General features: G+C 54.9%; 49 protein-coding genes and 1 pseudogene (1 of these 50 running past the window's edge). 17 read left to right on the top strand and 33 right to left on the bottom strand.

Annotated elements, in window-relative coordinates:
- From dnaE to rpsB, 16 genes are all read right to left on the bottom strand, one after another.
- Positions 1 to 2,170: the 5' portion of a DNA polymerase III subunit alpha gene (gene dnaE, locus APU02_RS10645; RefSeq protein ID WP_060570036.1), read on the bottom strand. Its footprint begins 1,313 nt before the window's first position; the window shows 2,170 of its 3,483 coding nt (coding positions 1-2,170); it begins with the start codon at positions 2,168 to 2,170; its stop codon lies off the left edge, out of view.
- A gap of 24 nt (positions 2,171 to 2,194) precedes the next feature.
- Positions 2,195 to 2,791, bottom strand: coding sequence for a ribonuclease HII (gene rnhB / locus APU02_RS10640; RefSeq protein ID WP_060570035.1), 597 nt, complete (start codon positions 2,789 to 2,791; stop codon positions 2,195 to 2,197).
- A complete protein-coding gene (gene lpxB, locus APU02_RS10635) occupies positions 2,788 to 3,936 on the bottom strand; it encodes a lipid-A-disaccharide synthase (protein WP_060570034.1) in 1,149 nt (382 codons plus the stop codon). Before lpxB ends, rnhB begins: the two co-directional genes overlap by 4 nt.
- Positions 3,936 to 4,724, bottom strand: a complete 789-nt coding sequence (gene lpxA, locus APU02_RS10630) for an acyl-ACP--UDP-N-acetylglucosamine O-acyltransferase (protein ID WP_042289853.1) — start codon at positions 4,722 to 4,724, stop codon at positions 3,936 to 3,938. The genes lpxB and lpxA overlap by 1 nt, the downstream gene beginning before the upstream one ends.
- Before the next feature lie 3 nt (positions 4,725 to 4,727).
- Positions 4,728 to 5,183, bottom strand: coding sequence for a 3-hydroxyacyl-ACP dehydratase FabZ (gene fabZ / locus APU02_RS10625; RefSeq protein WP_003018528.1), 456 nt, complete (start codon positions 5,181 to 5,183; stop codon positions 4,728 to 4,730).
- Positions 5,184 to 5,286: 103 nt separating this feature from the next.
- Complete coding sequence (lpxD, locus tag APU02_RS10620; RefSeq protein WP_060570033.1) at positions 5,287 to 6,312, bottom strand: UDP-3-O-(3-hydroxymyristoyl)glucosamine N-acyltransferase; 1,026 nt, start codon at positions 6,310 to 6,312, stop codon at positions 5,287 to 5,289.
- Positions 6,313 to 6,315: 3 nt separating this feature from the next.
- Positions 6,316 to 6,801 (bottom strand): molecular chaperone Skp, encoded by a 486-nt coding sequence (gene skp, locus APU02_RS10615; protein WP_042289857.1) that lies wholly within the window; start codon positions 6,799 to 6,801, stop codon positions 6,316 to 6,318.
- 122 nt (positions 6,802 to 6,923) lie between these two features.
- Entirely contained in the window at positions 6,924 to 9,353 is a 2,430-nt protein-coding gene (bamA, locus tag APU02_RS10610; protein WP_042289859.1) for an outer membrane protein assembly factor BamA, read from the bottom strand.
- Positions 9,354 to 9,384: 31 nt separating this feature from the next.
- Positions 9,385 to 10,737, bottom strand: coding sequence for a sigma E protease regulator RseP (gene rseP / locus APU02_RS10605; RefSeq protein WP_060570032.1), 1,353 nt, complete (start codon positions 10,735 to 10,737; stop codon positions 9,385 to 9,387).
- An 11-nt stretch (positions 10,738 to 10,748) separates the two neighbouring features.
- Positions 10,749 to 11,606, bottom strand: a complete 858-nt coding sequence (gene cdsA / locus APU02_RS10600; protein ID WP_042289864.1) for a phosphatidate cytidylyltransferase — start codon at positions 11,604 to 11,606, stop codon at positions 10,749 to 10,751.
- Positions 11,607 to 11,618: 12 nt separating this feature from the next.
- The gene (ispU, locus tag APU02_RS10595) at positions 11,619 to 12,377 is read right to left on the bottom strand and encodes a (2E,6E)-farnesyl-diphosphate-specific ditrans,polycis-undecaprenyl-diphosphate synthase (protein ID WP_042289866.1); all 759 of its coding nucleotides are present in this window, start codon (positions 12,375 to 12,377) and stop codon (positions 11,619 to 11,621) included.
- Between the two features lie 306 nt (positions 12,378 to 12,683).
- The gene (gene ispC, locus APU02_RS10590) at positions 12,684 to 13,880 is read right to left on the bottom strand and encodes a 1-deoxy-D-xylulose-5-phosphate reductoisomerase (protein WP_042289867.1); all 1,197 of its coding nucleotides are present in this window, start codon (positions 13,878 to 13,880) and stop codon (positions 12,684 to 12,686) included.
- A 103-nt stretch (positions 13,881 to 13,983) separates the two neighbouring features.
- Positions 13,984 to 14,541, bottom strand: a complete 558-nt coding sequence (gene frr, locus APU02_RS10585; protein WP_042289871.1) for a ribosome recycling factor — start codon at positions 14,539 to 14,541, stop codon at positions 13,984 to 13,986.
- A 333-nt stretch (positions 14,542 to 14,874) separates the two neighbouring features.
- On the bottom strand, positions 14,875 to 15,600 hold the full coding sequence (pyrH, locus tag APU02_RS10580) for a UMP kinase (protein WP_042289874.1): 726 nt from the start codon (positions 15,598 to 15,600) through the stop codon (positions 14,875 to 14,877).
- Positions 15,601 to 15,752: 152 nt separating this feature from the next.
- Positions 15,753 to 16,604: a translation elongation factor Ts gene (tsf, locus tag APU02_RS10575; protein ID WP_042289878.1), complete on the bottom strand. Its 852-nt coding sequence runs from the start codon at positions 16,602 to 16,604 to the stop codon at positions 15,753 to 15,755.
- A gap of 138 nt (positions 16,605 to 16,742) precedes the next feature.
- Positions 16,743 to 17,468, bottom strand: coding sequence for a 30S ribosomal protein S2 (gene rpsB / locus APU02_RS10570; protein ID WP_012904553.1), 726 nt, complete (start codon positions 17,466 to 17,468; stop codon positions 16,743 to 16,745).
- A 322-nt stretch (positions 17,469 to 17,790) separates the two neighbouring features.
- Here rpsB and map point away from each other — a divergent pair, with 322 nt between their 5' ends.
- The 4 genes from map to APU02_RS10550 all read left to right on the top strand — a co-directional run bounded on the left by map (position 17,791) and on the right by APU02_RS10550 (position 22,716).
- Positions 17,791 to 18,585: a type I methionyl aminopeptidase gene (gene map / locus APU02_RS10565; protein WP_042289882.1), complete on the top strand. Its 795-nt coding sequence runs from the start codon at positions 17,791 to 17,793 to the stop codon at positions 18,583 to 18,585.
- 106 nt (positions 18,586 to 18,691) lie between these two features.
- Positions 18,692 to 21,364, top strand: a complete 2,673-nt coding sequence (gene glnD, locus APU02_RS10560; protein ID WP_060570031.1) for a bifunctional uridylyltransferase/uridylyl-removing protein GlnD — start codon at positions 18,692 to 18,694, stop codon at positions 21,362 to 21,364.
- A gap of 31 nt (positions 21,365 to 21,395) precedes the next feature.
- Positions 21,396 to 22,220: a 2,3,4,5-tetrahydropyridine-2,6-dicarboxylate N-succinyltransferase gene (gene dapD, locus APU02_RS10555; protein WP_042289888.1), complete on the top strand. Its 825-nt coding sequence runs from the start codon at positions 21,396 to 21,398 to the stop codon at positions 22,218 to 22,220.
- A gap of 109 nt (positions 22,221 to 22,329) precedes the next feature.
- Positions 22,330 to 22,716, top strand: a complete 387-nt coding sequence (locus APU02_RS10550) for a DUF3461 family protein (protein ID WP_042289892.1) — start codon at positions 22,330 to 22,332, stop codon at positions 22,714 to 22,716.
- Positions 22,717 to 22,804: 88 nt separating this feature from the next.
- Here the strand turns inward: APU02_RS10550 and cdaR are convergent, their stop codons facing one another.
- From cdaR to dgt, 3 genes are all read right to left on the bottom strand, one after another.
- Positions 22,805 to 23,962 (bottom strand): DNA-binding transcriptional regulator CdaR, encoded by a 1,158-nt coding sequence (gene cdaR, locus APU02_RS10545; protein WP_042289894.1) that lies wholly within the window; start codon positions 23,960 to 23,962, stop codon positions 22,805 to 22,807.
- A 147-nt stretch (positions 23,963 to 24,109) separates the two neighbouring features.
- Positions 24,110 to 25,531 (bottom strand): serine endoprotease DegP, encoded by a 1,422-nt coding sequence (gene degP, locus APU02_RS10540; RefSeq protein WP_042289896.1) that lies wholly within the window; start codon positions 25,529 to 25,531, stop codon positions 24,110 to 24,112.
- Positions 25,532 to 25,660: 129 nt separating this feature from the next.
- Positions 25,661 to 27,178, bottom strand: coding sequence for a dGTPase (gene dgt, locus APU02_RS10535; RefSeq protein WP_060570030.1), 1,518 nt, complete (start codon positions 27,176 to 27,178; stop codon positions 25,661 to 25,663).
- 80 nt (positions 27,179 to 27,258) lie between these two features.
- Here dgt and mtnN point away from each other — a divergent pair, with 80 nt between their 5' ends.
- The 3 genes from mtnN to APU02_RS10520 are packed head-to-tail and all read left to right on the top strand — an operon-like array spanning position 27,259 to position 29,411.
- A complete protein-coding gene (mtnN, locus tag APU02_RS10530) occupies positions 27,259 to 27,957 on the top strand; it encodes a 5'-methylthioadenosine/S-adenosylhomocysteine nucleosidase (protein ID WP_042289900.1) in 699 nt (232 codons plus the stop codon).
- Positions 27,950 to 28,750: a vitamin B12 ABC transporter substrate-binding protein BtuF gene (gene btuF / locus APU02_RS10525; protein WP_060570029.1), complete on the top strand. Its 801-nt coding sequence runs from the start codon at positions 27,950 to 27,952 to the stop codon at positions 28,748 to 28,750. Before mtnN ends, btuF begins: the two co-directional genes overlap by 8 nt.
- Positions 28,751 to 28,787: 37 nt before the next feature.
- Positions 28,788 to 29,411 carry a TRIC cation channel family protein gene (locus APU02_RS10520; RefSeq protein WP_042289905.1) on the top strand — a complete coding sequence of 208 codons (624 nt, stop codon included), beginning with the start codon at positions 28,788 to 28,790 and terminating at the stop codon, positions 29,409 to 29,411.
- 120 nt (positions 29,412 to 29,531) lie between these two features.
- Here APU02_RS10520 and erpA read toward each other — a convergent pair whose 3' ends face one another.
- Positions 29,532 to 29,876, bottom strand: a complete 345-nt coding sequence (erpA, locus tag APU02_RS10515; protein ID WP_012904541.1) for an iron-sulfur cluster insertion protein ErpA — start codon at positions 29,874 to 29,876, stop codon at positions 29,532 to 29,534.
- 81 nt (positions 29,877 to 29,957) lie between these two features.
- Positions 29,958 to 31,379, bottom strand: a complete 1,422-nt coding sequence (gene clcA, locus APU02_RS10510; protein WP_042289908.1) for a H(+)/Cl(-) exchange transporter ClcA — start codon at positions 31,377 to 31,379, stop codon at positions 29,958 to 29,960.
- A gap of 168 nt (positions 31,380 to 31,547) precedes the next feature.
- Here clcA and hemL point away from each other — a divergent pair, with 168 nt between their 5' ends.
- Positions 31,548 to 32,828: a glutamate-1-semialdehyde 2,1-aminomutase gene (gene hemL, locus APU02_RS10505; protein ID WP_060570028.1), complete on the top strand. Its 1,281-nt coding sequence runs from the start codon at positions 31,548 to 31,550 to the stop codon at positions 32,826 to 32,828.
- 113 nt (positions 32,829 to 32,941) lie between these two features.
- Here hemL and fhuB read toward each other — a convergent pair whose 3' ends face one another.
- From fhuB to hrpB, 10 genes are all read right to left on the bottom strand, one after another.
- Positions 32,942 to 34,924 (bottom strand): Fe(3+)-hydroxamate ABC transporter permease FhuB, encoded by a 1,983-nt coding sequence (fhuB, locus tag APU02_RS10500; RefSeq protein ID WP_060570027.1) that lies wholly within the window; start codon positions 34,922 to 34,924, stop codon positions 32,942 to 32,944.
- Complete coding sequence (fhuD, locus tag APU02_RS10495; RefSeq protein WP_060570026.1) at positions 34,921 to 35,811, bottom strand: Fe(3+)-hydroxamate ABC transporter substrate-binding protein FhuD; 891 nt, start codon at positions 35,809 to 35,811, stop codon at positions 34,921 to 34,923. The genes fhuB and fhuD overlap by 4 nt, the downstream gene beginning before the upstream one ends.
- Entirely contained in the window at positions 35,811 to 36,608 is a 798-nt protein-coding gene (gene fhuC / locus APU02_RS10490) for a Fe3+-hydroxamate ABC transporter ATP-binding protein FhuC (protein WP_042289917.1), read from the bottom strand. Before fhuC ends, fhuD begins: the two co-directional genes overlap by 1 nt.
- 48 nt (positions 36,609 to 36,656) lie before the next feature.
- A complete protein-coding gene (gene fhuA / locus APU02_RS10485) occupies positions 36,657 to 38,906 on the bottom strand; it encodes a ferrichrome porin FhuA (protein WP_060570025.1) in 2,250 nt (749 codons plus the stop codon).
- A 213-nt stretch (positions 38,907 to 39,119) separates the two neighbouring features.
- On the bottom strand, positions 39,120 to 40,139 hold the full coding sequence (locus tag APU02_RS10480; RefSeq protein WP_072197106.1) for a fimbrial protein: 1,020 nt from the start codon (positions 40,137 to 40,139) through the stop codon (positions 39,120 to 39,122).
- A gap of 4 nt (positions 40,140 to 40,143) precedes the next feature.
- Positions 40,144 to 42,636: a fimbria/pilus outer membrane usher protein gene (locus APU02_RS10475; RefSeq protein ID WP_060570024.1), complete on the bottom strand. Its 2,493-nt coding sequence runs from the start codon at positions 42,634 to 42,636 to the stop codon at positions 40,144 to 40,146.
- A gap of 36 nt (positions 42,637 to 42,672) precedes the next feature.
- A complete protein-coding gene (locus tag APU02_RS10470) occupies positions 42,673 to 43,386 on the bottom strand; it encodes a molecular chaperone (RefSeq protein ID WP_181821947.1) in 714 nt (237 codons plus the stop codon).
- Positions 43,387 to 43,441: 55 nt separating this feature from the next.
- Entirely contained in the window at positions 43,442 to 43,984 is a 543-nt protein-coding gene (locus tag APU02_RS10465) for a fimbrial protein (protein ID WP_060570023.1), read from the bottom strand.
- Positions 43,985 to 44,415: 431 nt separating this feature from the next.
- Entirely contained in the window at positions 44,416 to 46,950 is a 2,535-nt protein-coding gene (mrcB, locus tag APU02_RS10460; RefSeq protein ID WP_060570022.1) for a bifunctional glycosyl transferase/transpeptidase, read from the bottom strand.
- Between the two features lie 143 nt (positions 46,951 to 47,093).
- Positions 47,094 to 49,523 (bottom strand): ATP-dependent helicase HrpB, encoded by a 2,430-nt coding sequence (hrpB, locus tag APU02_RS10455; RefSeq protein ID WP_060570021.1) that lies wholly within the window; start codon positions 49,521 to 49,523, stop codon positions 47,094 to 47,096.
- Between the two features lie 73 nt (positions 49,524 to 49,596).
- Between hrpB and thpR the strand changes: the two genes are divergently transcribed.
- From thpR to panD, 9 genes are all read left to right on the top strand, one after another.
- Positions 49,597 to 50,127, top strand: coding sequence for an RNA 2',3'-cyclic phosphodiesterase (gene thpR / locus APU02_RS10450; RefSeq protein ID WP_060570020.1), 531 nt, complete (start codon positions 49,597 to 49,599; stop codon positions 50,125 to 50,127).
- 16 nt (positions 50,128 to 50,143) lie between these two features.
- Positions 50,144 to 50,848 (top strand): DNA/RNA nuclease SfsA, encoded by a 705-nt coding sequence (gene sfsA, locus APU02_RS10445; RefSeq protein WP_042289932.1) that lies wholly within the window; start codon positions 50,144 to 50,146, stop codon positions 50,846 to 50,848.
- A 177-nt stretch (positions 50,849 to 51,025) separates the two neighbouring features.
- Positions 51,026 to 51,481, top strand: coding sequence for an RNA polymerase-binding protein DksA (dksA, locus tag APU02_RS10440; protein ID WP_003829221.1), 456 nt, complete (start codon positions 51,026 to 51,028; stop codon positions 51,479 to 51,481).
- Between the two features lie 65 nt (positions 51,482 to 51,546).
- Complete coding sequence (gene gluQRS, locus APU02_RS10435) at positions 51,547 to 52,443, top strand: tRNA glutamyl-Q(34) synthetase GluQRS (protein ID WP_042289934.1); 897 nt, start codon at positions 51,547 to 51,549, stop codon at positions 52,441 to 52,443.
- Positions 52,444 to 52,548: 105 nt separating this feature from the next.
- A complete protein-coding gene (gene pcnB, locus APU02_RS10430; RefSeq protein ID WP_204375587.1) occupies positions 52,549 to 53,946 on the top strand; it encodes a polynucleotide adenylyltransferase PcnB in 1,398 nt (465 codons plus the stop codon).
- 22 nt (positions 53,947 to 53,968) lie between these two features.
- Positions 53,969 to 54,448, top strand: a complete 480-nt coding sequence (folK, locus tag APU02_RS10425) for a 2-amino-4-hydroxy-6-hydroxymethyldihydropteridine diphosphokinase (RefSeq protein WP_060570018.1) — start codon at positions 53,969 to 53,971, stop codon at positions 54,446 to 54,448.
- 118 nt (positions 54,449 to 54,566) lie between these two features.
- Positions 54,567 to 55,358 carry a 3-methyl-2-oxobutanoate hydroxymethyltransferase gene (gene panB, locus APU02_RS10420; RefSeq protein WP_060570017.1) on the top strand — a complete coding sequence of 264 codons (792 nt, stop codon included), beginning with the start codon at positions 54,567 to 54,569 and terminating at the stop codon, positions 55,356 to 55,358.
- 11 nt (positions 55,359 to 55,369) lie between these two features.
- Positions 55,370 to 56,224, top strand: coding sequence for a pantoate--beta-alanine ligase (gene panC, locus APU02_RS10415; RefSeq protein WP_042289945.1), 855 nt, complete (start codon positions 55,370 to 55,372; stop codon positions 56,222 to 56,224).
- A 151-nt stretch (positions 56,225 to 56,375) separates the two neighbouring features.
- Positions 56,376 to 56,756 (top strand): aspartate 1-decarboxylase, encoded by a 381-nt coding sequence (gene panD / locus APU02_RS10410; RefSeq protein ID WP_042289947.1) that lies wholly within the window; start codon positions 56,376 to 56,378, stop codon positions 56,754 to 56,756.
- A gap of 3 nt (positions 56,757 to 56,759) precedes the next feature.
- On the opposite strand, the pseudogene APU02_RS26935 reads toward panD, so the two are convergent.
- Together APU02_RS26935 and APU02_RS10405 are read right to left on the bottom strand one after the other, a co-directional pair.
- Positions 56,760 to 56,861 (bottom strand): annotated as a pseudogene (locus tag APU02_RS26935) (hypothetical protein); the annotation flags it as partial.
- Between the two features lie 107 nt (positions 56,862 to 56,968).
- Complete coding sequence (locus APU02_RS10405) at positions 56,969 to 57,529, bottom strand: recombinase family protein (protein WP_016236592.1); 561 nt, start codon at positions 57,527 to 57,529, stop codon at positions 56,969 to 56,971.
- Positions 57,530 to 57,671: the final 142 nt, after the last annotated feature.

Genomic DNA, 57,671 nt, shown 5'->3' with positions numbered 1-57,671 from the left:
GCTGTTTGGCCATCTCTTCTGGCTTTTTCTTACCCATCGCACGACGTAACATGTCCGCGCCGCCGAGGGTATAACCAGACAGCACCTGGGCGATCTGCATGACCTGTTCCTGATACAGGATGATGCCATAGGTCGGTTCCAGTACGGGCTTCAGGCTTTCGTGCTGCCACTGTACGTCAGGATAAGAAATTTCTTCACGCCCGTGCTTACGGTCGATGAAGTTATCCACCATCCCTGACTGCAGCGGGCCCGGGCGGAACAGCGCCACCAGCGCGATCATATCTTCAAAGCAGTCAGGTTGCAGACGCTTGATCAAATCTTTCATGCCGCGGGATTCAAGCTGGAACACCGCCGTGGTTTCCGAGCGTTGCAGCATGTCGAAGCTTTTCTTGTCATCCAGCGGGATGGCCGCAATATCCAGCGGCGGCTCGCCGTTTTTCTCACGACGGGCGTTAATCATTTCCAGCGCCCAGTTGATAATCGTGAGCGTTCGCAGGCCGAGGAAGTCAAACTTCACCAGCCCGGCGTATTCCACGTCGTTTTTATCAAACTGCGTAACCGGGTGCAGCCCCTGCTCATCGCAATACAGCGGCGCAAAATCGGTAATTTTCGTCGGGGCGATAACCACACCACCGGCGTGCTTACCGGCGTTACGCGTGACGCCCTCCAGCTTACGCGCCATGTCGATCAGCGCTTTGACCTCTTCGTCGGCTTCGTAGATTTCCGGCAGTTGCGGCTCAGCTTCAAACGCTTTTGCCAGCGTCATGCCCGGATCGGGCGGCACCAGCTTTGAAATACGGTCTACGAAGCCATACGGATGGCCCAGCACGCGGCCCACGTCGCGGATAACCGCTTTCGCCGCCATGGTACCGAAAGTAATAATCTGCGATACCGCATCACGCCCATACATGTCCGCCACGTGCTCGATCACCTGGTCGCGTTTCTCCATACAGAAGTCAACGTCGAAGTCAGGCATCGAAACACGCTCCGGGTTAAGGAAGCGTTCGAACAGCAGGTCAAATTCCAGCGGGTCGAGGTCGGTGATTTTCAGCGCGTAGGCCACCAGCGATCCCGCGCCGGAACCACGGCCTGGCCCGACCGGCACGCCGTTATCCTTCGACCACTGGATAAACTCCATCACGATCAGAAAGTAGCCGGGGAACCCCATCTGGTTAATAACCTGTAGCTCAATGTCCAGACGCTCGTCATATTCCGGGCGGCGTTTTTTACGCTCTTCTGCATCCGGGAACAGGAATTCAAGACGCTCTTCAAGACCTTCTTTCGATTTCTTGACCAGATAGTCTTCGGTGGTCATATCACCGGTCGGAAACTGCGGCAGGAAATATTCGCCCAGACGCACCGTCACGTTACAGCGTTTGGCGATCTCAACGGTGTTTTCCAGTGCTTCCGGAATGTCCGAGAACAGCTCGCACATCTCCTCTTCCGTACGCATATACTGCTGCGGCGAATAGTTACGTGGGCGCTTAGGATCGTCGAGAGTAAAACCGTCGTGAATGGCGACGCGAATTTCATGCGCGTCAAAATCATCGCTGTTAATAAAGCGCACGTCGTTGGTAGCGACGACCGGCAAGCCGCGCGCTTCCGCCAGTTCTACGGCTGCGTGCAAATAGCTTTCTTCATCCTGTCTGCCGGTACGGATCAGCTCAAGGAAGTAACGATCCGGGAAATGCGTTTCATAGAACGAGACGCACTCCTCAACCAGCGCGCTATTACCCCGCAACAGGCTGCGGCCAACGTCGCCCATGCGTCCACCGGAAAGCAGAATTAACCCCTCTTTCAGTTCGATCAGCCAGTCGCGATCGATAACCGGACCCGCCGCGCCGTAGCCGCGTTGATAGGCTTTAGAAATGAGCAGCGTAAGGTTCTGATAACCGGTGTTATTCGACGCCAGCACCGTTAAATGGGTGAGTTCTTCGCCCATTTGTTCGCTCTGAACGTGGAAATCGGCGCCGACAATGGGTTTAATCCCGGCGCCATGACCCGCCCCGTAGAACTTCACCAGACCGCAAAGGTTGGTAAAATCGGTGATCGCCAGCGCGGGCATGCCCAGTGCGGCCGCCTTTTTCACCAGCGGTCCGGTTTTGGCCAGCCCATCGATCATGGAGTAGTCGCTGTGCACCCGCAGGTGGACGAAACGAGGTTCAGACATCTTCAGATTCCTTTAACCCAGAGATCAGGACGCGAGTCCCAGTGCGCGTTTGACCGGGCCAAAGCTGCGTCGATGGTGCTCTGTCGCGCCATGAGCAGCCAGCGCCTCCAGATGAAAAGCGGTTGGATACCCTTTGTGCTGGGCAAAACCGTACTGCGGGAAAACGCTATCCAGCGCGGCCATTTCCGCATCCCGCGTGACTTTCGCCAGAATAGACGCAGCGCTGATTTCCGCCACACGGCTGTCGCCTTTTACCACCGCCATCGACGGTACCGGCAGCGCGGGGCAGCGATTGCCGTCGATGAGCACGTATTCCGGCGCAATATGCAGACCAGCGACCGCACGCTGCATCGCCAGCATGGTGGCATGAAGAATATTCAGCTCATCTATCTCATGCGACTCCGCACGGCCCAGACTCCAGCTTAACGCTTTTTCTTTGATTTCGTCATACAGCGCCAGACGGCGCTTTTCAGATAATTTTTTAGAATCGTTAAGACCCACAATCGGACGCGCCGGGTCGAGAATCACAGCGGCTGTCACCACCGCGCCGACCAACGGTCCCCGTCCAACTTCATCCACACCGGCGACTAAATGCATGTGCGGATAAACAAATTCGATCATTGTGCTAACTCCAGAACTGCATCCGCCGCCTGCTCGTCGGCATTGCAGCGGATCTGCTGATGCAGCTCGCGGAAAGTATCATGCATCGCATGGCTGGTTTTACCGTTAGCCAGAAGCGGCAGTAGCGCTTGCGCGAGTTTCTGCGGCTCGCACTCTTCCTGCAGCAGCTCTTTGACGAGTTCTCTCCCTGCCAGCAGATTCGGCAACGACACATAGTCGGTTTTCACCAGCCGCTTCGCCAGCCAGAAGGTAAACGGCTTCATGCGATAGCCTACCACCATCGGGCACTTCGCCAGCATACACTCAAGCGCGGCGGTTCCCGACGCAAGCAGCGCGGCGTCGCTGGCGACCATCGCTTCGCGTCCCATCCCGTCAAGCAGATGCACGGAAAGTTCCGGTGCGACATCCGCTTTGATTTTCTCAAACTGTTCGCGCCGTTTGGCATTCACTAACGGCACCACGACTTCGAGATCGGGGTAATGCTGACGCAAGCGCTGCGCCGTTTTCAGGAAGTCGGCGCTGAGCATCTCCACTTCTGCGCCACGGCTACCGGGCAGCAACGCCAGGCAATGGGCGTCATGCGGAATGCCCAGGACATCACGGGCCGCGTTTTTATCCGGGTCAAGCGGCATGGCATCCGCCATCGTGTGTCCAATAAAACGGCACGGCACGTTATATTTATCGTAAAACGCTTTTTCGAAAGGCAGAAAAGCCAGCACCATATTGGTGGATCTGCCTATTTTGAAAACACGTTTCTGCCGCCACGCCCAGACGGACGGACTGACATAATGAATGGTTTTGATACCCTGTTTTTTCAGGTTGCCTTCCAGGGTGATGTTGAAGTCAGGCGCATCAATCCCTACAAAGACATCCGGCTTAAGCCCGGTAAAACGACGGGTTAAATCGGCGCGAATGTGCAGCAGGCGACGGAGGCGTCCAAGCACCTCAACAATCCCCATAACCGCCAGTTCTTCCATTTCGTACCAGGCTTCACAGCCTTCAGCCTGCATACGCGGCCCCGCTACGCCGACAAAACGGGCGTGGGGGACACGCGCCTTCAGGGCGCGGATCAAGCCTGCGCCAAGAATATCGCCGGAGGTTTCTCCGGCGACCAGGGCAATCGTTAAAGGACGCTGTTCAGCCATTAACGAATCAAACCGCGCGTTGAGCGGGCAAAAAAGTCGCTGAACGGTTGCACTTCCGGATACTGCTTCGCCAGCTCGGCGATTTCCGGTTTTGCTTCATCCAGCGTTTTACCGCTGCGATACAGCGCTTTATATGCGTTGCGGATCGCGGTGATCGCTTCGCGGGTAAAGCCGCGGCGCTTCAGCCCTTCAATGTTCACGCCAAACGGCGTGGCGTGGTTGCCCTGCGCGATAACGAACGGCGGAACGTCCTGAGCGACGCCAGAACAGCCGCCCACCATCACGTGCGCGCCGATAATACAGAACTGGTGCACGGCGGTCATGCCGCCGATGATGACGTAATCGTCCAGCGAAACATGGCCCGCGAGGGTTGCGTTATTCGCCAGAATACAGCGATCGCCTATTGTGCAATCGTGCGCCACGTGGGCGTTGATCATCAGCAGGTTATCGCTGCCCACCTTCGTTAATCCACCGCCCTGCACCGTGCCACGATGAATGGTTACGCTTTCGCGAATGCGGTTACGATCGCCAATTTCCACACGGGTCGGTTCACCAGCGTATTTCAGATCCTGGTTCACTTCACCGATAGAGGCGAACTGATAAATCTCGTTATCGCGGCCAATTTTGGTGTGGCCATTCACGACAACGTGAGACTTCAGTACGGTACCCTCACCAATTTCAACATGGGGTCCAACGAGACAAAAAGGTCCAATGTGGACGTTAGCGCCAAGAGAAGCGCCTTCTTCCACAATGGCGGTTGGATGAATAAAGGCGGATTTATCAATCACGTATCAGGCCTCCCGGCTACGAGCGCACATCATCGTTGCTTCGCAAACTACTTTACCGTCGACCAGAGCAACCCCTTTGAAGCGGGTCAGGCCACGGCGCGTTTTCTCGAAAGTCACTTCCATGATCATCTGATCGCCAGGCACGACAGGACGCTTAAAGCGCGCTTCATCAATACCTGCGAAATAGTAAAGCTCTCCCGGCTCCAGTTTACCCACGCTTTTAAACGCCAGAATACCGGTAGCCTGTGCCATTGCTTCCAGAATCAGAACGCCCGGAAAGATCGGCTTGCCCGGGAAATGTCCCTGGAAAAACGGCTCGTTAACGGAAACATTCTTCACTGCGCGGAGAAAGCGACCTTCTTCAAAATCCAGCACCCGATCCACCAGCAAAAACGGGAAACGGTGCGGCAGAAGTTCTAAAATCTCTTCAATGTGCAGAGTATGAGTGTTAGTAGTCAAAATACTCTTCCTGTCCAAATATACTAAAAGCCAATAATAACACGGCCTGCCGCAATCGTATGAATGCCGACAGGCCGTAAAGTATGTGTGACCGGGTGAGAGTTTAGTCTTGTTGATTAACCTTGCGCTCAATCGCTTTGAGACGCTTGCTCATATCATCAATGTTCATCACCAGTGCGGCTGTCTTACGCCATACTTTGTTAGGTTGCAGCGGAATGCCTGAGGAATAGACGCCAGGCTCCGTGATGGGACGCATCACCATCCCCATGCCCGTCACCGTCACCTTGTCGCATATTTCCATATGGCCATTAATGACGCTGGCGCCGCCAATCATACAGTAACGGCCAATCTTCAGGCTGCCCGCCATAATGACGCCACCGGCAACCGCCGTATTGTCGCCAATCACAACGTTATGCGCAATCTGACACTGGTTATCAATGATAACACCGTTGCCGATCACCGTATCATCCAGCGCACCACGATCGATGGTGGTACAGGCGCCGATCTCCACGCGATCGCCAATAATGACGCGACCAAGCTGCGGGATCTTCACCCAGTTGCCGCGATCGTTGGCATAGCCAAAACCGTCGGCGCCAATCACCGTACTGGACTGGATCAGGCAATTCTCACCTATCTGGATGTCGTGGTAAACCGTTACATTCGCCCATAAGCGCGAGCCGGCACCAATTTTCGTATTTTTCCCGACGAAGCAACCCGCGCCGATAACCACGTTATCGCCCAGCGCTACGCCTGATTCAATGACCGCATTTGCGCCGATTGAAACATTGCTACCCAGCGTCGCCGTCGCATCTACCACCGCACTTGGTGCGATATTCTGCGCCGGCTGCGGCGTGGTATCTAAAATTTGCGCCATTCGCGCATACGTGAGGTAGGGATTCTTCACTACCAGCGCGGCGCTTTTAGCAAAAGGAAGATCGTCCTGCGTCATGACAACGGCAGACGCCTGGCATAAAGCCAAGTGCTCACGGTATTTCGGATTCACCATGAACGTAATGTGACCCGTTTGCGCAGATTGCATGGACGCAACGCCGGTGATGACGATATCGCCATCACCGTATAATTCTGCATCCAACTGCTCTGCTAAATCAGACAGTCGAATTGAAGGCATTACTTATTTAACCTGTTTCAGTACGTCAGCAGTAATATCTTTTACATCGCTGCTGTTGTAAGCAACGCTGTTCGCGTCAACGACCAGATCGATGCTCTGGCTGTTGGCAACGGATTTCACCGCAGTCTGGATACGGGTAACCAGTTTGCCACGTTCTTCGTTGGAACGACGTGCGCGATCCTGCTCAAAAGCCTGCGCTTTCTGAGAGAACGTCTGGCGCTGCGCCATCACGTCTTTTTCCAGCTTGGTACGTTCGCCACCTGCTTTCATGGACTGCAGACGCTGCATTTTGGACTGCAGGTCAGTTTCCATACGTTGCAGTTCGCTGGCGCGGCTTTTGAACTCGTTTTCCAGCGTTTTGGAAACGCCAGTCTTCTGCGCAACCTGCTGGAACAGGCTACCCATGTTGACGATTGCAATTTTGTCAGCAGCCTGTGCAGACGTAACCATTGCTAAACCGAGACCTGCCGCTAATAACCACTTTTTCACAATAAACTCCTTACCATCCCATTTGCACCCGAAGGTGCAGTTCTTTGCGTGGCCAGGCGACCCCATGCAAGATCGCCTAAAGTCATCGCTACACTACCATTACATTCCCTTGTGAAGAACCGTTACCAGGTTTTACCAATGTTAAACTGGAACTGTTCTGCTTTGTCTCCATCGTACTTTTTAAACGGCTGGGCGTAGGAGAATACCAACGGCCCCAATGGGGACATCCATTGTAATGCGATACCAGCGGACATACGGATATTGCTCGGATCGCTGTAATCAGGATAGCCTGAGAAACGGCTGGAATCCCAGTTTGTATCCCAAACGGTACCCATATCCCAGAAGAAGGAGGTACGTACCGAGTTCGCGTATTTATCGCTGATAAACGGCGTTGGGGTAATGAACTCAAGGCTGGCGACAGCCATTGCGTTACCGCCCACTGCGTCATCGGATTCACACGGCGCCGTGTTGGTGCTTGCACATTCGTTATCGTAGTCATCATCGCCATCATGACGGCTGCTGGCTGGCAGATAGACCGCTTTCGGACCGATGGTGTTCGACTGGAAACCACGTACGGTGCTGGAGCCGCCCGCATAGAAGTTTTCATAGAACGGCATCTCTTTGCCGCCGATACCATCACCGTAACCCCAACGCGTACGACCCAGCACAACCCATTTGTGGTCGTCGTCGATCGGCACATAAGTCGCGGTGTCCAGCGTCGCTTTGTAGTATTCGTTATCAGAACCCGGAATGGTCACTTTACCGTTCAGGTTGATACGCGTACCTTCCGTCGGGAAGAAGCCACGGTCGAGCTTGTTATACGTCCAGCCGTAGTTAAAGGTGAAGTCATCCGCGGCGAAGCTGTTGCGATCGTTTGTCGGATCCGGGTTTTCCCCCATCGAGTTCAGATAACGCCACATGGCGACCTGCGGCTGCATGTTGGACAGTTTGTTATGCACATAACCGAGGCCCGCGCGCAGCGTGTTGTATTCATTCACCGGGAAGCCCAGCGTCACGTCCGTACCGTAGCTCTTGTTGGTATAGTCGGACAGATCGGCGTCATCCGCCTGGAAATCGTTATAGAACACGCGACCGCCGAGACTGACGCCGTCAACGGTGAAGTACGGGTTGGTCACAGACAGTTCGGTATAGGTCTGGTAGTCGTTCTTCGTACCATTGATCCCTACCGCATAACCGGTACCCAACCAGTTATCCTGCTGTACGCCCGCCTGGAAGCTGACGCCGCTTTCTGTACCGTAACCGATACCGAAGTTGAAGCTACCGGTGTTACGCTCTTTCACCTTGTAGACCACGTCCACCTGGTCCGGGCTACCCGGAACGCGCTGGGTGTCAGTATCGACGGTTTCGAAGTAACCTAAACGGTTCAGACGTTCTTTACCCTGGTCGACCAGATCGCTGCCCAGCCATGCCCCTTCCATCTGACGCATTTCACGACGCAGAACGGCATCTTTAGAGGTGTCATTGCCTTCAAAACGGATCTTACGTACGTAGAAACGGTTACCCGCATCAACGTTGACGCGCAGGTTAACGGTTTTATCCGTATCGTTGATTTCCGGCTGAGACTGAACGCGTGGATAGGCGTAACCATAGCGACCAAGAAGCTTTTTAATGTCATCTTCCATTTTGGTCACTTTGGTGCCGTTATACAGCTCGCCCGGCTCGATTTTGGTCAGGCTTTCGATCTCAGCAGAGTGACCCGCCAGGTTACCGCTCACCTGCACGCCAGAAAGCTTGTACTGATCGCCTTCCGTGACGTTAACGGTGATATAAATGCCTTTCTTGTCCGGCGTCAGGCTGACCTGAGTAGAGTCAATGTTGAAGCGCGCGTAGCCGCGATCCAGATAGTAGCTGCGCAGGGTCTCTAAGTCGCCCGCCAGTTTCTGTTTCTGGTATTTGCGATCGCCGACCACGTTCCACCACGGCACTTCATCGCGCAACTGGAAGTGAGAGATCAGTTCGTTGGTACTGAAAGCATGGTTGCCAACGATGTTGATCTGCTGGATCTTCGCGGACACGCCTTCCTGGAAGACCAGTTTCAGGTCAACACGGTTACGCGGCAGCGGAGTCACCACCGCTTTAACGCTGGCGCTGTATTTACCGACACTGTAGTAGAAGTCTTCCAGCCCTTTTTCGATATCGGCAATGGTGGTGCGATCCAGAGATTCGCCGACACGCACGCCAGACGCCTCGAGGTTTTGCTTCAGCATATCGTCTTTCACCGATTTGTTACCGGAGAACGTGATGCTGGCAATAGTCGGGCGTTCTTTTACCTGAACCAGAAGGGTATCACCATCACGAAGGACGCGGACGTCCTCAAAGTTGCCGGTGGCAAACAGAGCGCGAATGGTATTACTGATATCTTCATCATTAACCGTGTCGCCTGTGCGCACCGGCATACTGAGGAGGGCCGCACCAACGGCGACACGCTGCAGGCCTTCGAAATGAATGTCCTTCACTACGAACCCTTCAGCACCGTATACGGTGGCGCTGCTAAACAGCAGCGACGCTATGAGCAACTTTTTCATCGCCATCGTTATTATGCGTTCTTCCTAACTAACTCTCTTACAACCGAGAGAAATCATTGAAAAGTGCAAGCCCCATTAACAGCACCAGCAAAATCGAGCCAATGCGATAACTAAAGTCTTGAACCCGCTCGGATACCGGCCCGCCCTTAAGCTTTTCAATCGCCAGGAACAGCAGATGCCCCCCGTCAAGAACGGGCAGCGGAAACAGGTTGATTATCCCGAGGTTCACGCTGATAAGCGCAAGGAACATCAGGTAATATATCACCCCGAACTCCGCTGACATCCCAGCCCCCTGAGCGATAGAAATCGGCCCACTGAGGTTGTTCAGTTTCACATCACCGGTTATCAATTTTCCCAGCATACTGACCGTCAGCTTCATCAACTGCCACGTTTTATCCGTGGCCTGTGCGATGGCGCTAAACGGCCCATACTGGCGTACTGTCTTGTACTCATCCGGCAGAGGAATGATTTTCGGCACAACGCCGGCAAAACCTTCCGCCTTTCCGTTACCCGATTTGGTATCCGGGATTAACGTCAAAGACAAGGCACTCCCCTGCCTTTCAATTTCCAGCGCTAACGGCTTACCGGGATTATCGCGCACAAGCGTCACGAAATTCATCCATTGCGTTAACGGTTGACCATCGACTTTAACGATCCTGTCGCCAGCTTGCAAACCCGCTTTACTTGCCGCGGACTGCGCCTGCACTTCTGACAGCACCGGTTCGATCTGAGGCCCGCGCGGTCGAATCCCCAAAGAAGATACAGGATCTTCCTTGTCTGGCTCAAATGCCCAATGACGCAAATCCAGCGTTTTCTCCTGACGCTGGTTACTGCCAAAAGACGCGACGCTGAGCGTCGTCTGCTCGTCGCCGATTTTCGCGACCAACTGTAAACGCACCGCATCCCAATCAGGGGTTTCGATACCGTCAATGGCTTTAAGTTCCGTTCCCGGCGCAATTTGCGCGTCGGCGGCAATCGAGTTGGGGGTTATTTCACCAACCACCGGACGAACGCCAGGGACGCCGATGATAAACACCAGCCAGTAAGCGAAGATGGCAAAAAGGAAATTAGCAACCGGGCCGGCGGCGATAATTGCCGCACGCTGACCTACGGTTTTGTTGTTGAACGCGTGGTGGCGCAGTTCCGGAATCACCGGCTCAGCGCGCTCATCCAGCATTTTGACGTAACCGCCCAGCGGGATAAGGGCGATAACATATTCAGTACCAGACCTGTCGGTACGGCGCCAAAGCGCTTTACCAAAGCCAATGGAAAAGCGCTCTACACGGACACCGCAACGCCGTGCAACCCAGAAATGACCAAATTCATGCACGGTGATAAGCACACCCAGTGCAACAATGAATGCAGCCAGATTCCAGAGAATACTCAGCATAAAACCTTCCGTTAAAGCGTTTTGAATACCAGTAACAACAGGCACGCAAAGACCGGTACTGCCGCCGTCAGGCTATCAATACGGTCCAGAATACCACCGTGTCCTGGAATCAAATGACCGCTGTCTTTAATTCCTGCTTCACGCTTGAACATGCTCTCAGTAAGATCGCCCAGCACAGAGGCCAGCGCGGCAATAATAGAGCAAATTAACAAGGTGACCGGCGCAACGTCCAGGTTCGCCCACATGCTGTAACCCCAGGAGATTACCGCTGCTGTCGCGAGACCGCCAAAAAAGCCCTGCCAGGTTTTCCCTGGCGACACCTTCGGCGCCAGCTTATGTTTGCCAAACAGTTTGCCAAACATATACGCCCCGGAGTCCGCGCCCCAAACGAGGATCATGACATAGAGTAGCCATATCGCGCCACTGTAATGATTATCGTCATAATGCCAGGCGCGAAGCGCCAGCATGCCCCAGAAAAAGGGGACGATAGTCAACACGCCGAAAATTATGCGTAATGTCTTCGAATTACGCCAGATCGCCGCTGAACCGGGATAGAAAAACACCAGGAGTAAAGCAACGATCCACCAGCCTAACGACGCCCAAAGTGAGACCTCGACCAGCGGCTGGTGAATATTATGATGGTATTCCGGCAGTAAAAACAGCATTAGCGCGAGTAACAGCCCGCACAGTACCGCCAGCCATACGCGTTGCGTGCGAGTGGCAAAACCGCTTAACTGTCCCCATTCCCACGCGGCCAGCATACACACCAGCAGCGTAACAATAGCGAACCCCACCGGCGGCAGCAGAAATAGCGCCGCGATGACCACGGGTATTAAAACAAAAGCAGAAATCAGGCGATACTTCAGCAAAAGCGACCCCCATCAGGCTTTGTCATCACCGGGCTCGGTGCCGCCGAAACGACGCTCTCGATTAGCAAAGGCATGCAGCGCACCTTCAAAGTCTTGTTCATCGAAATCGGGCCAGAGCACATCAGTAAAGTAAAGTTCGGCGTAGGCAATTTGCCAAAGCAAAAAGTTACTTATTCTATGCTCTCCCCCAGTCCTAATTACTAAATCCACCGGAGCCAGCTCATGCATACAGATTTGTTGGTTGAGCATTTCTTCATCAATCTGTTCCGGGCGCAGTACACCGTCCTGCACCTGTTCCGCCAGTTTTCTGACTCCCTGGACAATATCCCAACGTCCGCCGTAATTCGCCGCAATGTTCAGCGTCAGCCCGGTATTCTGGGCAGTTAGCGCTTCCGATTTACGAATACGTTCCTGCAAACGCGAGTTAAATCGACTGGTATCGCCAATAATGCGCAGGCGGACGTTATGGCGGTGCAGGCTTTTGACTTCGCTGTCAAGCGCCCACACAAACAGCTCCATTAACGCGCTAACTTCCTGCGCTGGTCGGTTCCAGTTTTCACTACTAAAGGCATACAGCGTTAACGCATCAATACCGTTGTTGGCAGCAAAAGAGACGGCCCGGCGGACGGATTTCGCTCCGGCCTTATGCCCGAATGCCCGAATCTTCCCTTGCTTTTTTGCCCAGCGACCATTGCCATCCATAATGATCGCGACATGACGACAGCCATGTGCTGGCAAATTTTCGCTTACTGGTTGAGTTGCAGACAACATAACGCGTTTTTAGTCCCTGAAAGGATTTAGCGGTACTCAGGAATACAGAAGCCTTTTACACTTCATCTTTCAGGCTGCCTCTTGTCAGCTTGCTGTCCCGCGTCACGTACCGCTGTACGCGCCCGGGAACGCATCCACTCGCCGCCCTGATGCAACCTGAATGATTTTGCGTATCCACAAAAAAGCCGTGTCAAACCACGGCTTGCCTGACCGAAAAAAGCCAAATACCTGCGATCAGGTGGCGCAGACTATATCACTGAAGCCCAACGCTAACAAATAGCACGATCTTCTGTAGCCGGATTATCCTCAGCTTGCGAGACGCGTCACTTGTTTTCTGGCGACTTCTCGCGCAATGGCATCCACTCGCAGGACGTCATCCACACTCTGAGGCTCTTGCAGGTCCATCTGTTCCAGCACAGCTAAATTGAGATCGGCAATATCGGTAAAGCGAAGTTCTTCAGCAAGAAATGCAGCTACGACGATTTCGTTTGCCGCATTCAACGCAGTGGTTGCCGCCTGCCCTTGCTCAAACGCTTCCATTGCCAGTTTCAGGCACGGATAGCGCTCATAGTCCGGCGCGCTAAAAGTCAGCGCGCTGAGCTGGCAGAAATCGAGCGGCTTAACACCCGAGGTCACGCGATTCGGCCAGGCCATGGTATGGGCAATTGGCGTACGCATATCCGGCTCCCCCAGTTGCGCCAGAACGCTGCCGTCCTGATAGCGCACCATTGAGTGAATAACCGACTGCGGATGAATCAGCACGTCCATCTGGCGGGCACTGGCGTTGAACAACCAACGCGCTTCTATGTATTCCAGACCTTTATTCATCATGGTGGCGGAGTCGACGGAAATTTTACGCCCCATCGACCAGTTCGGGTGACGGCATGCCTGCTCGGGCGTCATTGAGGCCAGATCGCGCAGCGGCGTTTCCCGAAACGGGCCACCAGACCCGGTAAGCAAAACCGACATCACGCCATTTTGCTCAAGGTCAGCGTATCCCAGATTGTGTTGAATGGGTTGGGGCATACTCTGAAAAATAGCGTTATGCTCGCTGTCCACCGGTAAAAGCCGTGCGCCACTTTGCTTTACCGCGTCCATAAACAGGCGTCCGCAGGTGACCAGCGACTCTTTATTGGCCAGCAGAATGGTTTTACCGGCGCGAATGGCGGCCAGCGTCGGCAACAGCCCTGCTGCGCCCACAATGGCCGCCATGACTTGATCCACATCATCCAGCGCCGCCATCTCACAGGCTGCCTGTTGCCCGCTAAGAACCTCTGTGCGGCAACCGTGTTGCTGCAACGTGGCTTTTAGCAGCGTTGCGCTGGCTTCATCATCCATCACCGCGTAATGCGGGGAGAATTCCAGGCACTGCTCCACCATACGGGTGACATTTTTACCTGCCACCAGCGCGACAACGCGAAAGTCGTCAGGGTTCTGGCGCACCACGTCAAGCGTGCTGCAACCAATAGAGCCGGTCGAGCCCAGAAGGGTTATGTGCTTCATTGAACGTCCAGTCTGAAAGTGAGACAGGGTAAAAGGTAAAAAGCAAAACGCCGCCAGCCGATCCAAAAGATCTTCTGAGCGGCGTTTTCGTCGTACCGGTGAATCAGAACTGCATCAGTTCCGCTTCTTTGTCTGCCAGCGCCGCTTCCACTTTCTTGATAGCGGCATCGGTCAGTTTCTGAATATCGTCCTGAGAACGACGGTCATCATCTTCGCTGATCTCTTTGTCTTTCAGCAGCGCCTTGACTTTATCGTTAGCGTCACGACGCACGTTACGCACGGCAACGCGAGCCTGCTCCGCTTCGCCACGCACGATTTTCGTCAGGTCTTTACGACGTTCTTCAGTCAGCGGCGGCAGTGGAACACGGATATCGCTGCCGGCAGAACTTGGGTTCAGACCGAGGTCAGACGCCATGATCGCTTTTTCAACGGCCGGGCTCAGAGAACGGTCAAATACGTTGATTTTCAGGGTACGGGAATCTTCTACCGTTACGCTTGCCAGCTGACGCAGCGGCGTCGGCGTACCGTAATATTCCACAACAATGCCATCCAGCAGGCTGGGAGAAGCACGACCCGTGCGAATTTTGCTGATTTGGGTTTTGAATGCTTCAACGCATTTGTCCATGCGTACTTCAGCATCTTTTCTGATATCGCTAATCACGTTACGAATCCTTGGAAACTAGTCTCAGTCAGACCAGACAATTGCACATAGTGGAAATGCGCTTAGTATAGCCCTGATTAAAATATTACGGGTAATCCCGCGATACTGACGCAAAATCTTACCGCGATTTCTGCACAAAATCATTCAGGTTGTATCAAGGCGGCAACTGAACGACAAATTTGTCAGGAACAAATTTGAACAGCCGCAGGCGTCCTTCAGTGAGGGACAAGGATGCCCCTCATTTATTCCCAGCACCTTACACATGTAAGTGACTGGGGTGAGCAAAGGCAGCCAACGCAGAGACAGCCTGAAAGATGAAGTGTAACACGGGAATTACTCCGTGATTAACGTCCCTTCTTTCTCACCCATGACCACACGACGCAGCGCGCCCGGCTTGTTCATGTTGAACACGCGAATCGGCAATTTGTGGTCACGCGCCAGCGTAAACGCCGCCAGATCCATCACTTTTAGCTCTTTTTCCAGCACTTCGCTGTAGGTCAGCTGCTCGTACATGGTGGCCGACGGATCTTTTGCCGGATCGGCGGTGAATACACCATCCACCTTGGTTGCTTTCAGGACAACGTCCGCTTCAATTTCAATACCGCGCAGGCAGGCTGCAGAGTCGGTAGTAAAGAACGGGTTACCGGTCCCGGCAGAGAGGATCACCACGCGGTTATTACGCAGCAGGCTGATCGCTTCCGCCCAGCTGTAGTTGTCGCACACGCCGTTAAGCGGAATCGCCGACATCAGGCGAGCGTTCACATAGGCGCGATGGAGCGCATCGCGCATCGCCAGGCCGTTCATCACGGTGGCCAGCATGCCCATGTGGTCGCCCACAACGCGGTTCATTCCCGCTTTCGCCAGACCTGCGCCACGGAACAGGTTACCGCCACCAATAACCACACCAACCTGAATCCCCAGTTCAACCAGTTCTTTGATTTCCTGAGCCATACGATCCAGTATGCTTGCGTCAATACCGAAGCCTTCCGAACCCTGCAGAGCTTCGCCACTCAACTTAAGCAGAATACGTTTATAGACGGGTTTTGCATTGGTAGCCATGTTTCTTTCCTGAGACTGTCAACGATTTAAAAAGGGGGTAAATTCTGGCGACAATGATATGTCGCTTCTCAGTACAACGAAATAAGAGCCATACTGATTTTGCGTGACGGGTGACAAAAAGAAGCCGCCCTCAGGCGGCTCCTTTTCAATCATTAAGACTGCTTGGACATTGCAGCAACTTCTGCTGCGAAGTCAGTCTCAACTTTTTCGATGCCTTCGCCCACTTCGAAGCGGATGAAGCCAGTCACGTCAGCGTTGTGCTCTTTCAGCAGCTGACCAACAGACTTGCTCGGATCCATAACGAAAGGCTGGCCAGTCAGAGAAACTTCGCCGGTGAATTTCTTCATGCGGCCTTCAACCATTTTCTCTGCGATTTCTTTTGGTTTGCCAGACTGCATGGCGATGTCCAACTGTACCTGGTATTCTTTCTCTACCACTTCAGCAGACACATCTTCCGGCTTAACGAATTCCGGCTTGCTTGCCGCAACATGCATTGCCAGTTGCTTAACCAGTTCTTCGTCAGCGCCTTTCGCGGCAACCAGAACACCGATGCGCGCACCGTGCTGGTAGCTACCCAGAACGTCGCCTTCCAGGGAAGCGATACGACGGATGTTGATGTTCTCGCCGATTTTCGCAACCAGCGCAACGCGCTCTTCTTCGAACTGCGCTTTCAGTACTTCAACGTCAGTGATTTTACCCGCAACCGCTGCGTCCAGTACTTTGTCAGCGAAAGCCTGGAAACCGCCGTCTTTCGCAACGAAGTCAGTCTGGCAGTTAACTTCCAGAATGAACGCGATATTGCCTTCGATTTTGGTTTTGATTACGCCGTCAGCAGCAACGTTGCCTGCTTTTTTCGCTGCTTTGATCGCACCGGACTTACGCATGTTTTCGATTGCCAGCTCGATGTCGCCATTCGCTTCAGTCAGTGCTTTTTTGCAATCCATCATGCCTGCGCCAGTACGCTCACGCAGCTCTTTTACCAGGGATGCGGTAATTTCAGCCATTCTAAAATCCTCGGAAGATTTGATCTGCCCGGCGTCAAACCGCACAGATTTAAAAGTGAAAAAGGGGGCCATTGATAGGCCCCCTAACCAAACGTGATACTACCTGGTCCAAAAAGGGGCTCGAACGAGCGTTCCTTATTATTCAGCTTCTACGAAGCTTTCTTCCGCCTGGGAAGCCAGATCCTGAGAACGGCCTTCACGAACGGTTGCAGCGACAGCGCCCAGGTACAGGCTAACAGCACGGATTGCGTCGTCGTTACCCGGGATAACGAAGTCAACACCATCCGGATCAGAGTTGGTATCAACGATAGCAAATACCGGAATACCCAGGTTGTTTGCTTCTTTGATAGCAATGTGCTCGTGGTCAGCATCGATAACGAACAGCGCGTCCGGCAGACCGCCCATGTCTTTGATACCGCCCAGGCTGTTTTCCAGTTTCTCAAGCTCACGCGTACGCATCAGCGCTTCTTTCTTGGTCAGCTTTTCGAAAGTACCGTCCTGAGACTGAGTTTCCAGGTCTTTCAGACGTTTGATGGACTGACGAACGGTTTTCCAGTTAGTCAGCATACCGCCCAGCCAGCGATGGTTCACGAAGAACTGATCGCAGCTGTTAGCAGCTTCTTTCACCGCTTCGCTTGCAGCGCGTTTAGTACCAACGAAAAGGATTTTACCTTTACGAGAAGCAATCTTGTTCAGCTCAGCCAGGGCTTCGTTGAACATCGGTACCGTTTTCTCAAGGTTGATGATGTGAACTTTGTTACGCGCACCGAAGATGAACGGCTTCATTTTCGGGTTCCAGTAACGGGTCTGGTGACCGAAGTGAACACCAGCCTTGAGCATGTCGCGCATGGAAACAGTTGCCATGATTAAAACCTCTATAGATAAAGTTGGGGTTATGCCTCCACGTATCCCATATTACCGACCCCAAAGGGCACCCCGGAATATGTGCCGATACGTGTGTGTTGTTACACAAAGTGAGATATGTCGCTTCCGTCCATCTTGTGTAGTCTCGAATGGAACGGAAGTCCGGCGCGCTTTATACCACAAATACGCCGCCGACACCAATAATTGTTGGCTGAGTGTGCTGTTAATGATTCTCAATTTGGCACGGGGTGCGCCTGACTGATACCATTGACAATACTTACACTAGTATTGTCGAAAAAATCGACACCGATGGACAGATTACATGGCTATCTCAATTAAGACCCCTGAAGAAATCGAAAAAATGCGCGTCGCGGGCCGTCTGGCCGCAGAAGTGCTGGAGATGATCGAACCGCATATCAAACCGGGCGTCAGCACGGGCGAACTGGATCGTCTTTGTAACGACTACATCGTCAACGAGCAGCACGCGATTTCCGCCTGCCTCGGTTACCATGGTTATCCGAAATCCGTCTGCATCTCTATTAATGAAGTGGTATGCCACGGGATCCCGGACGATGCCAAGCTGTTGAAAGACGGCGATATCGTCAACATTGACGTGACTGTCATCAAAGACGAATACCACGGCGACACCTCAAAAATGTTTATCGTCGGCAAGCCGACTATCCTGGGCGAGCGTCTGTGCCGCGTCACGCAGGAGAGCCTGTATCTGGCCCTGCGTATGGTAAAACCGGGCATCCGTCTGCGCGCCCTGGGCGCGGCGATTCAGAAATACGCGGAAGGCGAAGGCTTCTCTGTGGTGCGCGAATACTGCGGACACGGTATTGGCCGCGGCTTCCATGAAGAACCGCAGGTACTGCATTACGATGCGGACGACGGCGGCGTGGTGCTGCAACCGGGCATGACGTTCACCATTGAGCCAATGCTGAATGCCGGTGATTACCGCATCCGCACCATGAAGGATGGCTGGACGGTAAAAACCAAAGACAGAAGCTTGTCTGCACAGTATGAGCACACTATTGTAGTAACCGAAAACGGCTGCGAAATTCTGACCTTACGCAAGGATGACACCATCCCGGCGGTCATTACGCACGACGAATAACTGATTGCCTGATGGCGCTGTCGCTTATCAGGCCTGGAAATTGCAGTGTTCCCTGGGCCGGATAAGGCGTTTCGCCGACATCCGGCTTTTTAATGGGTGGCGCATAATGAATACTCTTCCTGAACAGCACGCGAATACCGCACTTCCCACCCTTCCCGGCCAGCCGCAAAACCCAGGCAGTTGGTCGCGTGACGAACTCACCGTCAGCGGGATAAAGTCCCACATCGATACCTTCCAGCAGTGGCTGGGCGACGCGTTTGACAGCGGGATCTCCGCCGAGCAGTTGATCGAAGCCCGCACCGAGTTTATTGATCAACTGCTGCAACGGTTGTGGATTGACGCGGGATTCGGGCAGATTGCCGATCTGGCGCTGGTCGCCGTCGGCGGCTACGGGCGCGGCGAACTGCATCCGCTTTCCGACATCGATCTGCTGATCTTAAGCCGCAAAAAATTACCCGATGACCAGGCGCAGAAAGTGGGTGAACTGCTGACGCTGCTGTGGGACGTAAAGCTGGAGGTCGGACACAGCGTACGTACGCTTGAAGAGTGTCTGCTGGAAGGGCTGTCGGATCTGACCGTCGCCACCAACCTGATCGAAACCCGGCTGCTGATTGGCGACGTGGCGCTGTTCCTTGAGCTGCAAAAACACATTTTCAGCGAAGGCTTCTGGCCGTCCGACACGTTCTACGCCGCCAAAGTCGAAGAACAGAACCAGCGCCACCAGCGCTATCACGGCACCAGCTATAACCTGGAACCGGATATCAAAAGCAGCCCCGGCGGCCTGCGCGACATCCATACGCTACAGTGGGTCGCCCGCCGTCACTTTGGCGCCACCTCCCTTGATGAGATGGTCGGTTTTGGCTTTTTGACCCAGGCCGAACGCGCGGAGTTAAACGAGTGCCTGCACATACTCTGGCGGATCCGCTTTGCGCTGCATCTGGTGGTGCCCCGTTACGACAACCGTCTGTTGTTTGACCGCCAGCTTAGCGTCGCCCAGCGTCTCAACTACCGTGGCGAAGGCAACGAGCCGGTCGAGCAAATGATGAAGGATTTCTTCCGGGTGACGCGGCGGGTCAGCGAACTGAACCAGATGCTGCTCCAGTTGTTTGACGAAGCCATCCTCGCCTTGCCGGCGGACGAAAAACCCCGCCCGATCGACGATGACTTTCAACTGCGCGGCACGCTGATCGACCTGCGTCACGACGATCTGTTTATCCGCGAGCCGGAAGCGATCCTGCGGATGTTCTATACCATGGTGCGCAATAGCGCGATCACCGGGATCTACTCCACCACCCTGCGCCATCTGCGCCACGCCCGACGTCATCTGAACCAGCCGCTGTGCTACATCCCGGAAGCGCGTTCGCTGTTTCTCAGCATGCTGCGTCACCCTGGCGCGGTCAGCCGCGGCCTGCTGCCCATGCACCGCCATAGCGTGCTGTGGGCCTATATGCCCCAGTGGTCGCACATTGTCGGACAGATGCAGTTCGATCTGTTCCACGCTTACACAGTGGATGAACACACCATTCGCGTGATGCTGAAGCTGGAAAGCTTCGCCAAAGAAGAGACCCGCCAGCGCCACCCGCTGTGTGTGGATCTGTGGCCCCGTCTGCGTCAGCCGGAGCTGATTCTGATCGCCGCTCTGTTCCACGACATCGCCAAAGGACGCGGCGGCGACCACTCCGTGCTGGGGGCGCAGGACGTGCTCAAATTCGCCGAGCTGCATGGCCTGAACTCGCGGGAGACCCAACTGGTAGCCTGGCTGGTACGGCAACATCTGCTGATGTCAGTTACCGCCCAGCGCCGCGATATTCAGGATCCGGAGGTGATCAAGCAGTTTGCCGAAGAAGTACAGACGGAGCACCGCTTGCGCTTTCTCGTCTGCCTGACAGTGGCCGACATATGCGCCACCAACGAAACGCTGTGGAATAGCTGGAAGCAAAGCCTGCTGCGCGAACTGTACTTCGCCACAGAGAAACAGCTGCGCCGCGGCATGCAGAATACGCCAGATATGCGCGAGCGCGTACGCCATCATCAGCTTCAGGCGCTGGCGCTATTACGGATGGACAATATTGATGAAGAGGCGCTGCACCATATCTGGTCGCGCTGTCGCGCCAACTATTTTGTCCGTCACAGCCCAAATCAACTGGCCTGGCACGCGCGACATCTGCTTCAGCACGACCTGAGCAAGCCGCTGATTTTGCTCAGTCCGCAGGCGACGCGCGGCGGAACGGAAATTTTTATCTGGAGTCCGGACCGCCCTTACCTGTTTGCCGCCGTCTGCGCTGAACTGGACAGGCGTAATCTCAGCGTCCACGATGCGCAGATCTTCACCACCCGCGACGGCATGGCGATGGATACGTTTATCGTCCTGGAGCCGGATGGCAGCCCACTGTCGTCTGATCGCCACGAAGCGATCCGCTTCGGGCTGGAACAGGCGATCACCCAGCGCAGTTGGCAACCGCCGCAGCCGCGTCGCCAGCCGGCTAAATTGCGTCACTTTACCGTGGATACCGAAGTGACGTTTTTGCCGACGCACACCGACCGGAAATCGTTCCTCGAACTGATTGCGCTCGACCAGCCCGGACTGCTGGCGCGGGTCGGGCAAATTTTTGCCGATCTGGGAATTTCGCTTCACGGCGCCCGAATTACAACCATTGGCGAGCGAGTAGAAGATTTATTCATAATCGCCACCGCGGACCGGCGTGCCCTTAATAATGCGCTCCAGCAGGAAGTGCATCAACGGTTGACAGAGGCCCTCAATCCAAACGATAAAGGGTAGTGTGTTTTTTTATTAGGGAAAGAGTTTACCAATGCAGCAGTTACAGAACGTTATTGAGACCGCTTTTGAGCGCCGTGCCGAGATCACGCCGGCGAATGTAGATACCGTGACCCGTGAAGCGGTGAATCAGGTGATTTCCCTGCTGGATTCCGGCGCACTGCGTGTTGCAGAAAAAATCGACGGCCAGTGGGTAACGCACCAGTGGCTGAAGAAAGCGGTACTGCTCTCTTTCCGTATTAACGATAACCAGGTTATCGACGGCGCGGAAAGTCGCTACTTCGATAAAGTGCCGATGAAATTTGCTGACTATGACGAAGCACGTTTTCAGAAAGAAGGCTTCCGCGTCGTGCCACCTGCGGCGGTGCGCCAGGGGGCGTTCATTGCCCGTAACACCGTGCTGATGCCGTCTTACGTTAATATCGGCGCCTATGTTGATGAAGGTACGATGGTGGATACCTGGGCGACCGTCGGCTCCTGCGCGCAGATCGGTAAAAACGTTCATCTCTCCGGCGGCGTCGGCATCGGCGGCGTACTGGAGCCGCTGCAGGCGAACCCGACCATCATCGAAGATAACTGCTTTATCGGCGCGCGTTCAGAAGTCGTGGAAGGCGTGATCGTGGAAGAAGGTTCCGTGATTTCGATGGGCGTTTACATCGGCCAGAGCACCCGTATTTATGATCGTGAAACCGGCGAAGTGCATTATGGCCGCGTTCCGGCAGGTTCTGTTGTTGTTTCTGGCAACCTGCCGTCGAAAGATGGCAAATACAGTCTTTACTGCGCGGTGATTGTGAAAAAAGTCGATGCCAAAACGCGCGGCAAGGTCGGCATCAATGAGTTGTTACGTACCATCGACTGACAATGATTTGAAAAAGCGGGCATAGCCCGCTTTTTTTATCGCCTGAAGTGGCGGAAACGGGGCTTTTCGTTAATTATTCATAGGTTATGTTGAGATTAAGGGTACCGCTATGTACGACAATCTGAAAAGTCTGGGCATTACCAATCCTGAAGAAATCGATCGTTACAGCCTGCGGCAAGAAGCCAACAACGATATCCTGAAAATCTATTTCCAGAAGGATAAAGGCGAATTCTTTGCCAAGAGCGTGAAGTTTAAATACCCACGGCAACGTAAAACCGTGGTCGCCGACGGTATTGGGCAGGGTTACAAAGAGGTGCAGGAGATCAGCCCCAACCTGCGCTATGTTATCGACGAGCTGGATCAGATCTGCCAGCGCGATCGCACCGAAGTCGATCTGAAGCGCAAGATCCTTGACGACTTACGCCATCTGGAAAGCGTGGTCGCGAATAAGATCACCGAAATTGAGGCCGATCTGGAAAAATTGACGCGTAAGTAAGCGATTGTTGCCAGATGGCGCCGCCCACGTCCAGCCTACGCCCCTCGTCCTTTGTAGGCCCGATCAGTGCTGCGCCATCAGGCAAAAATTACCGTTGTTCATCAAGTTGTAGCGCCACATACAATAACAATCTGTCGTCAAAATTTCCCAGATCCAGCCCGGTCAGCTCTGAAATACGGTTCAGTCGGTACTCCAGCGTATTACGATGAATAAACAGCGCCTTTGACGTTGCCAGCGGCTGCACATTATGACGGAACCACGCCGCCAGCGTTCGGCGCAACAGGCCGTTATTATCCATTGCCTTCAGTCGCGCTAAAGGTCGCGCCAGCTCGTTAGCCTGCCAACCGCCGCGCAGACTGTCGAGCAGCACCGGCAACATTAAATCCTGATAAAAATAACTGCGGCTGTCCGGCATGCGCTGCTTGCCGACCATCATGGTAGTGCGGGCGGTACGGTATGAGCGGGCGATACTGCCGGGGCCGGTAAAGTAGTTGCCCAACGCGACGCGAAAACGCAGTTGCCCATTCTCTTTCATCCGCGAAATAAGCTGCTCAACGCGCCTGCGGTGATCTTCTGCATCCCAGCGACCAAACTGATTCAGCGCCGGTTTTAACACCACCATTTCGGTCAGCGAGACAATCGCGATCAGGTTATTGCGCTCGGGGGTGGTCAGCGCATTTTGCAATTGCTGCAGTTCCGCCATGGCGCTGTCGACGCCAAGCTGTCCGCTGTCGACTTCCACCACCGCCACCACGCGCGGCTGATTGAGATCGATGCCCAGACGCTGCGCCCACTCGGTCAGCGCCGGGGTGTTTTCTTCCGCCTGAATCAGGTTCATCACCAGTTCCTCACGCAGACGGCTGTCCTGCGCCAGCAGGTGCATCAGACGTGACTGCTCCAGCATCATTTCTGCCGTCATGCATACCAGCTCGCCATATTTGCGCAGGTGCTCCGGCTCGCCGGTCAGACCGATCACGCCAACGATCTCCCCTTCCAGACGCAACGGCAGGTTGATCCCCTGACGCACACCGTGTAAGTGCCGCGCCACCGCGTCGTCAATATCAACCACGCGTCCCTGAGAGAGCACCAGCAGCGCGCCTTCGTGCAATTCACCAATACGCTCACGATCGCCGCTGCCGATAATCCGCCCGCGGGCATCCATTACGTTGATATTGGTATCAATGATGCGCATCGTCCGCGCCACGATATCCTGCGCCATTTTGGTATCAAGATGCCAGCCAGCCATAAACCCTCCTGTGAGCAGAGCTCAAGCATAAGGAAGATGACTAATCGCAGCATTGTGCAAATGCACAAAGCGAAGCAAAGAAGTATGGAGTTGTGGGGGGTATCACAAAAAGAGCCCCCTTCCCTGTTCGGGAAGGGGGTGGGGAGATTACTGCATCAGCAAATAGATGGAGCTATCGCCACGCTGAATATTCAGCGCGAGGACAGACGGCTTGCTGTCGAGGATCTTGCGCAGCTCAGCGATGTTTTTCACCGCCTGCTGGTTAGCGCCGACAATCACGTCTCCTTTCTTCAGACCAATCTGCGCCGCTGGAGAATTCGCTTTCACGTTATTCACCACCACGCCTTGATCTTTGCCTTTGTTGCTCATTTCAGCGCCCTCAATGCCGCTGAAAATAGAGCTGGAATCCACCTGATTCTGGCTGCTCTGCTGCAGTTCCAGATTCACGGTCACTGGCTTGCCGTCACGCAACAGACCGAGGGTGAGCTTGCTGCCGACCGGCATGGTGCCGACCTGCGCCCGCAGCGCGGCAAAGCTGCTGATGGGCTTGCCGTTCAGGGAGGTAATAACATCCCCGGCTTTAATGCCCGCTTTCGCCGCCGAAGAGTTTGGCATCACCTGGCTGACGAACGCGCCGCGCTGTGCGTCGACTTTCATCGCCTTCGCCAGCTCAGAGTTCAGTTCGGTACCCATAATGCCCAGCTCGCCGCGTTTCACCTGACCGAATTCCACCATCTGGGATGTGAGGTTTTTCACCATGTTGCTTGGGATGGCGAAGCCGATACCAATGTTGCCGCCGTCCGGCGCAAGGATAGCGGTGTTGATACCGATCAGTTCACCATTAAGGTTAACCAGCGCGCCACCAGAGTTACCGCGGTTGATCGCCGCGTCGGTCTGGATAAAGTTTTCATAGTTTTGCGCGTTCAGACCGCTACGGCCCAGCGCCGAGACGATACCGGAAGTGACGGTTTCGCCCAGACCAAACGGGTTACCGATGGCCACCGTGTAGTCGCCGACACGCAGCGCGTCGGAGTCAGCCAGTTTAATCGCCGTCAGGTTTTTCGGATCCTGGATTTGGATCAGCGCGATGTCAGAGCGCGGATCTTTGCCGACAATTTTGGCGTCGAATTTACGGCCATCGCTCAGCTGTACTTTGATTACCGTGGCGTTGTCCACCACGTGGTTGTTGGTGACGACATAGCCTTTCGCGGCATCAATGATGACGCCAGAACCCAGCGCCATGAATTTTTGTTGCTGGCCGCCGTTACCCCCAGGGCCTCCCTGACAGAACGGGGAACTCTGGAACGGAGAACCCTCCTGGCAGAACGGAGAGTCATCACCAAAGAACTGCTGGAAATTACGCGGCATACGCGGCGTATTTACGGTTGTGCTACCTTCAACGTTAATGCTGACCACCGATGGCATCACTTTTTCGAGCATCGGCGCCAGACTTGGCATCTGCTGAGCGGTCGTTGCTGAGGCGGTTTCAGCAGCCGTGGCAGAAAGCGGAGATAACGCCAAACCTAAACTCAGAGCCAGTGCACTCATTGCTAATGTGGTTTTTTTCATGTGTATCAATCTCGATTAACAGATAACGCAAAATTGCTGTGTACGTCAGATTCATTTTATAGCGCTAAGTTCCGGACAAAAGTTTATGGAAAAAGTAAAAATTTATTGTCCGTCTTTACAAAAGTTGCTTTATTGCTCGACCGCCATGAGCCGTCGATATTCATCCCACGCGTAGAGGTCTGTCATGCCGCTGATATAATCCTGGATCAGACGGCAACGGTAATAATATTCCAGCACCGGATACTCGGGGGAATCTGACGCTAATTTACTGACGGCTTCAATGTACGCCAGTCGATGACGAGTGGAGAGTTTCTGAAATAATCTGGATTCTATCGGAAAGCGTATCAGCCGCTCTTTTTCCACCAGCTCGCTGAAGTCTGCTAATGGAAGACTTAATAAAGGCCGGTAAATGTCTAATAAACCACTGATAACGCGATACCCCTGCAGCTCGAGCTGTTCCACGTCGGGGTGGCTAAACACATGTTTTATGGCGACATTTTTATAGAGCTTAAGCAAACGGCTAACGCTGCTGCCATCTTCCAGTAACGCCTGATTAAAGGTGCCCTCAAAGATCTGCTCAAGATTATCAATAAAACGCTGCGCGGCATAAGGCACCAGCTTATTTAGCGTGTTCACCCGCAAATACATAAAGAATTGATCTTCCGTACTCCGACTCAGCGTATTTGCGCGGGATTTCTCCCACGCATTTTCCACCACCTGCGCAAACAGAGAGCCTTTTTCGTGCTCGCCCCAGGCCTCGTGCAAATGGTGATACAACTGCTCTACGCTGAAAATTCTTTTCTCTACGGCGTCCTCAAGATCGGCCACGCAATAAGAAATATCGTCAGCGGCTTCCATGATCCAGGTTAATGGAAAGCGACTGTAAAGCGCGAGATCAAGTTCCTGACGTAACCTTGCAATATAGGACTCTTCAGAAAGATAGTAGCCCGGTTTTTTCATTAAATAATGATGCGTCGTAGGCGTTTCCCCCCGCCACCATGCCGGACGGGTATATTTTAAAATCCCGCCCACCTGCGCCCAGGTCAGGTTCATGCGCATTAAGGTATGCACCAGACGTATCCCCTGCGCATTACCTTCGAAATGGCATAAATCCTGGCGGACTTTGCGCCGGATGTCATTCAGAGACTCCTCCCCTTCGCTCAGGCGCAGCGCGGCGACAATACAGCGGTCCTCCGTCAGCGGCTGGCTTTCGGCATCTGCCGGATGCAGACGCTGGCGAAACCAGTCGTTGATTGCCGCTTCGCCAAAATGACCGAACGGCGGATTCCCAATGTCGTGCATCAGGCAGGACATTTCGACAATGCTTTCGAAGGGACCGGTCAGTTCGTCCAGCCCGTAATGCGCCAGCAGTTGCAGTTCCTTAAGACGGCTCAGCACTTCTTTGGCGATATAGCGTCCCACCTGCTGCACTTCCAGCGAATGGGTAAGACGGGTGCGCACCGCCGCGTTGCGCTCCAGCGGAAAAACCTGCGTCTTTTGCTGCAAACGGCGGATCGCCGGAGAGTTAATAATGCGCCCACGGTCACTCTCAAAGATGCGCAGGATCTCATGCTCAGTCTTCACCCCCTGAGGTGAGCGGTAACGACGATGCCAGTTTATTTTTTTGCGGAAATCAATCTGAGCCATCTCCTCCCCCATGAACATGCACTTCCCGTTAAGCGCATGATAGACTATGCCTTTAAATCTCACCTGGCGCGAGTAAATCTATGAAAATCGGCATCATTGGTGCAATGGAAGAAGAAGTTACGCTGCTGCGTGACAAAATCGAAAACCGTCAAACGTTCAGCCTGGGCGGTTGTGAAATCTACACCGGTCAGTTAAACGGCACCGACGTTGCGCTGCTGAAATCCGGCATTGGTAAAGTGGCTGCAGCGCTGGGCGCGACGCTGCTTCTTGAACACTGCAAGCCGGACGTGATTATTAATACCGGTTCCGCAGGCGGTCTGGCGCCAACGTTAAAAGTGGGCGATATCGTGGTGTCTGATGAAGCACGCTATCATGACGCCGATGTTACCGCCTTCGGCTATGAATTCGGTCAGCTTCCGGGCTGTCCGGCAGGGTTTAAAGCCGACGAAACGCTGATCGCGGCGGCGGAATCCTGCATTGCGGCGTTAAACCTGAACGCGGTTCGCGGGCTGATTGTCAGCGGCGACGCCTTCATTAACGGCTCCGTGGGGCTGGCGAAAATCCGCCATAACTTCCCGCAGGCGGTTGCTGTTGAAATGGAAGCTACCGCGATCGCGCACGTCTGCCATAACTTTAAAGTTCCGTTTGTGGTGGTTCGCGCTATTTCTGACGTCGCAGACCAGCAGTCGCACCTGAGCTTTGACGAGTTCCTGGCCGTCGCGGCCAAACAGTCCAGCCTGATGGTCGAAACGCTGGTGCAGAAACTGGCGCATGGTTAACGCATTCTTCAGGGCGTTGGTCGCCCTGCTGATTCTGCTGCCGGTGTGGCTGTCAGCCGCACCGCGCGTGATTTCCCTTTCTCCCGCCAATACCGAACTCGCCTTTGCCGCAGGCATCACCCCCGTCGGCGTCAGCAGCTATTCCGACTATCCGCCAGCGGCAAAGAATATTGAACAAGTGTCCACCTGGCAGGGCATGAATCTGGAACGCATTGTGGCGCTGAAACCCGATCTGGTTATCGCCTGGCGCGGCGGCAATGCGGAACGACAGGTTAATCAGCTCACCTCGTTAGGGATCCAGGTGATGTGGGTGGATGCCGTCACCATCGAACAAATTGCCGACACGCTGAAAAAATTAGCCGCCTGGAGCCCGGAGCCGGAAAAAGCGCAACGCGCCGCACAAAGCCTGCTGGACGACTATCATCAACTAAAATCGGCGAACGCGGCGAAAGCCAAAAAACGCGTCTTTCTCCAGTTTGGCATCAATCCGCCGTTTACCAGCGCAAAAGGATCGATTCAAAACCAGGTGCTGGAGCTGTGTGGCGGAGAAAATATCTTTGCCAATAGCCGGGTTCCCTGGCCGCAGGTAAGCCGAGAACAGGTGCTGGCGCGCGCTCCGCAGGCGATCGTGGTGGCAGGCGATGCGGATGAAACCCGCAAAATTCAGCGATACTGGGGCGATCAGCTCACTATTCCGGTTATTCCTTTAACCAGTGACTGGTTTGAACGCGCCAGCCCGCGTATTATCCTCGCCGCAAAACAACTCTGTAGTGCGCTTTCACAGGTGAAGTAAAACCCGTCACAGCACGGCTGGTCTTGAGGATAACGTGATGCTCGTCTATTGGCTGGATATTGTCGGTACCGCGGTATTTGCTATCTCTGGCGTATTGCTGGCTGGAAAATTGCGCATGGACCCGTTCGGCGTACTGGTTCTGGGCGTCGTGACAGCCGTCGGCGGTGGAACGATCCGTGATATGGCGCTGGATAACGGGCCGGTGTTTTGGGTGAAAGATCCGACCGATCTGGTGGTGGCGATGGTCACCAGTATGCTGACGATATTGTTGGTGCGCCAGCCCAGGCGCTTGCCCAAATGGATGCTGCCGGTACTCGACGCCGTCGGTCTGGCGGTATTCGTCGGGATTGGCGTCAATAAAGCGTTTATTGCCGGCACCGGTCCGTTGGTCGCAATCTGTATGGGCGTGATCACCGGCGTCGGCGGCGGGATTATCCGCGACGTGCTGGCGCGTGAAATCCCGATGATTTTGCGGACTGAGATTTACGCCACAGCCTGCATTATTGGCGGAATTGTTCACGCCACCGCGTTTTATACTTTTGCGATCCCGCTGGAAACGGCAAGTATGATGGGGATGATCGTGACATTATTCATTCGCCTGGCGGCGATCCGCTGGCATCTGAAGCTGCCGACGTTTGCATTAGATGAGAATGGGCGTTAAGGCATCGGGGCGAGAAGCGCAGGCCGGATAAAACGTTAGCCGCCATCCGGGACATCGCCCGGCGGCGTTACGCTTACCGGGCCTGTAGAACGGTTAACCGGCGGGACAACCGGCAACTGATCAAATACTGAACGAAGAACCACACCCGCAGGTGCTTTTCGCATTCGGGTTGGTTACGACGAAACGTGACCCTTCCAGACCTTCAGTGTAATCCACGGAGCCGCCAACCAGATATTGCAGGCTCATCGGATCAACCACCAGACCCACCCCCTGTTTCTCGATGGTCATATCACCTTCGTTGACCTGATCGTCAAAGGTAAAACCATACTGGAAGCCGCTGCAACCACCACCGGTAATATACACGCGCAGCTTCAGATTCGGGTTATCTTCGTCAGCGATCAGGCTTTTCACTTTATTGGCTGCTGCTTCAGTAAATTGCAGTGGCAGCGCTACGTCATCACTCATATTTTTGCTCCAAACGACATCGGCAATTGGGCAAATTCTGACCCAATACGAAAATCATTATCTAATACCCTGGTATTTCATTCAAGTATTCTCGCCAGCGGCCGCCGTCTGGCTTTTTGCCGCCTGTTCCGCTTCCTGCTTCGCCAGGGTGCGGGCAAGAATGGTGGAGTATAGCGGTTTTCCGCCGAGGAATTGCGCCAATAGTGTTGCGCCGAGACAGGTAATAATCATTGGCAAAATGAGCTGGTAATTGTCGGTCATTTCCAGCACCAGCACGATGCCGGTCAGCGGCGCGCGTACCGACGCCGCCATCAGCGCCCCCATGCCAGCGATAGCAAAAGTGCCTGCTTCCAGCTGATAGTGCGGAAAGAAGGCCGCCGCCGCCATGCCGAACGCGGTTCCCAGCAGCGTGCCGAGCGCCAGCATCGGGGCGAATATTCCACCCGGCGCGCCGGAGGAGAAACAAAGCAGCGTAGTGATTACCCTGGCGACAAAGATAAACAACAGCAATCCGACGCTAAAATTGCCCGCCGCAGCGATGGGGATCAGATTAAACCCGCCGCCTGCCGCTTCGGGTTCAATCAACCCGAGAATACCGCACAGTCCGCCAATCGCGCCGCCCATCAGCACCCATTTGGTGATATTGCCGCCGTGAAAGCGCTGGAACATATCCTGCGTACGCAGCACCAATCTATTAAACAGCGGCCCCACGCAGCCAAAAATCATACCGAGGATCAGATAGAGCCACAGCGTATTCACCGGCGCGTTAGACAGTTTACCGACCTCGATAATCGGTGCTTCGCCATTGACCACGCGAAAGACAATGCTCGACATAATCACGCCCGTGAACACAGCCTTAATGGAAATCAGGTTATAGCGAAACTGCGGACGCATCTCTTCGATGATAAACAAAATGCCCGCCAGCGGCGCATTAAACGCCGCGGAAAGACCGGCTGCCGCCCCGGTAGCCAGCAGCGTATGGCGCGCTTCGGCGCTGCGCATGCGAAAAATATCCAGCACCATCCGGCCAATGTTGCCGCCGATCTGGACCGTTGGCCCTTCGCGTCCCAGCACCATACCGGCCCCCAGCGTCCCCATTCCGCCGATAAATTTCACTGGCAGCACGCGCCACCAGCGCACCGGACGCAGCTCTTCCAGCGCGCCTTCGATCTCCGGGATCCCGGAACCACCGGCTTCCGGCGCGAATTTGCGCACCAGAAAATAGCCCACCATGGCGAGCAGAGCGGAAAGCACAAATGCCAACGGCCAGACGAGAAACGCGTGATCGGCAACGCTGACCAGCGTGCTGATACGCATATTCTGCACCCAGGTCACCGCTTTTTCGAACGCCACGCCGACCAGGCCGGTCACGGTGCCGACCACCGCCGCCATCAATAAGATCGCCAGTGGCGTTTTGTCCCGCTCAAGCAATCGACGGATTTGATCCCGGCGCCGCAAGCGCACGATTTGCTGTGCTTCAAAAGAGGGAGTTTCTGTCTTCATCAGATGATCATTAATTGGTAATACAAATGCAGAGGCGGCATTGTACTCGCCTCTCGCCGGAAAATCCCCTGCAAATCGTGATGTTTCAAATGCGCAAAACTTTCATAACCTTCTCTGAATAATTAGAATAGCGGGCATTCACTTTTTCTACGAACCAGGAATCCATCCATGAGTAAGTCTGAAAACCTCTATAGCGCGGCGCGTGAGCTCATCCCCGGCGGCGTTAACTCTCCTGTTCGCGCCTTTACTGGCGTGGGTGGCACTCCGCTGTTTATCGAAAAAGCTGACGGCGCGTATCTGTACGATGTCGATGGTAAAGCCTATATCGATTACGTCGGCTCCTGGGGACCGATGGTACTGGGGCACAACCACCCGGCCATCCGTAATGCGGTGATCGAAGCCGCCGGGCGTGGTTTAAGCTTCGGCGCGCCAACCGAAATGGAAGTGAAAATGGCGGCGCTGGTGACGGAGCTGGTGCCGACGATGGACATGGTGCGCATGGTAAACTCCGGTACCGAAGCAACCATGAGCGCCATTCGTCTGGCGCGCGGTTTTACCGGGCGCGATAAAATCATTAAATTCGAAGGCTGCTACCACGGCCACGCCGATTGTCTGCTGGTGAAAGCCGGCTCCGGCGCGCTGACGCTGGGTCAGCCAAACTCGCCAGGCGTGCCGGCGGATTTCGCCAAACACACGTTAACCTGCACCTATAACGATCTGGATTCCGTCCGCGCCGCGTTTGAGCAGTTCCCGCAGGAGATCGCCTGCATCATCGTTGAGCCGGTCGCGGGCAACATGAACTGCATCCCGCCGCTGCCGGACTTCCTGCCGGGTCTGCGCGCCCTGTGCGATGAATTTGGCGCATTGCTGATCATTGATGAAGTCATGACCGGCTTCCGCGTCGCGCTGGCGGGCGCGCAGGATTATTACGGCGTAACGCCGGATCTGACCTGTCTGGGCAAAATCATTGGCGGCGGTATGCCAGTGGGCGCCTTCGGCGGCCGTCGCGAAGTGATGGATGCGCTGGCGCCAACCGGTCCGGTGTATCAGGCAGGGACGCTGTCCGGAAACCCAATTGCGATGGCGGCAGGGTTTGCCTGTCTGAACGAAGTGGCCCAGCCGGGGGTCCATGATACGCTGGACGAACTGACGACCCGTCTCGCCGAAGGTCTGCTGGCAGCCGCACAGGAAACGGGTATTCCACTGGTAGTAAACCATGTCGGCGGCATGTTCGGCCTATTCTTTACCGATGCGAAAACTGTCACCTGCTATCAGGACGTGATGGCATGCGACGTAGAACGCTTTAAGCGTTTCTTCCACCTGATGCTGGAAGAAGGCGTGTACCTGGCGCCGTCGGCGTTTGAGGCGGGCTTTATGTCGATCGCACACAGCATGGACGACATCAACAACACTATCGACGCCGCGCGTCGGGTGTTTGCAAAGCTGTAATAACGAGAAGGTTATCCATCGCAGGCCGGGTGAAGCGAAACCGCTACCCGGCCTTTTTATTGTCTGAAGGTGACGCCAGACGTTTTATCTGGCCGACAACGCAGATTGCCGTCTTATCGACTCTGCTTACGCAGCAGATAAATAAAGTATGGCGCGCCAATAAAGGTGGACAGTATTCCGGCCGGGATCTGATACGGGAACATCAGCATTCTGCCGCACCAGTCAGCAAACACCAGCAGTAATCCCCCCGCCAGGGCCGACATCACCATATGCGGCAGGGTGCGGCGAAAGCCCAGCATTCGCGCGATATGCGGCGCCATCAGCCCGACAAAACTTAACGGGCCGATGGTCATCGTCGCCGTGGCCGTCAGGCATGCCGCCAGCAGCAGCAGCGCAATACGCGACGGCGTCAGCGCCATCCCCACCGCCCGCGCGGTATCGCCACCCAAGGGTAAAATCGTCAACCAGCGACGGCACATCGGCGCGATCGCCAGCAGAATCACCATCACCACGCCAGTTCGCAGCACCTGCTCTTCCGACGCGTTATAGGTTGACCCTGAAATCCAGGTCAGCACTTCCGCCATGCGCGGATCGCCGCTGGCCTGTAGCATCATCAGCAGCATCGTAAACGCCGTGCTGAGCGCCATCCCCGCCAGCAGCATCCGGTGAGGTGAAAACCCCCCGCGCCCGGCGGCAATCATAATGATCAACAGCGTCCCCGCTGCGCCGAGACTCCCGGCGGGCAGCAGCCAGCCAAACGCGTTGCCTGGCACCAGAAACAGCATCAGGACGACGCCAAACGCCGCACCGGAGCTGATCCCAAGCACTTCCGGACTCGCCATTGGGTTACCGGTCAGACGCTGGATAATACACCCCGCCACCGCCAGCATGACGCCGGCGATAAGCGCCGCCAGAATACGCGGCCAGCGCCACGGCATCAGTTCATCCAGCAGCGCCCCGCTCGCCCAACTCCAGCCATGGGCGTCGCGACCCAGCGAAAGCGCCACACACGCGCCAAGCAACAGAATGACCAGGCCCGCCAGCGCGTAACCCGCCACGTGCTGGCGCTCTGCGGCCACGCGATTGCTGACGTTCATATCCGGCGCGCTCATACTGCGTAAACGCGGCAGTAGCCATAGCAGCAGCGGCGCGCCAATCAACGCCGTCACCGAACCGGTAGAGACCTCCATCCACACGCGGCTCAGCCAGATAATCACCTGATCGGAAAGCCAGAGGATCAGCGCGCCGATCAGCGGCGCGAGAATCAGGCGCGGCAGCAGGCGGCGCGCGCCGAGCATTTTCGCCAGCAGCGGCGCAAACAGGCCAATAAAGCCGATGATCCCGACCGCGTTGACCAACAACGCGCTAAGCACTATCGCCAGCGTCAGAGCCGCCAGACGCGCCAGCGACAGCGCCAGGCCCAGATTACGCGCCACGCCGTCATCCAGCCCCATCAGCGTCAGCGGACGTAGCAGCAACAGCGTAAGCATCACGCCACCGAGCAGTTGCGGCCAAAGGCGCTGCACGCCGCTCCAGTCAGTCTGGGTCAACGTACCGGTGCTCCAGAGGAACATGCTTTGCAACTGATCGTGATGGAATAACACTAACAGCTGGTTAATCGCCCCGCAGTAGAGGCTTACCACCAGACCCGCGAGGATCAGCGTGACGGGTGAAAGGCGCTTGCCCCACGCGACGCCAAACACCAGCGCGCCAACGATACACGCCCCGGTGAGCGCGGCAAACTGCGCCGCCATCGCTCCCGGAATCGCCCATAGCGTCGTTACCGTAATCCCCAACTGAGCGCCCGTCGCCACGCCGAGCGTAGTCGGTTCCGCCAGGGGGTTACGCAGCACCTGCTGGAACAACACGCCCACCAGACCCAGTCCGGCCCCCACCAGCAGAGAAATCACCAGCCGCGGCAGCAGGCTGTAGTGAAACATCATCTGTTCGATAACGTTGATATCCGGCGCCCACAACGCCTGCTGCCACTGGCTACGCGGCAGCGCGAGGGAAAGGTTTCCCCAGGTTAAGCCCGTCGCGATAACACTCAGCAGAACCAGCAAAAAAGCCGGGAAGAACGCGATACGTTTACTCACGCTTTGCCTCCCAGCGCGTTATCGAGAATGCGTACAAAGTGCATTGTCGATAACGTTGCGCCATAAAACCACACTGCCGGCACGCGCTGGAAGCGCCCTTCGCGTACGAACGGCATCGCCCGCCATAGCGGCGTACGCATCAGCGTAGCCATCTCTTTAGTGTTGCCATGATCAAAACAGAGCACATCGGCATCTTTGTACGCGGCAAGGCGATCGATCCCCACCGCCGTGCTGCCCCAGAAGTTGGTTTCCCCCTGCCAGGCGTTGCGGATCCCGTACTCATCCAGCACCTCCTGGAACAAACAGTTCGGACCAAAGACCAGCATATGACGGGCATCGAGCAGGGTAATCAGCAGCAACGGACGCGTGCCTCGTTGAACGAAGCGCGGCTTTTTACTTTCGATAAACCGATCGAATTCACTGAGATGCCGGGCTGCCGCCGCGTCCAGATTCAGCAGTTGCGCCATCTCATTCAGCGACTTACGGGCCACCGCCAGGGGCTTATTGCCGTCGCTAAAGTTAAAACCGCGCCCGGGCGCGATGCGCGCCAGCTTCTCCGGGGACGGACCATAACCTGTCGACCAGAACATATACGAAGGCTTCATTTCGGTCAGCAGTTCGAGATTAGGTTCGGTACGCAAACCAATATCGATGACCGACGCCGGGAGCGGCGGCTCGTTCACCCATAGCCGGTAGTTAGGAATATCTGCAACGCCATATGGCGTGATACCGAGCGCCAGCAGTAGCTCGACCGGCAGCCATTCCAGCGCCACAATGCGATGCGGATCAACAGATGCCGCACGCGCCTGGCTCATCTGCCAGATGAGCGGAGAGAGCGCCATCGCCGTTAATAAACGACGACGCGTTAATTGGTGTAATCCGTTCATTAATAAACAAAACTCACGGGAGCAGCACCGGTCGGATGCGGCAGAATACCCATCGGGATACCGTATATTTGCTCCAGCGTCTCGCTGCGCATCAGTCCGGCAGGTGTACCCTGGGCTATCATTTCACCGCCGCGTAGCGCAACCAGGTAGTCGCAATAGCGCGCGGCCATGTTGATATCATGCAACACGGCAATGACCGTCAGACCACGCTGCTGGCTTAAGCGGTGCACCAGCGCCAGCACATCCACCTGATGGGCAATATCCAGCGCCGAAGTCGGCTCATCGAGCAGCAGGCAGCGGCTGTCCTGCGCCACCAGCATCGCAATCCACGCGCGCTGACGTTCGCCGCCGGAGAGGCTGTCCACCAGACGATGCGCCAGCGGTTTTAAGCCCACCAGCGTAATGGCTTCCTCCACTTTTTCTCTGTCCGCTACGCCAAATCGCCCCAACGCCCCGTGCCACGGATAACGCCCAATCGCCACCAGTTCGCGGACGGTCATGCCCTCTGCCTGCGGCAACTGCTGTGGCAGATAAGCTACCTTTCGGGCGAAGGCTTTGCTGCTCCAGCTGTCCAACGGCTGATCGTCAAGGAGGATCTCCCCTTCGGACGGCGGCTGATGGCGACCCAGCATTTTCAGCAAGGTGGATTTACCGGAGCCGTTGTGACCGATCAGCCCCGTCACTTTCCCCACCGGGAAGGTTAACGACAGAGGATGCAGAAGCGTGCGCCCGGGAACGCGAAAGGCGACATCACGCAGTGCAAAAGTGGTATCGGGAAGAGGGGTGTGTTCCTGCATAGCGGCCAACTTGTAAAACGGGCACGCAAAGCGTGCCCAAAAGAGAAATTAGAAACGGAAGGTTGCAGTTGCAACGACCTGACGTTCCGCGCCCCAGAAGCAGCCATAAGTGTTAAAGCAGCTGGCGACATATTCGCGATCAAACAGGTTGTTCACGTGCAGGGCGACATTCGACCCCGCCATGCCCACGCGTGCCAGGTCGTAACGGACCAGCGCATCCACCAGGGTATAGCTGCCGACTTTAAAGGAGTTCGCCGGATCGCCGTAGCTGGAGCTGGTATAGCGAACGCCAGTGCCCAGCGTCAGGCCGGAGAGCGGGCCGTCAAAGACCGTGTAGTCGCCCCACAGGGAAGCCATGTGTTTTGGCACCTGTGCCGGGGTGTTGCCTTTGTAGTTGGTGTCGGTGGTGTATTCCGCATCAGTATAAGTATAAGAGCCTACCACGTTAACGCTGGCCGACAGCGCTGCTTTCGCTTCAATTTCCACGCCACGCGAGCGAATTTCACCGCCTTCAACCGAGAAGAATGAACCGTTCGGGTCAGCCATCAGGTTGTTGGTTTTGGTCAACTGGTAAACGGCGCCGGTGATAACGATCGGACGATCGTTCGGCACATACTTCACGCCCGCTTCGTACTGCTTACCTTTTGACGGCGCGAAGATGTTGCCATTTTGTCCAACCTGTGAAGCCGGTTCAAATGACTCGCTGTAGCTGAAGTATGGGGTTACGCCGTTATCAAACAGGTAGTTAACGCCGCCGCGCCAGGTGAACTGGTTATCATCACGCGAGTCCTGGACGCCCGTTTCACGGTTCAGGGAATCCTGCTTCGCCCAGTCATAGCGACCGCCGAGGGTCACCAGCACTTTATCCCACTGCATCTGATCCTGCACGTACAGGCCGGTCTGCTTCTGTTTGTTCAGCACGCGGTAGGCGCCTGACGGGCCAGGATGCGCACCGAAGTCGAAGTCACCGCGGTCAAGGTTATAGATATCAGATGGCGTTACGGAACCGGCATAGCCAAACCAGGAGTCGATATCGTTACGCATACGCATAAAGTCAACACCGGTCAGCAGCGTGTGATCGACAGAGGCGGTGGTAAACTGACTCTGCAGTTGGGTATCCACCGCAAAGTTCTCCAGCTTCTCATTGTCGATAACATACTGACGGGTCAGGGTGTGGCCCCATTGCGACTGAGGAACGCTGGCGCACGGGCTGGAAGTCGGGTTGCTTGAATAGAGCGGATCCGAGCACATGCCGTAACCGTAGACGCTGTTCTGCTCAACTTTGTTCTGCGCGTAACGCAGGTTCTGACGCACGGTAAAGGTATCGTTGAATTCGTGGTCGAAGCTGTAGCCCACCATCTTCTCGTTACGGGAATAGGTGTTGTTGTTCGCCCCTTCGTTGAAGTCGGTCGGCAGACGCTTACCGTTCGGCAGCGTGGATACCGTCCCCTCTTTCGGCAACCAGCCGTAATAACCGGTTTCCGGCTCGTTCTGGAAATACGAGAGGAAGGTGAAGTTGGTTTTACCATCCGGACGCCAGCTGAACGACGGCGCGATGGCATAACGTTGTTCTTCCGCGCCCTGCTGCTGGGCATTCGCCGAGCGCGCCAGACCGGTTAAACGGTAAGAGTAAACGCCGTCATCATCCAGCGCGTCGCTGAAGTCGAAGCCGGTCTGGAACAGGCTGTCGGTGCCCATTTTAAACTGCACTTCTTTCAGCGGTTCGGTGGTGGGACGCTTACTGACCATATTCAGCAGGCCGCCCGGGTTGCTCTTACCGTACAGGACGGAAACAGGACCGCGCATCACTTCTGCGCGTTCCAGCATGTAAGGGTCGATCACCGCATCGTTATAGAAGTTACCCTGCATCTTCAGACCGTTCAGATAGTTATTCTGGCTTTGGCCGTCAGCAGCGAAACCGCGGATGATCAGATAATCATAGGTATTGGACGCACCGCGAGTGCCGACAGCAACGCCTGGCGTATAGCTCAGCGCCTCTTTCACTGATTTAGGCTGATGCAGCGCCATCTCTTCCGCAGTGACCACTGAAATGGACTGCGGTACTTTCTGGATCGGGGTATCGGTTTTGGTCGCCGTGGCAGACTGTCGCGCCGCGATGGTCGCCGCCGGACCCCAGGCGCTTTCCTGCGGAGCAGGCGCAGCAGTTACGGTAATGGTTTCTTCTTTCGGTTGAACCGCCGCCTGTGCATAGACAGACATGCCGCTAACCGCTGTGGCTACTACAACTGCGATTTTACGCAGAGAGTATGTTGGCTGAGCAGTTTTATAACGCGCCATTGGTATATCTCTGATGGAAAGTGAATGATAACGTAAACGAGAATTATTATTATGACGGCAGAATAATATTCGAAACGCTGGCGAGATAGCAAGCAATACGCGTCCCTGGCAAAACTAAGGGGTTAAGAATTATCCAGATGAAAAGAAAGGGTTAAAACAAGCGCCCTGAGGTTAACAAAATGCTCAGGGCTCAGAGAGAACAAAAACCGAGGTTTACCGATAATAAACTTCAAAGGTCGCTACAGCATCGACCTGTCCACCCTTTATCGTACCGGTTTTGATATATCGGGCTTTAAGCGGAATGGTCACTGACTGGTCCTGAACCGTGTTACCTGTTGCGGTGTAGTCCTGATCAAACTGAAGCACCGTATCATTGCTGTCAAGAATCTGGATGCCAATGCCCTCAGCCGCATTTTCGCCTGTCGCAATAGAAAGCACATCCCCATCCTGCACGCCCGTTGAGCCTGAGGTTGTGAAGCGATAATCAACCTTAATGCCCGCATCACACCGCTCGAGCTGAATTTTAAAACTGTCGTCAGAAACCACCTTCGAGACATTGTTCGTGAAGTCGTGCGCCGTGATCGTGGCTAACGGTACCGTGATATTGTTTTCCATCAGTTGGCAAGTATTGGATTTAATATCGATTGTGGTTGAATTAAAGCGTAACTGACCGATGACTTTATCGTCGTATTTCCAGTCTGCGATCAGTTTACTGGTGTCGAGCACACCCGATGAAACAGGCCCGGTAACCACGAGCTGAACGGCAGCATGGAGGGTAATGGGATAGGCAGCATCTCTTTTTTTTACCATATCGCTTCCCATATGCCAGGGAGTGATCAGGTTTTCAGGGCCTAACGTTCCATTCGGGAAATTAGCCCACGCAGCGCGGAAACCAATCCCTGGAATGCCTGTAGCATAAACCCCCTCAAGGGAACTTGTTGTAACCAGATCGGCGTCACTAAGTCCGCCGGTATATCCTTGATGAATATTGCCGTCAGCATCGCAGGCAACCGTTATTTGCGCACTGGTCAGTTCCTCAGTGTAAAGAATTTGACCGACAACGGCATCTTTACTGACGATCAGTGGCGGCAAGGTAAAGGTAACCTGCGCTGCATCAGGTCCCCCTTTAGTAATGACACAGCTTGCCGTGGCGTAAAAACTCAGGCCATTGCCAGTAAGCACCAGTAGTGCAATGGCAAGACCCCGTAAAATCCTCTCGCGTATTCTGTTCATCTTTTTACCTGCTCTGTAGGCATGCGACGGACGCCGTATAGATTCTGGCCTCCAGGGTTTCCGGCACAGTGACGCTACCTTCACATTGCGTATCCGGCGTTTTTCCCCACTGAACGGTAAACCGCTGTGTCCCGTTTAAGCCCGTGACGTACGCTTCGCCGTCGTCACCGACAAGGGCTGTCGTCCCCTCCAGACTCAGCACCGCGCCGAAAGGCACTTTCCCCTGACCCAGGTTGAGCGTGAGCAGCGCGCGTTTTCCTTTACGCGCAGTGAAATCCGCCGCCACCGCTGCGCCTTTTGTCGGTGTGACATCAACCGAAGCATCCTGAATATCAATGTCATCGTGGCCAAGCGTGTTTACCGTTACGGTATTTCGTCGATAGTTGGTCAGCGTAGGGACAATCGCATTTCCCCAAAAATCGGTATAGATCCCCTGAGAATTCTGCACTTTCACATTGTCGCCATGATCTATATGAACGACTGCAAACGCATCCTGCAGCGACTGTCCGAGCGTGATGCCATGAGGATGGGCCACCACGGAGCCTTGTACGCCATAGCTCCACTGTTTCGTCTCTTTTTGATAGCTATAGCTGGTGTTGAACTCGCCATAGGAGGCGCGATAGCGAGAGGATAAATAGGCGCCATAACCTTTATCATGGTTAGCATAGGTTTGCTGCACGTTATAACTTAAGTTATTGTCTTGTAATAAGGTTCCACTGACGCCCACCTGATGAGAGGTTTCTCCGTGCCGGGTGCTGCTCAGATTGTATGTCGCCCAGGAATTAGCCATCCAGCGCGACAGCGGAACGGTAAAGCTCACTGACACTTGCTGATCGTTATCCGATGAGGGCGTCTTCGTCAGGCTGTAGTTCAGTGACCAATTGATCCCCTCCCAACTGCTGCTGTAGCCCATACTGATGCTACGTTCATGCCCGTCCATATCCCAGTAGTCTTGCTGGTAAGCGTTGGCGTAAATCGATCCCCAATCATTGAGCGACTGAGAGAGATTTAACTGCAAGCGGCTACGGCGATTATTGGTACTGCGATAGCTGTAAATATCATCTTCATCGTAGTCATCGTTACGCTGATCAAGCGCTTCCTGAAACGTGTAAAAACCCGATGTGGAATAGCGATAGCTGGCCAGGGTTAACGTGGTGTCGGTTACGGGAAAATCTTTGGCGTACTGGGCGCGCCAGGATTGCCCTTTCGTGTCATTGCGATCGTGATTGAACTCGGTTTTCGCCGTAGTAAAATCGAGAGAGAAGGAGCCGTACCCCTGGAGATCGGCGCCGACACCAAGCAGAGCCGCATGGTACATCGACGCGCCAAGTCCTCCACCGTAAACGGTGATGCCATACGGTAACCCGTAGATCAGCGTTGCCTGACCAAAACCGGGCTCTTCACCGTCATCGACATCACGGTACTTCCCGGCGGCAACGCTGTATTTCACCGCGCCGTCTCGTAACATAACGGGAACCGACGAACTCACCTGGATGAAACTGCGTTCCGTACCATCCGATTCCTGTACAGTCACCTCCAGGTCCGCGCCAGCCGTCACTTGCGAAAGGTCGTGAATTTCAAACGGTCCGGGGGAGACATTGGTCTGATAAATGGTGTACCCATTTTGCTTAACCGTCACTTTTGCGTCGCTATTCGCAATGCCGCGAACCACGGGGGCAAATCCTTGCAAACTGCCTGGCAGCATACTTGTGTCCGTTTCCAGCTTCACGCCAGTCATCTGTACGCTGTCAAACAGCTCGCCATTTGTGTACGTTTGCCCTACTTCAAGCTGGCTTCTTAGCCACTTGATATCGCGTTCCAGCGTAGTGCTAAGCGACTGCCATCCCTCTTCGTCACCCCAGTTACTGCTGTTCCGCAAGCGCCATGCGCCAAGATTGATACCCGAGTTCAAACTTGCCCAGTTAGAGATATTGGTCGTGCTATTTGAATGCTGACGAGAGCCGGAAAAATAATAGCTCGTCCACACAGCGGGCATTCCGTCATCCCAGGTTCTCGGGTTGCTGTCCCCTGACAGGAGAAGATCCCGGTAAATTTGCGGAATGCGCAACTGCAGCACATGTGTATCCTGATTAAAGTCATAACTCGCGTCAGGAATATATTGACTGATATCATCGACAAGCGCGTCATCGTCCAGGTGATTAAAGCTGGAAAGCGTGTCTACCTTGACGCCCAATTCCCGGAGTTCACCTTTGGTCAACTCCGGAAGCAGTTTCTTTTTATCTTTGGAAAGCGTGTAATTAAGATTGCGAGCGTCGAGGCGCTGTTGGTCCCACACTATCGTTGTCAAATATTGGCCTGGCGATAAACCATTATTTTTCAGATAGGCTTCCAGCGCGCCTGTATTCTCGAGCGGCGTATCCGTTTCAAGCACGCTGAGATTAAAATAATCTTCTGCAAGAACAGGGAAATTTAACGCCAGTATCGATAATGTGCATGTATTTAACGTAAATGCCCGAAGTTTGCGATATATAGCCATTATGACGCTCTCTAAATACAAGGTTCCCGAAAAAAATCATAAAGGCCGCTTTTGCACTTCCGTTTCAGATCCAAAGTCGTTCATTGCAGACCACGCAACGTCCCCTTTTGCGCCCGCAGGTATCTCGAAAGATTGCTCGCTAAAGGGGGCCAACATCATGCTGAGCGCACTTGGCATATTTGAATTTCCTACCGGTTTAGCGTCACGCCCACCCACGGTTAGCTGTCCGAAGGTGATGAAAAAGGGAGAAGGATTTTTAACAGCCATACGATTACCGGTTCGCTTAAACTCTAAGGATTTCCAGGCATCTCTTGCATCGCTATCGCTTAACCCCGCAGGGCGATAAAAAAGCTTCAGTTTCGTCTTTATGGCAAATTGCAGCATATTTTTATCGCGCATATTTTCCGGGATCGCAGAAACAGACTTCACATTTGTCATAAAAATGGACTCGCGATCCTGAGGCAGCGCGTTTTCATGTCCCGTATAAACAATATGCAGTAGGGTTTGTCTGTTTTCATCAATCTTATAAATGGGGGGCGTAATAACAAATGGCGCTTTGCTATCGTCGAGGTTGCTCACCCAACTTTGTACGAGATAACGTTTATCGGTATCTTTATTTTTTAACGCTATCTGGACTTCCGCCTGCTTAGCGGGGTAGACGATGCGCGTTCCGCCCAACACGATACCTGCCATTGCGGAATGCGATAACATGAAGAAAATAAAAGCGTATATATAGCGAAAGTTATTCATACTCTTTTTCAGTCCGTTGAAAAAACTGGCCCGCCCCGGGCCAGCAAAACTATCCTTAACGATAGAGCAAGGTATAGGTTGTTTCAGCAGAGTAATCACCCACCGTTGGCGCTGTGCTTCCTACCTGAATGACTTCAGCGGTATAGTTAAAAGCAACGTTCGCGCTATTGGCCTTATCCAGTGATGAGTCGGGTTCTGAACCATCAAATTTCACATAACTACTGCTTCCCTCAGGCAACAAGCGAACCCCTAAGTTTTTAGCTTTACCAGTAGTTGTTAATACTTCATCGGAATAACCGTCGATGCGGGTGCCTTCGAATTTAACGTTCAGTTTGCCGACAGAAGCATCACATTCCGTCAGGGCGATTTCGACTTTTTGCGTGTCGCCCACCTTTTTATCGGCGCCAAAAGCAGTCGCGGACAAATCATTAAATGTCACCGTTCCGTTAGTTGCCGTCCCGTTGATATTAACGACACAACTATCATTAAGGATTTTGCCGCTAAACGTTATCGTTCCTGTATCAACAGCCATGGCTGGTGCAGAGAGCGCCGCGGTTAAACTGATTGCCAGCAGTGATAACACTGATTTTTTGCACATATAGCATTCCTTACTTATGCTCAATAATTGATAAAATGAATAAATACTGGAGAAAATAACAGATAAGGCGGACGTTACGGAGAACTCCATTACGCCTTCAATATTTACATTTACAGTTTCAATATTGAAAACAGCACATATCCTTTGCCTGAAAACCTCTCCTAAAAATATTATTATATTAAACTGCGGGAATGAACACCCTACGGAATGAGGAAAACGACAAGATTATACGCAAATGCCTGTATTATTTAGGAAATAAAAAACCTGATTTTTATTTAAAATGAAATTAAGTTAAATTAAAATTCATGAAATAAATATAACTAATATTATATTTGACATTATCTAACCATTGACGCCGTTTGCTTTTATAAAAGAAACAGCCAGATGTTATTCTGGCTTTTTCTCATGACATCAACGGGCACAGCGTCGCGTTAGTTACCGCCAAACATATCTTTGATCCAACCGGCCACGCCGTCGCTGTCTTTCTTCTCTTCCTGTGGCGCCTGCTGCTGTTGCGGCTGCGGCTGAGAAGATTGATCGAACGGGTTACCTGACGGTTGCTGCTGTTGCAGCATTTCACCCTGTTGGCAAAGCGCGTCAGGATCGGTTGTCCACACCGGCAATGTACGCATCCCGCCGCTGCAAACAAAGTTGCCGTCATAGTCCACGCCCATATCAACGATATCTTCCGGCGGCGTTAAGGTCAGCGGCGTCGGCGTCTGATTCGCCAGATAGCGCTGGTAAATCGACATCGCCCCGCTCGCGCCATAGAGCTTCGTCGGCTGGTTGTTATCACGGCCTACCCAGGTAATCGTCACCTGACTACCGTCGATCCCGGCAAACCAGGTGTCCACGTTGTTATTGGTGGTCCCGGTTTTGCCCGCAAGATGCAGACCCGGATACTTCGCGCCAAGCTGGCGACCGGTACCGCGCTGGACAACCTGCTGCATCGTCCACAGCGTCATGTACGCCGCTTGCGCCGGAACGGCGCGCTCCGCCTGCGGGAAGCTTTGATACAGCACGGTGCCATCTTCCGCAATCACCGAACGCAACGCGGAGAGCGGCGCACGGTTACCGCCGCTGGCGATTGTCTGGAACGCTTGCGCCACTTCAACAGGCGTCAGGTTAAGCGCCCCCAGCAGCATGGCCGGAACCGGATGCAACTGATCTTTTGGTACGCCCAGTTTTGCCCAGGTGTCAGTCACCGCAGGCAGACCCAGCGCCATCCCCAGATTCACCGTCGGCACGTTCATCGAACGCGTCAGGGCATCGACCAGCATTACTTTTCCGCTTTCGCTATAGCGACGGTCATCGTTCTGCGGCGACCAGACCTGGCCGTTTGGCTGACGCAGCGCAATCGGCGCATCCGCAATCCACGTATTCAGGCGATAAATCTTTGGCTGGCTCAGGGCGGTCAGATAAGTAGCCGGTTTTGCCAGAGAACCAATCGAACGGCGCGCCTGCATCGCACGGTTATAGCCCGCAAACTGCGGTTCGGCGCCGCCGACCATCGCGCGCACTTCGCCGCTGAAGCGGTCCACCACCACGATCGCGGTTTCGAGATCGCTCAGCTTACGCTGCTTTTTCAGTAGCGGAATGCCTTCCACCGCCGCTTTCTCGGCGGCATCCTGCGCCACGGAATCGAAAGTGGTGAAAATCTTCACGCCGGAGAGATCTTTCACCTTATCGCCGAGCTTCGCCTGCAGTTCCTGACGCACCATCTGCATGAATGCCGGCTGCGGCGAGATCACCCCACCACGCGGCTGCACGCCCAGCGGACGCGCGCTCAGCATATCGTACAGTTCCTGATCGATGATCTGCTGCTGTTGCAGCAGGCGCAGCACAAGGTTGCGACGCTCCAGCGCCAGCGTCGGGTTACGCCAGGGGTTATAAATGGACGCCCCTTTCACCATTCCGACCAGCAACGCCTGCTGATCAAGGCTTAACTCTTCCACCGGGCGGCCAAAGTAGTACAGACTCGCCAGCGGGAAGCCGCGGATTTCGTTATCGCCGCTCTGTCCGAGATACACCTCGTTCATATACAGCTCAAGGATGCGGTCTTTGCTGTAGCGGGCGTCCATCAGCAGCGCCATATAAGCTTCGTTGGCCTTACGCCAGTACGAACGCTCGCTGGTCAGGAACAGGTTTTTCACTAACTGTTGCGTCAGCGTACTTGCCCCCTGCACCGTCCGTCCGGCGGTCAGGTTCGCCAGAACCGCGCGGCCAATAGAGTACAGACTGACGCCGTCATGCTCGTAAAAGTGACGGTCTTCGGTCGCCAGCAGCGTATCCACCAGCAGATCCGGGAAGCCGCTGCGCGGCACAAACAGACGCTGCTCGCCGTTTGGCGAAGAGAGCATGGTGATCAAACGCGGATCGAGACGGAAAAACCCGAACTGGCGGTTATTATCCATATTCACGATCGTATCCAGATGGCCGCCATCAAAGGTCAAGCGCGCGCGCACCTGCCCCTCTTTGCTGTCCGGGAAATCAAACGGACGGCGGATCATTTCAATGCTGTTGGCCTGCACGGTAAACTCGCCGGGACGCGTCATCTTCGTCACCTGGCGATACTGCGTCGCTTCCAGCAGCCGCACCATTTCGTTCTTGCTGACCGGCATTTCGGGCTCGAGATTCACCATCCGGCCATAAACGGCCGCGGGCAATTGCCAGACTTTGCCATCAATACGACTGCGGATTTTTTGATCCAGATAAACGCCGTAAATGGCGAACAGCACCAGAAAAACAATCGCTATTTTCAGCAGCAGCCACAACCAGCCGCGTTTACCACGAGGCTTACGCCCTTTGCCCTTACCTTTACGCGGCATCGGTTTTTCATCCTCATAGTCATCATCATAATCGTCGTCGTACTCATCATCTCTGAGTTGGCGACGGCTCACCTTTTGTTTCACCGGACGCGAGGGTTTCCCTTTGCGTCCAATCGGCTCGCGGTCATTCCCGGCCATGTTTTTTCTCCGCAACGTTCAGGCGCAAAGGCCCGATTTTCAGTTCTTCTGTCACCCGACAGAAGAAGAAATCTCTCAATTTATCGCTCGCTGTTTTACCAGATAACGCTTTGCTTACCGGCTTACAGAGGACATTCGTCCCACTATGAATACTTTTTGGTACGCCGCGTGGGCGCGGTATTCGCCGGGTCGTCAGGCCAGACATGTTTGGGGTAGCGTCCTTTCATCTCTTTTTGTACCTCGCGGTACGCCCCCTGCCAGAACGCGCTTAAATCTCGCGTAATCTGTAAGGGCCGCTGGGCGGGCGATAAGAGTTCCAGTACCAACGGCACGCGCCCTTCGGCGATGGTCGGCGTACTGGCCTCGCCAAACATTTCCTGCATTCGGACCGCCAACGCGGGCGGGTTATCCTCATGATAACGAATGGCTATCCGACTTCCTGTCGGCACAGTGTAATGTGTGGGCAGCGAACTCACCAGACGTTGCTGCAGAGGATAGTCGAGCAGTCCCAGCAAAGCCTGATGAATATTCAGCGATTTCAGATTTTTTAACGAATGCACACCGGCCATATGCGGCAGCAACCAGCGCTCAAGATTCGCCAGTAGCGTCTGATCGTCCACCGCAGGCCAGTCATATTCCGGCAGCCACTTCGCCGCACACTGCAAACGCAGACGCAACTGCACCGCTTCCGGCGTCCAGTTGAGCACATCCAGCCCCCTGTCGCGGATCCCGTTCAGCATCGCCAGATGCAGCTCGTCTTCCGAGGGTTTCGCCAACGGCTGCACTTTCACCGTCAGTTGTCCGATGCGCATCCTGCGCCACGCTTTGAGCGTCCCCTGCGCCTCATCCCATTCAATTGTGTCCGACTGCTGCAACAGTTCCGGACATTGCCGGACAAGCGCGTCGATGTCCAGCGGCAATGCCAGCAGGATCCGCGCGTCCGGCGACGCACTGCCCTGCAGCAAGAGCGGGGCGATCAGCCATTCATGACGTCCCAGCGCATCATCGGCGTCCAGCACCGCGCCCATGCCGTTTGCCAGTTGATAACGTCCGTCCAGACCGCGCCGTCGCGCCACGCGATCGGCAAAGGCGTACGCCAGCAATGGCGCGATCCGCGAGACGTCCGCGACGCCGCTGCGGCTATTCAGGCGTTTCAACAGTTGCTGGCTGCGCTGCTGCCAGGCGGGCTGATGGCGTGAAAACGCTACGCCAAGATCGGTATTTCCCCCGCGCGGCGGCTCTTCGAGGATCGCCGCAAGCTGGGCGGCGGTCGCGGCGGCGTCGGGATCGGAAGCGCTCACCAACATAGCAGCCAGCCGCGGGTCGTTGCCCAACGCCGCCATCTTTTGCCCTCTTGCGCTCAGGCGTTCGCCATCCAACGCGCCCAGCATCTGTAACAGCCGTTTCGCCGCCTGTAAGTGTATCGCGGGCGGCAGATCCAGCCAGGTTAACTGTGCGGGATCGCTGCATCCCCATTGCAACAGCTCCATCAGCAGGCCGGAGAGATCGCTATGCAGGATTTCGGGATCCCCTTGCGCAGCGGCGCGTTCCGCCTGTTCTTTGGCGATCAGATGCAGGCAAATCCCCGGCGCCAGACGTCCGGCGCGACCGGCACGCTGGGTCATTGATGCCTGACTGACGCGCTGCGTAATCAGCCGGGTCAGCCCGGTACGCGCGTCAAATCTGGCGACACGCTCCTGGGCGCAATCGACCACCAGTCGGATGCCTTCGATGGTCAGACTGGTTTCGGCGATATTGGTCGCCAGCACCACTTTACGCATTCCCGGCGGCGCAGGCAGGATCGCCGTACGCTGGGCATTCAGCGACAGCGCGCCATACAGCGGACAGAGAAGGACATCGCTGCCGACACGCGCGCTCAGATGTTCCTGTACGCGCTGGATCTCGCCGACGCCGGGTAAAAACAACAGCAGCGATCCCGGTTCCTGGCGCAGCAGTTCGGCGGTGGCGACGGCAACGGCCTCATCAAAACGCAGTTGCGCGGCCAGGGGTTGATAGCGGCGCTCAACGGGGTAAGCGCGCCCTTCGGACACCACCACCGGCGCATCCGGCAGACGCTGCCGCAGGCGATCGTTATCCAGCGTGGCGGACATGATCAGCAGCGTCAGGTCGTCGCGCAGCCCCTGCTGCACATCAAGCAACAGCGCCAGCGCCAGATCCGCCTGCAGACTGCGCTCGTGGAATTCATCAAGGATCACCAGGCTGACGCCGCTTAGCTCCGGGTCGCGCTGTATCATTCGCGTCAGCACCCCTTCGGTGACCACCTCCAGCCGCGTGGTTGGCCCCACGCAGGATTGCGCGCGCATCCGGTATCCCACCGTTTCGCCGGGCTTTTCGTTCAACAGCTCCGCCAGCCGCTGCGCCACGTTACGCGCCGCCAGACGACGCGGCTCAAGCAGGATAATCCGTCCGTCAAAGCGTTGATGGGAAAGAAACTGCAGCGGCAGCCAGGTGGATTTACCGGCGCCGGTCGGCGCGCTCAGCAGAACCTGCGGCGCAGAATCCAGTGCGGCAAGCAGTTCAGGCAGTACGGCGGCAACAGGCAATGACGTCACAAATGGCTCCAGAGGGTTAACATTCTTCGCGCTGCATTGTAGCATCGCGTTAATTCATAACCGAGTACCGAAGATGTCTGAGCCGAAACGGCTGTTCTTTGCCATTGAGCTGCCCGCCGACGCGCGCGCGCAAATCGTTCACTGGCGCGCGGCGCACTTTGCACCCGAGGCGGGGCGACCCGTAGCGGCCGACAACCTGCACGTAACGCTGGCGTTTTTAGGCGACGTTAGCGCCGACAAACAACAGGCGTTAGCTACGCTGGCCGGACGCATTCGCCAGCCAGCTTTCACGCTGACGCTGGACGATGCGGGGCAATGGCTGCGCTCCCGGGTGGTCTGGCTCGGCACGCGCCAGTCGCCGCGGGGTTTACTGCAACTGGCCAATATGCTGCGCGCCCAGGCCGCGCGCAGCGGCTGCTACCAAAGCCCGCAGCCGTTTCATCCGCACGTAACTTTGCTGCGCGACGCCAGCCATGCGGTCGCCATTCCCGCGCCCGGTTTTTGTTGGTCGTTTCCGGTAACTGAATTTACGCTTTACGCCTCCTCGTTCACCCGGGGACGAACCCGATACACGCCGTTGCAGCGCTGGACGCTCAGCGAATAATTTAAGGACACGCGTGATGCAGTTTTCTCCCCCCCTCCAGCGCGCCACGCTGGTTAAGCGTTATAAACGTTTTTTAGCCGATGTGATCACACCCGACGGAACCGAACTCACGTTACACTGCCCAAATACTGGCGCAATGACCGGTTGCGCAGAGCCCGGGGACACCGTCTGGTATTCGACGTCAGAAAATACTAAACGCAAATATCCGCATACCTGGGAATTAACTGAAACCCAAAATGGCGCGCTTATTTGTGTTAACACATTATGGGCGAACAGGCTGACGAAAGAGGCTCTGGAACAAGGCAGGGTTTCAGAACTTTCAGGATACAGTACCCTGAAAAGCGAAGTAAAATACGGCGCCGAACGAAGCCGCATCGATTTTATGTTACAGGCAGATTTCCGGCCTGACTGCTATATTGAAGTGAAATCGGTAACGCTGGCGGAAAAGGATTTCGGTTTTTTTCCCGATGCCATCACTGAACGAGGTCAGAAACATCTTCGGGAATTGATGAGCGTAGCGGCTGAAGGCAAACGCGCCGTGATTTTTTTCGCCGTTCTGCATTCCGCCATTACACGGTTTTCACCTGCGCGCCATATTGACGCGAAATACGCGCAACTATTGATTGAGGCACAGCGTAAGGGGGTAGAAATTCTGGTTTATAAAGCGGAACTTTCTGCCGGGAGTATGACTCTTAAAGAGCCATTACCCATTACTTTTTAGTGATGTAAAATTTTGGTTATTTAGTATTCTGGTCGCGTGCGCAAATACGCTTTTCCTCACAGGGTTGTCAAGTGTTACGTTTAGTTAATTGCTATCCGGAAAAGCATCTGCTATTTATAGCGACCTGATTTTTCCCCCGAACATGGGGATCGATAGTGCGTGTTAAGGAGAAGCAACATGCAAGAAGGGCAAAACCGTAAAACATCGTCCCTGAGTATTCTCGCCATCGCTGGGGTGGAGCCGTACCAGGAGAAACCGGGCGAAGAGTATATGAACGAAGCCCAGCTGTCGCACTTCAGGCGTATTCTTGAAGCATGGCGTAATCAACTTAGGGATGAAGTCGATCGCACCGTTACTCATATGCAGGACGAAGCTGCCAACTTCCCTGACCCGGTAGACCGTGCCGCGCAGGAAGAAGAGTTCAGCCTTGAGCTGCGTAACCGTGACCGTGAGCGCAAACTGATCAAAAAGATCGAGAAAACGCTGAAGAAGGTTGAAGATGAAGATTTCGGCTACTGCGAATCCTGCGGTGTGGAAATCGGTATTCGTCGCCTGGAAGCGCGTCCGACAGCCGATCTCTGCATCGACTGCAAAACGCTGGCTGAAATTCGCGAAAAACAGATGGCGGGTTAATCCCCACCGTTTGATCACGTTTACACCAGGCGGGGACTTCCCCGCCTTTTCATTTGTCCGTAACGATGACTGACTCACACTATATTGGCCGCTTCGCCCCTTCCCCTTCCGGCGCACTGCATTTTGGCTCCCTGATTGCCGCGCTCGGCAGTTATTTACAGGCGCGAGCCCAAAACGGCATCTGGCGCGTACGCATCGAAGATATCGATCCTCCTCGTGAAGTTCCCGGTGCCGCTGACACCATTCTGCGCCAGTTGGAACATTACGGTCTGCACTGGGATGGCGAAATACTCTGGCAATCCCGTCGCCATGAGGCGTATCGCGAGGCGCTCGCCTGGCTGCGCGATCACGGGTTGAGCTATTACTGCACCTGCCCCCGCGCGCGCATTCAACGCATCGGCGGTATTTATGACGGCCACTGCCGCGACAAGCATAACGGGCCGGATCAGGCAGCGGTACGCATCAGGCAACGTCATCCGGTCACCCGCTTTCACGATCGCCTGCGCGGTGATATTCAGGCCGACGAACGGCTGGCGCAGGAAGATTTTATTATTCATCGCCGGGATGGGTTGTTTGCCTATAACCTGGCGGTGGTGGTGGACGACCATTTCCAGGGCGTCACGGAAATCGTGCGCGGCGCCGATCTCATCGAACCAACGGTTCGACAAATTTCGCTCTACCAGTTGTTCGGCTGGACAGTGCCCGACTATATTCATTTGCCGCTGGCGCTGAATGCGCAGGGCGCAAAACTGTCTAAACAAAATCATGCGCCTGCTTTGCCGCAGGGCGACCCGCGTCCCGTCCTCATTGACGCGCTGCGCTTCCTCGGACAGCGTATTGCGCCAGACTGGCAGGCCATGCCAGTGGAGGCGATTCTTCAGTTCGCCACAGAGAACTGGCGCCTGGCAGACGTGCCGGAATCGGCATCTGTAAATCCGCCATTCTCAAACGCGTCGTGCTGAGCTATGATTAGCCGCTATTTTTGCTCGTTGTCTTTCGCATTTTCACAATTCGAAAGCCCGCGGGTAAATTGATTTGATTGATGATTGACACTACCGAGGTGCACTATTTTTACCCGAGTCGCTAATTTTTGCCGCAAGGTGCTAAGCCGCGAGGAGAGCGAGGCAGACACTGCCGTCGCCCGTCCACATATGACGGTCATCCCGCGCGAGCAGCACGCTATTTCCCGCAAAGATATCAGTGAAAATGCCCTGAAGGTAATGTACAGGCTCAACAAAGCGGGATATGAAGCTTGGCTGGTTGGCGGCGGAGTCCGCGACCTGTTGCTGGGCAAAAAACCCAAAGATTTCGACGTGACCACCAACGCGACGCCGGATCAGGTACGCAAACTGTTCCGCAACTGTCGCCTGGTCGGTCGCCGATTCCGTCTGGCGCACGTGATGTTTGGTCCGGAAATTATTGAAGTCGCCACCTTCCGCGGTCACCACGAAGGCAGCGAGAGCGATCGCACGACCTCCCAACGTGGGCAAAACGGTATGCTGCTGCGTGACAATATTTTCGGCTCCATTGAAGAGGACGCCCAGCGCCGCGACTTTACCATTAACAGCCTGTATTACAGCGTCGCTGACTTTACTGTCCGTGATTACGTGGGCGGTATGAAGGATTTACAGGACGGCGTCATCCGTCTGATCGGCAATCCGGAAACCCGCTACCGTGAAGATCCGGTGCGGATGCTGCGCGCGGTGCGTTTCGCCGCCAAGCTGGACATGCGCATCAGCCCGGAAACCGCTGAGCCGATCCCGCGTCTGGCGACGCTGCTGAACGACATACCGCCAGCCCGTCTGTTTGAAGAGTCGCTGAAGCTGCTCCAGGCAGGCTACGGCTACGAGACCTATCTTAAGCTGCGCGAATACAGCCTGTTCCAGCCGCTGTTCCCGACCATTACCCGCTATTTCACCGAAAACGGCGACAGCCCAATGGAGCGCATCATCGCCCAGGTGCTGAAGAACACCGATAACCGTATTCACAACGACATGCGGGTGAACCCGGCGTTCCTGTTTGCCGCCATGTTCTGGTACCCGTTACTGGAGATGGCGCAGAAAATCGCCCAGGAAAGCGGCCTGGCCTACTACGACGCATTCGCTCTGGCAATGAATGACGTGCTGGATGAGGCCTGCCGTTCGCTGGCGATTCCAAAACGCCTGACCTCGCTGACCCGTGATATCTGGCAGCTTCAGCTACGGATGTCCCGCCGTCAGGGAAAACGCGCGTGGAAGCTCATGGAACATCCGAAATTCCGCGCGGCTTACGATCTGCTGGCGCTGCGCGCCGAAGCGGAAAAAAGCGCCGAACTGCAACGCCTGGCACAATGGTGGGGCGAATTCCAGGTCTCTGCGCCGCCAGAGCAGAAGGGCATGCTCAACGAACTGGATGAAGACCCGATGCCACGCCGCCGCAATCGTCGCCCGCGCAAACGCGCCCCGCGTCGCGAGGGTACCGCGTGACCCCGCGTCGCGAGGGTACCGCGTGACCCTCGCTTATATCGCGCTTGGCAGCAACCTGGCCTCCCCCCTGGAACAGGTTAATGCTGCCATAAAATCGATTGGCGACATTCCGCAGAGCCGGATTGTCGCCGTCTCCTCTTTTTACCGCACGCCGCCCTTAGGTCCCCAGGATCAGCCGGATTACCTGAACGCGGCGGTCGCGCTGGACACTGACCTTGCGCCGGAGACTCTGCTCGATCATACCCAACGGATTGAACTGCAGCAGGGGCGCGTACGCAAAGCCGAGCGCTGGGGTCCGCGCACGTTGGATCTCGACATTATGCTGTTTGGCGATCGTGTCATTCAGACCGAACGCCTGACTGTTCCCCATTACGATATGCACAACCGCGGCTTTATGCTTTGGCCGCTGTTTGAGATTGCGCCCGATCTGCGGTTTCCGGATGGAAAATCGTTACAACAACGCCTCGCCGAACTCGGCGAAGAAAAACCCGAACGCGGGTAAATCCCCCTCCCCTTTAGCGTTTACTGCTTTCACGCCAATCGATTGCTTAAAACAATTGCCCCCCTGAATGTGACTGTTAGAATGCCGATAAATATGACGTTCACCATCAGGAAATGTTATGAAACCAACCACTATCTCACTGTTGCAAAAGTGCAAACAGGAGAAAAAACGCTTCGCCACCATTACGGCTTACGACTACAGCTTCGCTAAGTTATTTGCCGACGAAGGCATCAACGTGATGCTGGTGGGCGACTCGCTGGGGATGACCGTTCAGGGCCATGACTCCACCCTTCCTGTTACCGTTGCGGATATCGCCTATCACACGTGCGCGGTACGTCGCGGCGCACCGAACTGCCTGCTGCTTTCTGACCTGCCGTTTATGGCGTACGCGACGCCGGAGCAGGCCTTTGAAAACGCGGCGGCGGTGATGCGCGCCGGGGCGAACATGGTCAAGATTGAAGGCGGCGCATGGCTGGCGGATACCGTAAAAATGCTCACCGAGCGTGCCGTTCCGGTCTGCGGTCACCTGGGGCTGACGCCGCAATCGGTCAATATTTTCGGCGGTTACAAGGTTCAGGGGCGCGGTGACGCCGGGCAAGCGCTGCTTGATGACGCGCTGGCGCTGGAAGCCGCGGGCGCACAGTTGTTGGTGCTCGAATGCGTGCCGGTTGAACTGGCAAAACGCATCACCGACGCGCTCACCATTCCGGTGATCGGCATTGGCGCGGGCAACGTGACTGACGGTCAGATTCTGGTGATGCATGACGCTTTCGGCATCACCGGCGGTCATATTCCGAAATTTGCCAAAAATTTCCTTACCGAAGCAGGCGACATGCGCGCCGCGGTGCGGCAGTATATTGCCGAGGTGGAGTCCGGCGTCTATCCGGGCGAAGAACACAGTTTCCATTAAGGAGTTTTGTTGTGTTGATAATTGAAACCCTGCCGCTGCTGCGCCAGCATATCCGCAGAGCCCGCCAGGAAGGAAAACGCATTGCGCTGGTTCCAACCATGGGCAACCTGCACGACGGTCATATGAAGCTGGTTGATGAAGCGAAAGCCCGCGCCGATATCGTGGTGGTCAGCATCTTCGTTAATCCGATGCAGTTCGACCGCCCGGACGATCTGGTGCGTTATCCGCGCACGCTGCAGGAGGACTGTGAGAAGCTGAACAAACGTAAAGTCGATTTTGTTTTCGCGCCAGCAGCCGATCAAATCTACCCGCAGGGCACCGAAGGCCAGACGTATGTTGATGTTCCAGGTCTTTCCACCATGCTGGAGGGCGCCAGCCGCCCGGGCCATTTCCGCGGCGTTTCCACCATCGTCAGCAAGCTGTTTAACCTCGTTCAGCCGGATATCGCCTGTTTCGGTGAAAAAGATTTTCAGCAACTGGCGCTGATCCGCAAAATGGTGGCCGATATGGGCTACGACATTGAAATCGTCGGCGTACCGATTATTCGCGCCAAAGACGGTTTAGCCCTCAGTTCACGCAATGGTTATTTGACCGCGGAGCAGCGCAAAATCGCCCCGGGTTTATACAAGGTCATGTGTGAGATTGGTGAAAAACTGCAGGCCGGCGAGCGCGAACTGGATGAAATGATCGCCCTTGCGGAAAAAGCCCTGAATGAGAAAGGTTTCCGCGCCGATGATATTCAGATCCGCGACGCCGACACCCTGCTTGCGCTGACGGAAACCAGCCAGCGGGCGGTCATTCTGGTGGCCGCGTGGCTGGGACAGGCGCGCCTGATTGACAACCAGACGGTAACATTAACCCAGTAGACAGGGGTTAAAAATCGGGCAATACTGCCTGAGAAAATTCTCAAGGCAGGGCGCGCCCTGCCGGGTTAACGACAGTACATACTCATCAAACTTCTCAGGCGTCCTGAACAGGGACAGCCTGAATGATGACGAATATTTTAAGGTAGACGTTATGATTCGCACTATGCTGCAGGGCAAACTCCACCGCGTGAAAGTGACTCAGGCGGACCTGCACTATGAAGGTTCCTGCGCCATCGATCAGGATTTCCTCGACGCCGCCGGGATCCTTGAAAATGAAGCTATCGATATCTGGAATGTATCGAATGGCAAACGCTTTTCCACCTATGCAATTGCCGCCGAGCGCGGTTCGCGCATTATCTCCGTCAATGGCGCGGCGGCGCATTGCGCCAGCGTGGGGGATATTGTGATCATCGCCAGCTTCGTCACCATGTCCGACGAAGAAGCGCGCCGCTGGCGGCCAAATGTCGCCTACTTTGAAGGCGACAATGAAATGAAACGCACCGCAAAAGCCATTCCGGTTCAGGTTGCCTGATATCTACCCCTGCGGCTGATTGCTGATCAGCCGCGACATCGTCTCCAGCGAGTCCGTTCTCAGGATGTACAGGCGCTTCAGCAAAAACGGATTATCTCCCGGCTTATGTAGCGCGGCGATTTTTTTTGCACCAAAACGCGATAAATTTTGCACTGTCAGAGGGTGCCCAAAAGACACATTCTGCACAGTGCAAAAATGAACGCAAAGAGTGTTTACTGATGCTCTTGCTGAGCCGGATAACGTTTGTAGAGAGTCGACAGGCCGACCCCATATTTGAGAGCTATATCACGATGTGAGCAGCCGGACTTAATTTCCCGTTCAAACGCATCCCAGTGCTCATCAGTAAACTTAGGCTTACGTCCGCCAATCCTCCCCTTAGCGCGGGCAACCGCTAACCCTGCCAGAGTGCGTTCACTATTCAGATCAGACTCATATTGTGCCGCAGAGAGAATATTACGGAAGTTATAGCGCCCACTAGCGGTGCTCAGGTCAACGCCATCCGTAATAGAACGGATATTAACATTGCGTTCTGCAAGGCTCTGAAAGGTCAATAATGCGTGCAGTACATTGCGACCGATACGATCCAACTTCCAGATGACCAGTTCGTCACCGGGTTCAAGCATCTCAACCACTTTCTTCAAGATTGGTCGATTTGTCTTACGGCCAGAAGCCTTTTCCTCAAAAATTAACTTACAGCCAGCAGCTCTGAGCGCCTGCATCTGAAGCTCGGTGTCCTGATGGTTACTTGATACTCGTGCATACCCAATAATCATAAAGCGATCTCCTGCTCATCCTTCTGTTCGTCAGTAGAACCAGGTTATCAGAGTTTCACTTTTGACGAAGAGCTTCGCCGACATTAAAAATCTCAATCCACAAAAGGTTCAATTAGGAGAAACGGCAAAACGAGATGTCGGA

It is taken from the genome of Citrobacter sp. 50677481 (assembly GCF_001463265.1).
GTDB classification, from domain to species: Bacteria; Pseudomonadota; Gammaproteobacteria; order Enterobacterales; family Enterobacteriaceae; genus Citrobacter_A; species Citrobacter_A sedlakii.
This window is presented reverse-complemented; position numbering and strand designations above follow the sequence as displayed.

Coding starts and splice junctions, on each gene's coding strand:
- rnhB (WP_060570035.1), bottom strand. CDS start 2,791: ATGATCGAATTTGTTTATCCGCACATGCATTTAGTCGCCGGTGTGGAT.
- lpxB (WP_060570034.1), bottom strand. CDS start 3,936: ATGGCTGAACAGCGTCCTTTAACGATTGCCCTGGTCGCCGGAGAAACC.
- lpxD (WP_060570033.1), bottom strand. CDS start 6,312: ATGCCTTCAATTCGACTGTCTGATTTAGCAGAGCAGTTGGATGCAGAA.
- bamA (WP_042289859.1), bottom strand. CDS start 9,353: ATGGCGATGAAAAAGTTGCTCATAGCGTCGCTGCTGTTTAGCAGCGCC.
- rseP (WP_060570032.1), bottom strand. CDS start 10,737: ATGCTGAGTATTCTCTGGAATCTGGCTGCATTCATTGTTGCACTGGGT.
- ispU (WP_042289866.1), bottom strand. CDS start 12,377: ATGTTGTCTGCAACTCAACCAGTAAGCGAAAATTTGCCAGCACATGGC.
- ispC (WP_042289867.1), bottom strand. CDS start 13,880: ATGAAGCACATAACCCTTCTGGGCTCGACCGGCTCTATTGGTTGCAGC.
- pyrH (WP_042289874.1), bottom strand. CDS start 15,600: ATGGCTACCAATGCAAAACCCGTCTATAAACGTATTCTGCTTAAGTTG.
- tsf (WP_042289878.1), bottom strand. CDS start 16,604: ATGGCTGAAATTACCGCATCCCTGGTAAAAGAGCTGCGTGAGCGTACT.
- rpsB (WP_012904553.1), bottom strand. CDS start 17,468: ATGGCAACTGTTTCCATGCGCGACATGCTCAAGGCTGGTGTTCACTTC.
- map (WP_042289882.1), top strand. CDS start 17,791: ATGGCTATCTCAATTAAGACCCCTGAAGAAATCGAAAAAATGCGCGTC.
- glnD (WP_060570031.1), top strand. CDS start 18,692: ATGAATACTCTTCCTGAACAGCACGCGAATACCGCACTTCCCACCCTT.
- dapD (WP_042289888.1), top strand. CDS start 21,396: ATGCAGCAGTTACAGAACGTTATTGAGACCGCTTTTGAGCGCCGTGCC.
- APU02_RS10550 (WP_042289892.1), top strand. CDS start 22,330: ATGTACGACAATCTGAAAAGTCTGGGCATTACCAATCCTGAAGAAATC.
- cdaR (WP_042289894.1), bottom strand. CDS start 23,962: ATGGCTGGCTGGCATCTTGATACCAAAATGGCGCAGGATATCGTGGCG.
- degP (WP_042289896.1), bottom strand. CDS start 25,531: ATGAAAAAAACCACATTAGCAATGAGTGCACTGGCTCTGAGTTTAGGT.
- dgt (WP_060570030.1), bottom strand. CDS start 27,178: ATGGCTCAGATTGATTTCCGCAAAAAAATAAACTGGCATCGTCGTTAC.
- mtnN (WP_042289900.1), top strand. CDS start 27,259: ATGAAAATCGGCATCATTGGTGCAATGGAAGAAGAAGTTACGCTGCTG.
- btuF (WP_060570029.1), top strand. CDS start 27,950: ATGGTTAACGCATTCTTCAGGGCGTTGGTCGCCCTGCTGATTCTGCTG.
- APU02_RS10520 (WP_042289905.1), top strand. CDS start 28,788: ATGCTCGTCTATTGGCTGGATATTGTCGGTACCGCGGTATTTGCTATC.
- erpA (WP_012904541.1), bottom strand. CDS start 29,876: ATGAGTGATGACGTAGCGCTGCCACTGCAATTTACTGAAGCAGCAGCC.
- clcA (WP_042289908.1), bottom strand. CDS start 31,379: ATGAAGACAGAAACTCCCTCTTTTGAAGCACAGCAAATCGTGCGCTTG.
- hemL (WP_060570028.1), top strand. CDS start 31,548: ATGAGTAAGTCTGAAAACCTCTATAGCGCGGCGCGTGAGCTCATCCCC.
- fhuD (WP_060570026.1), bottom strand. CDS start 35,811: ATGAACGGATTACACCAATTAACGCGTCGTCGTTTATTAACGGCGATG.
- fhuC (WP_042289917.1), bottom strand. CDS start 36,608: ATGCAGGAACACACCCCTCTTCCCGATACCACTTTTGCACTGCGTGAT.
- fhuA (WP_060570025.1), bottom strand. CDS start 38,906: ATGGCGCGTTATAAAACTGCTCAGCCAACATACTCTCTGCGTAAAATC.
- APU02_RS10480 (WP_072197106.1), bottom strand. CDS start 40,139: ATGAACAGAATACGCGAGAGGATTTTACGGGGTCTTGCCATTGCACTA.
- APU02_RS10475 (WP_060570024.1), bottom strand. CDS start 42,636: ATGGCTATATATCGCAAACTTCGGGCATTTACGTTAAATACATGCACA.
- APU02_RS10470 (WP_181821947.1), bottom strand. CDS start 43,386: ATGAATAACTTTCGCTATATATACGCTTTTATTTTCTTCATGTTATCG.
- APU02_RS10465 (WP_060570023.1), bottom strand. CDS start 43,984: ATGTGCAAAAAATCAGTGTTATCACTGCTGGCAATCAGTTTAACCGCG.
- mrcB (WP_060570022.1), bottom strand. CDS start 46,950: ATGGCCGGGAATGACCGCGAGCCGATTGGACGCAAAGGGAAACCCTCG.
- thpR (WP_060570020.1), top strand. CDS start 49,597: ATGTCTGAGCCGAAACGGCTGTTCTTTGCCATTGAGCTGCCCGCCGAC.
- sfsA (WP_042289932.1), top strand. CDS start 50,144: ATGCAGTTTTCTCCCCCCCTCCAGCGCGCCACGCTGGTTAAGCGTTAT.
- dksA (WP_003829221.1), top strand. CDS start 51,026: ATGCAAGAAGGGCAAAACCGTAAAACATCGTCCCTGAGTATTCTCGCC.
- gluQRS (WP_042289934.1), top strand. CDS start 51,547: ATGACTGACTCACACTATATTGGCCGCTTCGCCCCTTCCCCTTCCGGC.
- panB (WP_060570017.1), top strand. CDS start 54,567: ATGAAACCAACCACTATCTCACTGTTGCAAAAGTGCAAACAGGAGAAA.
- panD (WP_042289947.1), top strand. CDS start 56,376: ATGATTCGCACTATGCTGCAGGGCAAACTCCACCGCGTGAAAGTGACT.
- APU02_RS10405 (WP_016236592.1), bottom strand. CDS start 57,529: ATGATTATTGGGTATGCACGAGTATCAAGTAACCATCAGGACACCGAG.